This window comes from Rhodococcus sp. BS-15 (assembly GCF_000813105.1).
Classification (GTDB): domain Bacteria; phylum Actinomycetota; class Actinomycetes; order Mycobacteriales; family Mycobacteriaceae; genus Rhodococcoides.
Genome location: NZ_BAOX01000008.1, coordinates 1 through 46,768 on the forward strand (window position 1 = coordinate 1; position 46,768 = coordinate 46,768).

Genomic DNA, 46,768 nt, shown 5'->3' on the forward strand with positions numbered 1-46,768 from the left:
GCGGCGGTACTTCGCGGCGACGTCACCGAGATCGAGATCCGCGGCGCGGACGGCTCGCTGCTGGCGTCGGCTCAGTTGCCGACCACCTGACGATTCCGCGTACCGGGCCACCAGTTGCGCTCGCCGAAGAGCTTCATCATCGCCGGCACCAGCATCATGCGCACCAGCACGGCGTCGAACAGCACCGCGATGGCAAGAGCGAAGCCGAACTGTTTGAGCTCGAGCACGTCTGCGGTGAGGAAGCTGGCGAACACGGCGATCATGATTGCGGCGGCGGCGGTGATCGGCCTGGCGGTGTGTTCGATGCCGTCGACGACGGCGACGTCGTTGCTCGCTTCCCGCACGAACACTTCTCGCATACGGCCGATGAGGAACACCTCGTAGTCCATCGACAGACCGAAGACCACGGCGAACACCGTCACCGGTAGATACACCTGGATGTAACCCGGGCTCTCGAAGCCGAGAATGCTCGAACCCCAACCCCATTGGAAGACGGCGACGGTGGCACCCAGCGCTGCCCCGGTGACCAGCAGGTTCATGGCGACGGCCTTGAGCGGGATCACCACGCTGCGAAACACGACGGCCAAGTAACAGAGAGAAAAGGCCAGTACCGCGGCGACGACCCAGACGAACTTGCCGGAGATCTCCTCGGATGCGTCGACCACCAGCGCGGTGGTACCGCCCACGGACACGCTGGTGCCGTCCACGTCACCGGCGAGAACTGCCTGAGAACGCAGGGTTTCGACGAGGTCGGCGGCCTCCGTCGAGTCGATCGGGACCGACGGGACCACGATCAGCAACGACCGGCCGCCCTCGGGTTGCGCCAACGCGTAGGCGACGCGATCGTCTCCGCGCACGGAGTTCGCGAACGCGTCGACCGTGGCGATCTGCTGCGGTCCCAATGGACTGTCGTCCTCGCCGGTGAACACGATGGTGATGGGCGAGATGGTGCCGGGCGCGAACTTCTCGGTCAGGACCGTGTTGGCTCGTCCGGACGGTTCCGCGCTCAGCGCCTCGGCACCGAGATCGACCCCGTACGAGATCGAACCGATGGGAACCAGGCAGACGATGAGGACGGCGGCGGATGCGACCGTGTAACGCCAGGGGCGCTCGATGACGTGCTGCGCCCACCGCGACCACCACGTGGGAACTGCGGCGTCGTGCTCGTCGACCGAGGGAGGTTGGAATCGTCGCGGCAGCGACCAGGCCCCGATGCGCGTTCCCAGCACCGCGAGAAGTGCCGGCAGCAGGGTCCACGCGACCACGACGACGGTGGCGATGGTGAGCGCGACGACCAACGAGATGCTCTGCACCGCAGGGACATCGACGATCGCGAGGGCTCCGAGTGCGATCAACACGACCAGACCGGAGATGACGATGATGTGTCCGGCGGTGCCCATGGCCGCCCCCACCGCGCGCTCGGTCCTGTCCGAATCTTCACCGGGTCCGGCCCGCCCGATCTCCTCCCGGAACCGACTGACGATGAAGAGTGCGTAGTCGATTCCCAGACCCAGACCGAACATCGCCGCCACCGTGGTGACGAGAACATCGAAGGTCATCACGTTGGACAGCAACGCGAACATGCCGAACGCCGCCAGCACTCCGATTCCGGTGGTGACCAGCGGCACGATGCCCGCGACCACGGAACCCAGCGCCAGAACCAGCACCACGAAAGCGATGGGCAGACCGATGCTCTCGGCCCGCACGGCGTCCTCGGATTCGACGCGGGTGAGATCGACGGTCATCGGCGAGTAGCCCGTCACCGCCACCTCGACGCCATCACCGGACGCACCGCCGATCATCTCCTGCACGCGTTCGGCCACTGCGATCCGATCGCTGGCCTCTCCGCCGATGCCGACGAATGCGAGCGCCGAGGTCCCGTCGTCGGAGATCGTCGGGACGAATCCTGCGCTCTCGTAGGGGTCGACGACACGCAGTACGTCCGGTGACTGCCTCAGTGACGAGGCGACCTCGGCCACCCGTGCGCGAAAGGCCGGGTTCCGGCTGTCCACCGAATCCGAGGTGAACGTGACGACGAGCTGTTCCGAGCCGAAGGACGCGAAATGCTGCTCGACCAGTTGGTCGGCGCGGCTGGATTCGGTTCCGGGAACGGAGAAGTTGGCCCCCACCAGGGAGTTCTGCAGCGCTGGGTACAGAATCGCGGATCCCACCGCCAGCAGCGTCCAGATCGCCAGCACCACCCAGCGTCGCCGCGCGACCAGTCGACCCCACCGGTCGCCGATGTTTCCGCAGCTCACCTGCGGGTCGATTCGCGAGATCGTGTCGGTCATCTACGTCAACTCCCGGCTGAAGATGCGGTACGTGCGGTGCGGAGCGAGTTTCGTCCGGGACAGGACCGAGCCCTTCATCCACGGACTGTCGTCGAGCACGGGAGCCGCTTCGACGCGCGTGAACCCGAGATCGCGCATACGCACCGACATCTCCATGATCAGCAGAGAGGACACGGCTCGATCGGGGCAATCCGGATCGACGAACAGCATGTCCACCCGCACTCCGTCGATGACCTCCGTGCGACCCGGACGCTTGACGTGCCACAGCGTCACCAGGTCTCGTGCCCAGCGCGACTTCAGGTGCGACGCCTTCGCGGCGGCCTGATTGACGTCCGGGATTCCCATCAGAAAGCCGACGGGCTTGCCGTCGAGTTCGGCCAGCAGGGTGAGCCGACGATCGATGACCGGAAGCATCATCTTCAGCAACTCGAACAGTTCCGTGTAGGACAGCGGCGAGAAGCCCCAGAAGTTCACGAACGTCTTGTTGTAGAGATCCCGCACGATGCGCGCGTCGCAACGTCCGGTATTTCATCGACCGGAACGTCACCTCGGATCGCGCCTTGATCTTCTCGAAGATCTGCATGTGCCGCGCGTATTTGGGGTCGTTGTAGATGATGCACGGGTCGTCGAAAAGGTAACTGTAGAAGTCCTTGACCGCCATCAGACCCCACTTCTCGAAGTGGGCCGCGTAGTAGAGCGGATTGTGCGGCATCCCCACCAGGGGCAGCGCCGGGACCTCGTCGACGACGATGCCTGCGCTGTAGAACATCGACGGACCGAAGGGCCCGGAAATCGTCGCGAGTCCGCGCGCCGAAAGCCAGTGCGCCGCAGCGTCGAGCAGCGCTTCGGCGACGTCGTGATCGTCGACCGCCTCGTAGAAGCCGAAGAAGCCGATCGGCTCCCCCCGTGTACTCGGTGAACGACAGATCGTGGATGGCCACGACGCGACCGACGGCAATCCCGTTCTCGCGAGCCAGAAATGCTTTCGTGACGCGGGTGGCGGCAACCGAGGGCGGCGGTGCGATGAGAATTCGGCCCAGGTCCATCGACTCGTCGGGTAGGCGGTACGGATCGCCTGGTAGACCAGGTCCGAGACGGACTCGAATTCACGCCAACCGGCTTTGCCGTCGACCTCTTCGATCGTGATCATCGTTCCTCTTCGCTCGGTTGTCTGCCGTCGACGAGGATCGGTGAACGCACCACCGTCGTCTCGCCGGCGAACACGTAATTGCCTGGCCGGACAGTGATCTCGTCGACGAGTGCGTCGGGCACGAACACGTCGCACTGAGAACCGAAGCGGATCATTCCGTACTGCTCGCCGCGCTCGACGGTGTCACCGACGGCGACGTGCGCGACGATGCGATCGACCCAGAGATCGGCAATCTGCGTCACCGTCACCACGGCACCGGACTCGTGCTCGATCGAGATGGTGAGCCGCTCGTTGGTGAGCAGGTAGTCGCAGCCCTCGTCGTAGGGAGTGCGCCGGGTCAACAGGTTCGCACCGACTCTGGCCATCGACTTGTTGAACGGTGCCGCGGACCGATGACGACGCATACCGATGGTGCCCGATACCGGAATTCGGTTGCGGTGCACCGAGTATTCGGACATGTAGATCCCGATCAGGTAGCCGCTGTCGGTCGAGGCGACCCCAGCGATCTCGTCGAGGACGATCGTCCGCCCCTTCTTGACGGCGAACGCGGCACTGCCCGCCTCCACACGCTTGACGTACGTGACGAACCCGTCCGCCGGAGCGAGCACCGCCCGCGGATCGGCCGGCGGTTCGCGGTGCGGATCGCGGAAGAAGAACCGGGTCCGCCAGTACACGAACAACGCGAAGAGAGCCGCCGGCACCGCAGCGAGGCCGAGGGCCCACCGACACCACGACATCAGCTGTGCCGCTGTTCGTCGACGCTCTCCGACCAGGTCACGAAGGCATCCGCTGCCCAGTTCCGCACCGGGCCGGGCAGCAGTCCGATCAGCCCACACACCACGTAGAAGCCGAGCGAGAGAACGCCGTTGGTCACCTCGCGGCCGATGGGTACGTCCCGTAGGCGCACCGAGGTGGGCTCGAATCCGTCTGCCACGTCAGTTGACGGCGGCGGGCGTGAGCGTCTTGAGCTGTGCTTTCTCGAAATAGAGCTCGAACAGTCGGCGGTGGTCGCACCACGAGATGTCGTGGTCGAGTGGGAGTATCGCCTCGGGCTTGTGCACCAGGCGCATGAGCTGGTCGATGTTGTCGGCCAGCATCGTCTCGGCGAAACGAGGAGAGATACGCACGCTGACACGCTCCTTGAACTCCTCCCAGCTCACCAGATCGAGCCCGAGCAGCTCGGCGTAGAGGTCGTGCCCGTATCCGGTGGGATTGCTCGGCAACAGCCTCGTCAGAGGATGACTGCGCAACGAGTTGCTCGCCATGACGTCGCACATCACGTCGACCGGGACGTAGTTCATGCCCGGGCCGTCCCAGATGGCACCGGCTGCGATCGCCAGTTCGATGATGCGCCAGAAGCTGTACACGCGACCGGGATCTCGGCCGAGCTCCGTGCTGCCGAGGATGTACGGAGCCTCGCACAGAGTGACGGAGTAGGTGTCCGACATCGACAGCCATCCGAGCAGAGTTGCGTTGACCCACTTCATCTGCGCGTATCCGGAGTACCACCACGAGTCGGGACGACGGAAGTCCTCGGGCTTCTGATAGAGGTGGGCACCGATGCTGCCCACGTACGTCAGGTGCTTACGGGCGGAGGTGATGCTGAATTCCAGGATCCGCAGCACGCTGACGAACCAGTCGTCGCGCAGTTCGGCATAGCTCTCGGTGTAATCGGTGGAGCTGGCGCAGTTGAAGATCTGCCCCACTCCGGCAGCCAGGTCGTAGTAGGCGGCCTTGTCGAGGCCGAACCGGAACGTCGTGGGAGTGCCCTCGACGATGCGAATCTTGTCGGCGTCGACCTCGATCTCGTACTGGTCGAAGGTGCGCTGCAGGCGCTCGAACGCCGTCTCCTCCTCGGTGGGGCGCACCATCGCATAGACGACCTCGACGGCGGAATCACGAGTGAGTCGGCCGATCAGGTGCGCGCCGAGGAATCCGTTGGCTCCGAACACCAGCGCCGTGTCGGTGCGCGGCGGTGCCATGCTCGCCACCCGGCGTCGGGTGTCCTCGTCGACGAACGGCCGCAACGCGGTCGGATCACCGTTGCTCAGAGCGACGACGTCGGCGTACTTGCCGGCGAAGCGAAGCCCCGTGCATTCGCTGGTGATCAGTGCATCCGCGTGCGGCCAGACCGGACGCAACGAACCATCTCCGAACAGTGCTTCTACGTGCATTCTCGCTCCCCTGCAACGATCGGTGTCCCATGTCACTTCGGACCGGCAGAACGTAGCAATTTCGAGGGCTCGAGATCGGGTGACCGGGAAAGTCTGGTACGCCCCATAGCGTTGCTCAACTTTTGTTGAGAGGGTTCCCAACAGAACACAGTCGAACGGGCGGATTATTGGAGCAGATTACGACCGATTCGCGTTCCTCGTGTCAGTTTCAGAAGACGGCTGCACGATGTCAGAAGTGCACTGCAGTGCAACTCCGAGTTCTCGAGCACACGTCCGGCCGTATCCAGTGAGCGCTGCGATCCCTGACTGGATAGCGCATTGATGGTGAAATTTCGCATCAAGTTTTATTGGCCGTCGGTGAGCTGCGGGTCTAGCGTCGCGGCCGGCCGTGGACGGCTGTGGTCGCGCGAAGTGCTCGATCGGACACTTGCGGCATGGGCGGCGAGAAAGTTGTCGACGATTTGGATGCAGTCGTCGGCGTGGATGTGGCGCAGTCCTGTGAGGCGAGCGAACACTATCGGTCCGAGGAGCTGAATGAGGCGAAGGTGGTGTCGATCTCGCCGAGTACAGCGCGAGCGTCAGGGGCCGTCAGGATCTGATCCAGGGACCTGCGGTATTGCTCTATGACACGGGCCCGAAGCGAGACCACCGCGCCAGGATCGAGATCGCGCCGGCTGGCGTCGCCGCTGTTGACGGGTCCCATTGCCAGCCAGGCCAGCGTGGTCATCTGCACCGGAGCTTGGTCGATGAGGTCGGCTTGGGTGGTGAGCAACGAAATCAGACGTTCACGTAGCGGACCGGTATCGATATCGGTGTCGACTGGGGGTAGTAGTCGCTCGAAGGTTGCAGCAAGCAGGTCAGTGGTACTTCCGAAGTGGCGGTACAGAGTGGCACGTGCAACCTTCGACATGCGGGTGACCGCCTCCACGGTGACCGCCTCGACACCGCCGGTGGACAGCAGCTGGCCCGCCGCTTCGAGCAACCGGTTACGTGAGCGCGCCAGCCGGGGGTCGGCCGGGCCCTCGGCTGCAACGAGAGGGTCGACCATGAACGGGCTCCGCTCCATTTTGACTGACAAAACATGTCCTCGCTTGACCATTCTGTCACACCCGCAAAGTTATGATACTAATAGTCTCGTACCGAGACGATCAGTCTCTAACTGGGAGGCTGGCCGTTGAACGAACGTAGATCCGACTCTGCCAGCGTCGCTCGATGGAGCGGTGCCCAGTGGTGGATGTTGATTGTGTCGTGCATGGCGGTCGCGTTGGTGGTGGCCGCAATGGCGGCATTGTATTCAGCGTTGCCACAGATCGCGGTCGCGACAGGGGCGACGCAAGCTCAACTGACCTGGATAGTCGACGGTTATACGCTGGTATTGGCGTGCTTCGTTCTGCCTGCCGGTGCGATCGGTGACCGGTACGGTCGCCGCGGGGTGCTCGTGGCGGGGTTGGCGTTGTTCGCTTTCGCGTCGGCCTTGCCCTTGTTTCTCGCCGACCCGGCGTGGCTGATCGCTGCTCGCGCGTTGGCTGGGGCGGGTGCGGCGCTGGTCATGCCCTCGACGCTGTCGATACTGACCGCGGGATTTCCACCGGCGCATCGCGGCCGCGCTGTAGGTGTGTGGGCCGGGGTTGCTGGATCCGGGGCGGTCCTGGGCATCCTCGGGGCTGGTGTGCTGCTCGAACAGTGGTCGTGGACCTCGGTGTTCGTCGGGTTGACCGTCGCCGGAGCGGTTCTGGCCGGGTTGGCATGCAGTATCGCGGAGTCCCGCCAGCAGGAGCATCCACCGGTCGATTGGGTGGGCGCGGTGACCGTAGTTGTCGCGGTCGGGGCGATCGTCTTCGCTGTGATCGAGGTTCCGGCCCGTGGCTGGTCGGATTCGCTCGTCGCCATCAGCACTGCGGTGGGCTTGTTCGCAGTTGTGGTGTTCGTCGTCGTAGAACTACGTTCCTCGGCACCCCTACTCGATGTCCGGTTGTTCGCCCGCCGTGGCTTCGGTGCCGGCGCACTGTCGGTCTGTATCCAATTTCTGGTGACCTTCGGGGTGTTCTTGCTGTTGGTGCAGTATCTGCAGTTGATTCTCGGTTATGGACCGCTCACCGCCGCGTTGGCGTTGACCCCTATGGTCGTGCCGCTCATCGTGATCTCGGTGATTGCACCCTGGCTGTCGAACATTGTTGGCCTGCGGGTGATGACCACTGTAGGTCTGCTCACCATCGCGGCGGGACTGGTGATGGTGAGCAGATTGACCGTCGCGGCAACTTACCCTGACCTGCTGTGGCCCTTGCTCATCATGAGTGCGGGTTTGGGGTTGTGTACCGCCCCTGCGACTTTCGCCATCGTCTCGGACACTCCTGAGGCCAAGCACGGGGTGGCTGCCGCGGTCAACGACGCAGCTCGCGAAATCGGTGCCGCGATTGGGATTGCGGTAGCCGGTAGCGTGCTCGCGGCCGGTTACGTTCAGCACATTCAGCCGGCTCTGCCCCAGCTACCCGAGCCTGCCCGTGGTCCGGTGGCCGATTCTCTGGCCGCCGCGTTGCAGGTCGCCGACCGCGCAGGACCAGCTGGTCAGCCGCTGGCCGAGTTCGCCAGAGCCGCATTCGTACACGGAAGTGGTCAGGCGACGCTGTCGTTGGCGGCGCTGACCGCCGCTGGGGCACTCGTCCTCGCCGTCTTTGCGCCAGGTAGACGCAGCCGTACGACAGCCACCGCGGGTGACGGACGTCGGTGAAGGTCGGCCAGGGTGTCTATTCTTCGGTGTGATTCGTGTCTGTGGCCCGGAGTTGGGCTCGGGCTTGGGACTGCATGAAGTGTTCGACCTCGACCACCACGAACAGGGCAGTAGCGGTGGCTACCGAGCGGCCCTGCGCATCGTCCATCGTGGCCGTGAGATCCAGTTTGCGCCCATCACGAGACCGAACGGCAGCACGCAATACGTATGGAGTGCCGAGCAGAACCGGCGCTAGGTAGTCGAGCTCGAGACGCCGCGTCACGGCGAGCTCACCCACTGTGTAGAGCAGGAAGCCGAACAGATCGTCGAGAACGGTCGCCACCGCGCCGCCGTGTGCTATCCCGGGTGCCCCGACATGACGTTGATCGAACACATGGTGAGCCACCACGCCGTTCTCGTCACGCTGGACCGACAGGGCATGGCCGTGCGGGTTCTGCGGCCCACAACCAAGACAGTCGGGGTGGTGGGGCGGTAGATCAGGCGAATCGAAACTCGTGCTCCAGAACGAGCGCGCCCAGTTCTCGATAGCGGGGCCGGCCGACCCGCTGACCTCGTCTGGAATTCTTTTCATGGTCGGACCTCTCTGTCGTGAAAACATTGTGCCGAGTCTGTCGCGTCTTCGTGCGCTCGGCCTGCACCGCTGTTAGTTTCGAAAGATAAACTGCACTATGTCAGAAGTGAACCGCACTAAAGGATCGACCAAGCCGACATAGCTTTAAAGAGAGAAGTGATCTGCCGCGAGGATTTCGGACCTGGAGATGACTATTCTGAGGCCGCGTTTGCGGACTGCCCGTAACTGAGTTCTTGTCTAGGGAACATTCCAGCCACCACGAAGGGCATCTCGCGAATGCAACTATCTCACACCCGACCTGCCTCGGCCGAATGCTGCGACGACCCCAATCTCTGCCGCTCCGCGGCGGCAGGCGAGGCCCGCGCGCCTCGCATCAAGATGACCGCGCTCTGAGGTCGATTTGTTGCGCCCAACGCTTGAAGGAGCGCGTCCAGCGCGATGTCCTCGTTATCGAATATCAAGATTGCATGGAGGTCGTCGCGGAGTGCGCAGCGGGCGCAGAAACGGGATCGGTAGCGTTCGCCTTTCGTGGTTGCAGGCGTTCGCAGCGCAGGTCGAGCGCGATGCCGGGCGCACTCTTGGCGTTGATCGCGGAGTTGAACCGTCAGATCGGCGACCTCGAAGCCGATCTGACCCGCCATTTTGAAACACACCCGGACGCTGACACACAACGCCGCCATCTACCTCTCCCTGCCAGGAATCGGTGTCATCCTCGCCGCCCGGGGCTCGGTGAATTCAGCGACGACGTCGACCGCTACACCAACGCCAAGTCTCGCAAGAATTACGCCGGTACGTCACCCCTGACAGTTGCGTCGGGCAAGAAGCGGGCCGTACTGGCTCGACATATCCGCAACCGGCGGCTCTACGATGCCATCGACCGGTGGGCGTTCTGCGCCCTCAGCCAGAGTCCGGCCGCTCGCGCGTTCTACGAACAACACCGTGCTACCGGAGACCTCCACCACCAAGCGCTCCGCGCACTCGCCAACAGACTTGTCGGGCTCCTGCACGGGTGCGTACGCCACTGCACCGAATACGACGAACACACCGCTTGGGCATACCGCACCGCGCAACAACCCGACGCAGCTTGACAAGGTACAATTCTGGGATATCTAGGGTGATTCAGTCCATTTTGTGGCGGGACGCGAAACCGGGATGGCTGAATGGCAGACTGCGTGAGAAGGCCACGCCTACGGTTGCGGCCGCGCCGTCGATGATTCCCCACGTCGTCTCTGATAGGTGTGCGGCGAAGAACGTATCGTCCACCCCTTGCTCACGACCGTTGTCGATCCACCACTGAGTCGCAGATAGACCAGAACCCAGAATGGACGCCACGGCCAAGGGAATGACCGAAGTATCTGCGTGAACACGCTGAAGACTTTCAGTGAACCGATCGGCGACGACCTCCATCACCGACCTCAGTTCGTCAGCAACTCCGCCATTTCCCGATCCGGAGTACTGAAACAAGTGATTCGCCATAAGGAATCTGACGACAGTGGGATACTGCCCGACGATCGTGACGTAGCTCTGGACGGACGAGCGAACCATGTCGTCAACCGAAAGATAATCTTGGTCGGCGAGAATAGTGGCTTTCGCCGAATCCCACATCAACGCACCGAGTTTCGCCGCCACCGCCGCGTTCAAGCCCGCTTTGTCGCCAAAGTAGCGGTACAGCTTTGGTTTAGATACACGGGCCTCCGCAGCGATGTCGTCCATGCTGACGCCTGCACCATACCGTTCGATGATCCGTATGGTCGCGTCGACCAGCTGCGCGCGTACCTCGACTCTATGCTCATCCCAGCGGGTGCTACGGGCATCGGTAACTCGACGCTGCACCTGAGATGGAGTAAATGAAACGCGGCGGACGAATGACATTGTGGGGTTAACAATACCCTGAAGGGTCCTCTCAAGCGAGTCGGGCTGGAGAGCCGTTCGCTGAAACCTCTCGGTTCGCTCGCAGCGGTTCGGCACCCTCCCTCAAGCAGCCGATCGGCCGCCGGATCGCACCGTGTCGATCACATACACCGGCGGCACGACCGGAAAGCCGAAGGGAGCCATCGGCAGGCTTCGGCATTGTTCACGATGACGCAGATTCAACTCTCCGGAGTGAGAATGGCCGGGTACCCCAAATTCTCGTTGTGCACCCCGCTGTTGCGGGGCTGCGTTCTTCGTACCGACCCTGACGAAAGACGGCCCGATGATGGTGCTGCCGAAGTTTTATCCGCCGAGGTGCTGCGCACCATCGACGAAAAAAGATCACCGTGGCGATGCCATCGATGCTGTACGCCTCGATGGACCCCTCCCAACTCGGACACGCGCGGCCTGTCGACGATCGTGGCCGTCTCACGAGCTCATGTGTGTCCGGTCGACGGTTCAAAAGCCATCGCCTACCGTGGCTGCGTCCAATCGGGCCGCTGCTTCGTTGAAATAGGTTGGCGCCTCCATGTTGATCATGTGACCGATCTGTGGCAACGCCACGAACTCATGCAACCGGCGGCGCTGCTGCAGTCGGTCGGCGAGATCAATGGAATGAACCGCGGGTGTCAACTTGTCGGCCGAGCCCACGATCACGGTCGTCGGAACCGTAAGTGAGTCGATTCCTTTGCTCACATCGATGGTGGCCAGGACCCTGCCCCACATTCCCCGAACCGCAGGGGGGCACCGCAGTACTATGTCGGAACACTCAGCCACAACGTCTGCTGGCGCGTGTGGACCCATCGTCCCGTATTTCACCAACCGTCGGTTGAAGCGAGTGTCAAGCATCTCCGGTCCCGCGGTGGCGAGCCCGGCTGCGAAGGCCCGCTCCAGTGAGGCGCGGAATCGACGTGGCGACCCAATTAGCGTCGATTTACTCACCAACTGCGAGGGGCCGGTACTCGCCAAGACGGCACCGCGGGATAAGACGGGCACCGACTCCGGGTGCTCGGCAGCCCAACCCATGATGGACATCCCGCCCATACTGTGACCGGTCACCAATGCCTTACGATTAGACGTGACGACAGCGCGCAAGACAGCCTCGAGATCGTCGCCGAGCACCGACGAAGAGAAGGGCGCGCGACCCCGGTCGCTCCAGCCATGCCCTCGTTGGTCATACACCACCACACGGTGTGTGGTGGCGAAGTGCTCGATCTGAGGTCTCCAGAACCGACCTTGGCAAGCCCACCCGTGGCTGAACACCAGCAGCGGCGCATCATCACCGAGCCCGTACTCCTCGACAAACAGCCTCGTGCCGTCACTGGAGAGAACCTCCCGCGACCGCCGCGACAATAGGCCAGCTTTCGAGGAGTCAGAGGTCATCGAAACTCACCGTCACAGCGTCGGTGAGCGGAAGTGCCTGGCACGCGAGTCGCTCGCCGTCCTCAATGTCGTCGTCTACGAGGATGTTGTTCTGCACCATCTCGACATCGCCATCGATGAGCTTGCACACACACGCGCTGCATGCGCCCTCTCGGCACGAGTACGGGGCATTGTGCCCTCGCGAGAGCAGCACATCGAGCAGAGGCGTGTTACGTGGCCACTCCGTGGTGATGCACTCTCCGTTCAGGTAAACCGTGGCCGTAGCTACACCCTCGTCGTCACTGAGTCGACGCAGTGTTGCGGTGTCGAACGGGTCACCCGTCAGCGACTGGAATACCTCTCGATGTACATCCGAATGATCCACTCCGCATGCGGCGGCAGAGCTTTCCACAAGATCCATGAAAGGGGAAGGCCCGCAGGTGAAAATTGCCGATCCCTTGTGTTCACGAATAATCTTTTCTACAGCCTCTGATGTGGGAATCCCGTTCTCCGACTCAAGCCAGTCAACCAAAGTGAACCGCTCGGCGAATTCAGATCTAATCTGCTCAAGCTGGCACTCGTACATGATCGAATCGGAGTCACGGTTTGCGTAGAACAGGACAACTTCCCCACTGCCCGACACCAGAGCCGACTTCACCAGCGACAGAACCGGAGTGATGCCGCTTCCGCCAGCGAAGAAGAGCAAGTCGACGTCGAGGCTCTTAGCGGTAAACTTTCCCGATGGCGTGAGGACGGTCACCTCCATGCCGATGGAAACGTTGTCACACAACCAGTTCGACGCATACCCCCCAGCGGTGCGCTTCACCCCGATCTCGAGGCGGAAGTCATCGACATGAGGCGAACTGCTCAGCGAGTAGCATCGTGCGACGTGGCCCGTCTGGTCGGACGGGATCTTCAACGTAATGAACTGCCCGGGTAGATGCTTGAAATCGTCGACGATCTCGTCAGGCACTTCGAAGGCGATGCTCACGGAGTCCTTGGTCTCCTGCACGACCTCCGACACGGTCAGCGTTCGCGATCGCGCGGTGGTGCCCGGCCGATTCTCCTGTTCGAGGGTCATTTGATGATCCCCCGCTTACGAGCCAAGGCGTAGCCCGCGCGTGTGACAGGCGCAGAGATGTCCTGGTAGCGCGGACCGACAACGCGTGCGACAAAGTCGAAGCCACGTGCGTCTGCGCCGATCAGCACTCGGGGCTTCTTCTTGTCCATTCCCTTGAGGATGGCGCACGCAGCTTTCTCCGGAGTGGTCCTGGCGATGTTGTTGAACATCGAGGCAATGGTGGCGGTATCTGCCCCCATATCGGATACACCACGAGCGTTGTTGACGATATTAGTCTTGACGCCGCCGGGGTGAACGCATGTCACCGTGACCGGATGCCGACTGATTTTCATCTCTTGCCGAAGCGCTTCGGTGAAGCCACGCACACCGAACTTCGCGGCGTTGTAAGCGCTTTGACTGGGGATCCCGACCAGACCGAAGACGCTGGAGGTGTTTACCAGATGACCATCACCAGAGGCGATCAGATAAGGCAGGAACGCCTTGGTCCCGTTGACGACACCACCGAAGTTGATGCCCATCAGCCAGTCGAAATCCTCCCAGGACATGTCGACAACGTCGGCGCCGAGGGCGACGCCGGCATTGTTGAACACCATGTTGACGCGCCCGAAAGACGACTGCACGCTCTCTGCGTAAACCTGGAACGCAGCACGATCTGCCACGTCCAACACCGCGGTCTCCACGGTCGCACGATGCGCGGTACGGCACATGTCCGCCGTCTCCTCGAGATGCACTTCGTCGACGTCGGACAAGGCAAGGCTGGCCCCGCGTTCGGCCAGTTGGAGGGCAAGGGACCGACCGATCCCTGAGGCGGCTCCCGTGACGACTGCGACCTGGGTCGCGTAATTGCCTGCTGTCGAACTACTCACTGTCGGATACTCACTTCTCGATGACCTACGGTTGGATTGTCAGGCGATCTCGTACTCGGCGGGATCGAAGTCTTTCGTCGCTCGCCAGTACTGCCAGGTGAACCCGGGCCACACCGTACGGTTGACACCTTGCGAGTCCAGATACCAACTCGTACATCCGCCGTTGGTCCACACGCCCTTGGCGAGCTTGTGTTGGATGCTCTTGTTGAAGTGTTCTTGAACCTCGGCCCGCACATCAACACGCTCCGCACCTCGACTGTCGACGGCGTCGATGGCCTTCATGATGTACTTGATCTGCTGCTCGATCATGAACACGACAGAGTTGTGCCCAAGACCCGTGTTAGGTCCGAGCAGGAAGAACAGGTTCGGGAAGCCCTCGGTGGTGATGCCGAGGTGGGTATTGATGCCCGTCCGGTGCCAGTGCGACGGCAAGTCCTCGCCCCGAGCGCCCTTGAGCGCGAGTTGATCGAACCCGTCCGTGACATGGAACCCTGTGGCGTAAATGATCACATCCACAGGGTGTGACACGCCGTCAGGGGTGACGATCGAATCGGCAGTGATCTTTTCGATCCGATCGCTGATCACTGTCGTGTTGGGGGCGGCGAGCGCAGGGTAGTAGTCGTTCGATCCCAGGATGCGCTTGCATCCGATGCGGTAGGACGGCATCAGCTTCCGGCGGAGCTCGGGGTCGGTGATAGAACGCTCGATGTTCCATTTCGCCACCTTTTCGATCGGTCGCATAAGGTTGGAGTGGCCGTTAAGCCCGAAGGCCAGGCTCTCTGCGCCCCAGTAGACCGACCACCGAGCGAGGCGGCGAGTAATAGGGATCTTGCTGAGCAGCGTCCGAAGTACCGGCGGCACCGCGAAGTTCTTGCGTGGAAGTACCCAAGCCGGGGTTCGCTGGAAGACCGTGAGTGTGCCGGCGTCCTTCTGCACGAACGGCACGAACTGAATCGCGCTGGCACCGGTGCCAATGACGGCCACCCGCTTGCCCTGGAGATCCACCGTGTGGTCCCACTGTGCCGAATGGAACGCCTGACCGGCGAACTCGTCGATTCCGGGGATATTCGGAAAATTCGGGATGTGCAGAGCGCCGACACCGGACACGATGTACTGCGCGACGTACTCCCGGCCCGACTCGGTACGCAGGTGCCACCGAGATTCGGACTCGCTCCAGTATCCGGAGACCAACTTCTGCCCGAAGTGGATCTTCTGAGTGACACCACGCTTGTTGGAGATATCTTTCAGGTACTGCTCGATTTCGGGCTGCGAGGACCACACCTTCGACCAGCTACCGCGACTCTCGAACGAGTAGGAGTACATCAGTGACGGTACGTCGCACGCGCATCCCGGATAGGTGTTGTCGCGCCACGTCCCACCGACGGAGTCGGCCTTTTCTAGAACGATGAAATCACTGTACCCGCGTCGTCGGAGCTGGACGGCCATACCGAGGCCAGAGAAGCCGCTGCCGATGATGAGAACTTTGGTAGTGATGGGCTCGGTTATTCCCGGGTCTGTCGCCGTGGCGGCGGACTTGGCGTTGGAGGACGGCATTGTGAAAAACTCCTGATCGAATGCAGAAAACGGACCCGCACGGCGCGCCGTGACGCGTGGCAGGTGTGGGAATGTCATCCGCCCAAGCCCACGAACCGAGGAATCCGGTCGTGGGGTCGAGGAATGGGCTGTGGGACGCGCGGACCGGCTCGGGCGTGTTAGCGCAGATCGTCGGGCAGGCTGCGCGTTGCGCGCCACATCGCCATCGTGAACTTCCCCTCCATCATTCCGGCCTCGTGGAAGAATCGGATCATCGGCTCGGACATGAACTGCAAGTTGACGCGATAGTTCGGGCTCGTCTGCTGCGCCCACAGGCCGCGCAGACGGCTGATTCCGACATCGGGATATACCTTCGGATTGATGAGCAACGGGTATGCAAAGTTCGCAATGGCCGCCAACGTGCCTCTATGCCAGGCGCGCGAGATGCGTCCGCGACGCTGCATCCCTTCCACCATTTCCAGCCGCGCGAACGTGATGTGACGGGCCTCTTCGAGAACGTGGATCTTCATGAGCTGGCGCAGCTGCGGCTGCATTTTCGGGTCATTCATCGCCTCGCGCTGAGCGCGGTCGAGGATCTCCTCGATGAGCAGAGTCGCGCCGGACACGGACGGGCCGAGAGGCACAAAGTGCAAGATCTTCGCGATGCTCAAGAACCCCTTCGGCAACTTGTACGGTGCCAGGCCCGTCTTGTTGATCAGTCGGGCGAACATCGTCGAGTGACGTGCCTCGTCGCCGATCTCGTTAAGGGCGTAGAGGGACCTTTGATCTGTCAGGGCGCCTTTGGCGGATGTTCGGAGCAGCGCCGAGCTGAGCAGATTCTCCGCGTAGATACCGAAGCTGAGGATGCTGACGATTTCGTGGCGCCCGAGTTCCGCCTTTTGCTCATCGCTCATTCTCTCCCACAGCTTGGTGCCGTAGAGCGAGACCCGATGCTCTGGCAGGTAGTACTTTCCTTCCTCCCAGGGTGAGTCCCAATCGATGTCGATCTCCGCGTCATAGAATTTTTCGGCCGCCGCCCGCAGCAGTCGGCCGGCAGATCTCTGCATGTCGACGGGCTTGCGGGCGCTGACACGCGCAGCGCCTTCCGTTGAGACGTCGGGCTTGGTCTCCACATTTTGAACGGTCATGTGACCTCCGTTGCGTTCCGGGCCGAGCTGAGTCTCGACTTCATACCCGTACTCCGGGTACCAGATACTGATAGTGTCTGCGCCAATGCGTTCTTTTGTCAATGTTCGATGTGAAGAAAGTGAGCCTTGCGTGTCTGACGACCACGATCTCGACTACTCCGGCGAGGGCACCTTGGTGTGCCGTGGCAAGGAGATTGCTGTCGGGGTGAAGATCAAAGGCTATTTCCAGCCCCTCAACGGCTTATACACCTGGTACGGCAGGATCGACAAGAATGATGCGCTCCACGCCGCCCTCTCGGGAAGGCGCACGGTTGCCGTCTTTGCGACACCAGAGGGACGCGCCGAGTGCGTCGTGGGCGACCCTGATTTCTGGGACCGCTATCGCATCTCGGGCACGAGCAGACCGCCGTACCACATCCCCACCACGCTCGAGGAAGTTGAGTCGATAGCAGAGAGTGAACATCAGGGTTGACCGACCCGCTTTGCGCCCTGGGCGTTCCCCAGCATCCAGTCCGATAGCGCCCAGGCGGGTGAAGCAACGCCACCAGACAGCCGATTCTTGACTGCGGTAGGCCTTCTCGAATTCGTCTGGTGTGAGGTAGTCGAGGGTGCTGTGGGAGGCGGCGTTGGTTGAACCAGTCGACCCATCCCATCGTGGCGAACTCGACATCGTCGATGGTCTTGAGCGGGCCGTTCAGGAACGGGCTTCTCTTCGATACTGCCTCGGTCTTGAACAACCCAATTGTGCTCTCGGCCAACGCATTGTCGTACGCATCCCGACACAGCGGATCGATGCCGCAATCCCCTCGCAACGCTGCCACCCGCGACGGCAAGCTCGAGTACCGCACATCAGTGGCGCAATGGAAAGCCGATCTTGCGGCAAGGCGACCCAAGGTAGCCAAACTCGTTGAACACGAACCTCTTCGAGAGTACGTGCAGGAAGTGCTCTCGGGCGTGATCCGCGACGAAAACGGTGAGGTCTGATCATCGGGCTGGGCAGGTCCGCAGTGGGTACGCTTGTCGAACGCACCAGCAGATTCACCACGTTGCTGCATCTGCCACGTAAGGATGGGTACGGGGATGCGCCCCCGGTGAAGAACGGGCCGGCGTTGTCCGGTTACGGATCGGAGTCGGTCCGCGATGCACTCCAGCTGCGATGACACCGCTGCCGGAGCACCTGCGCAGATCGGTGACCTGGGACCGCGGCGGAGCTTGCACGTCATGCGGAGTTGACCGCAGAAACCGGGATCCGTGTGTACTTCTGCGACCCGTACAGCCCCTGGCCGCGAGGAACGAACGAAAACACCAATGCATTGCTGCGACAATACTTTCCGAAGGGAACCGATCTCGCTCGATACCGTCGAAGTGACGTTCAGGCCGTGACGGATGCACTCAACAACCGCCCGCGCAAAACACATGGGTGGCGAACCCCAGCGGAAGTGCTTGCAGAGCAGATACGCTCGGCTTCACGGCACTGTGTTGCGACGACAGGTTGAATCCGCCCTGACGGCCGGCATCGCTGTGATGGATGAGCCTGAGCCGACGCGGCGTCCACCGTGATCTCGTCGCCACAACGCCATCTTCAGCGCCGTGGTGACCATCGCTGTGTCTTTGACCGTCGGCACGGCGAGGAGGCCTGCAAAATCCCGACATTCCCGATTATGTCGGTGTTCGACCACTCGCAAACTGACCCGATCGAGGGGCACCCGCAACCCGAAGAGATCACCCAACTCCTCACCGGCGTCGACCCCGCCGACATCTCCGACATCTGCGACCGCGTCGAAGAATGAGTACCGTCCTGCATCTTGCTCTTCGTGGAACTCCTTCTGCGGAGCAGCCGTCTCATTCAGCTGGGCCATAGTCCTGAATTTGCCAGCCCTGGGCGGTTTTCGTTACGACCACCTTCAACAATGTCGGCAGTTCACTCGGTTGTGGATTCTGCACGTTCTGCGTCTTCTGGCTCGCGAAGACCATCACCGTGTATTCTCCGTCGGCGTCACCGGTGTCACCGGTGTCACCGGTGACGCTGGTGGCCAAAACGCGTCCCGACGCCTGCACCTGGGCCTGCTGGATAATCTGGGTCAGCGTCGGCCGAACCTCGTCATACCGCTTGACTAGAGCCTCACCCGCGTCCTCTTTGACTGCCGCGAAAAAGGCGTCGGTGTTCTGGTAGCTGTAGGTCAGGGATCTGGTCGTGTAATCCGAGGCGGCCTTCGCCGCGGCGGCCCGTTGCGCGGCGTCGTTTTCCAATACCGACTTCGCTTCGTCGGCCTCGAGGTAGAGGTAGGCGAACACGCCGGCCAGCACAGCGAGCACCACGATCACGGCCGAAACCACCACGGCACGTGATCGCGGCGATGCTGACCAGCGGTGCCCACCTGGCGAGGGGGGGTTCGACGTCGCTGTCTCCAGCCCCAGCCGTGGCTACGGCGGACGCGGCTGGGGCGTTTTCGTCCATCAGTAGATCGCCATCCGGCGTCGCTGCTGCCGCGCTGTCCTCGACCTCAGTGGGCTCGGGGTGCGGTTTCGTTCGGTCGTCATTTGTCATGTGGGACCTTCTGTGTACTTACGGTGACAGTCGCTTGCGGACGGGGCGTCACCGTAGTGGCGGCGACACGGTGACGGGGACCTCGGCGCGACCTGGTCGCGACGCCGGGAAAGTTCGGCCGAGGAGGTCGCCGATCGACCCGAAGTCGACGTATGTGTCGGCGACTTTCTCGGTCGCCGGTTTCACCGCCCGGGTGATCGTCAGCAGATCCGGCTGCAGGATCTGAATATAGCCGTTGAGCTTTTCCACAAGCTTCAACACGGGAGGCCACTTGTCGTACGAGGTGGTTGTGAACCTGATGAACGCCCGTTGAAGCCGCGCCAGCCCGTTCACGGCGTCAGGGGTGCGTACAGATGCCGTAGTGAGGACGTCCCCGGCATTGGACAAGAGGCCGAGCAGGAACTCGGCGTTGTCCGCGGTCACCCGGACGGACCCATCTTTGCCGACGAAATCGACTACACGGTGCATCATGTCGCCGATCGTGTCGAGGTCGTCCTGCCGTCCGGCGACGGCCTCGGCGACGGTCTTGTTGATGGACTCGATCGATTCCGGGTCGAGCCCATCTGCCACTGCAGCCAACTTTGGCAACACCTGGGGAACCGATTGCGACACGTGCACCGCGTCCGCGGGCACCACGTCTCCGTTATCGAAGTACCCACCGGTTGCCGTGCCCGCGGGCACGAAGTTGATGTACTGTTCCCCCGCGAGCGACAGATTCTGGATAGACATCTCGCTGTCCTGGGGGATCTTGTGGTCGGAATCGATCGTCATCTCGACCTTAATTGCCGAATCCGCGACGTTGATCGAGGACACCTTTCCGACGGGTACCCCCCGCACCATCACCGGCGATGTGTCCAGCAGACCGCCTGAGCTGTCGATGATGGCGGTTAACGAGTACTCGGAGCGGGTGGGGTTGATGTGTGCCACGCCGACGACGAGGTAGCCGAGCCCTACGACGAACACGACGGCGAGAGCCAGTATCGATATGAGCGTGCTGCTGCGGTTCACGGCATCATTCCGATTGATCTCAACACGGTTATGAAGGATTCGGCGTCACGCCGCGCTAGGTCCCGACCATCGATGGAGATGTCCGAGAGGTTGATGTCGGGCGACCGCACGAATGGAATGAGTTTGTCGCGGATGACGCTCGTTGCCTGCTCCGTGACGGACTTCGAGTAGATGTCGGAGTTGGCGATCGAATCGATCACCGGGGCGATCCCGGCCACTGACTCCTTGATCCGTAAGTACTCCGGATCCACGATCCTGCCCGCGGACACAGCGAAATCACGCGAGTTGGCGATGAGTAACGCGACCTCGATCAGGGAGTAGCCGAGGCCAGAAAAGTTGCGTCCGCCCTTGGTCAGCATCCGGTCGATTCCCGACGGATCGTCCAAGATCACTTTCAGAGTCTGATCAGCCGACCTCAACACTACGTCGAGTTTGTCGGTATTCGAGGAGACCTCCGAGACGGTCTCCAGCGTTGTCTGATACAGGGCGTCGAATTGCTGCGGGTCCTTGGGGAACGTGGTGTTCAATGTCGAGATGGCGGTGTGGATCTTGTCGAGCTCACCGCCGCCGAGGACATTCGCCATTCCGCGCATGACGTCCTCGACATTTGCTGCCGGCTCGGTCCGTGCCAGCGGGATCACCGAACCCGACCGCAGCAAGGCACCCGTCGACGGCTCGGCTGGGGGAAGGATGGCAACGTAGATCTCACCAAGGAGAGTGTCCTGACGCAGCTCGGCTCGCGATTCGCCCGGCAGCTGAGTCGTGTTGTCGATGCGAGCTTTCACGACCGCATGCCCGTTCTCGTACGTGACATCTTCGACGAACCCGACGCTGATTCCCCCCGAGAGAACTTTTGCGAGGGCTGGCAGGTTGAGTGCGCTGGTGAACTCCATCTGGATGTCGTAGCCGTCCGCGTCGGAGGTCGCTATCGTCGGCGGATTGTCGGCGTTGATCCCACACGATGTTACGAAAACTATCGTTGCCATCAGTGCGACTATCGTGGGTCCGAGGCGTGCCCGGTTGACCGAGATCATCAGGCCCCTCCACCCATCATCCCGGCGATCGTCCTTGATGCATCGCTGGACCTGCAGACGCCGTTTGCCACCGGCGCGGCGCAGCTACTGACGAGGCTTCGCAAAGGCAGCGACACTGCGAACGCCTGCACAATTGACTTGGCATCGGGGTGTTTCACGATGAGGTCTGCCGTGCGGGCTGCTACTGCTGCCATCATGTCCGGCTGCTCTCCCATGTCGGCGATGAGCGGAACGGCAGCATCACCGATCGCGAATATCGGGGGACCGAAATCTGTTGCGAGCCGCGAGAGGATCGGTACGAACGTCCCCGCGTACTCGACTGCCGCGCCGAAGGTCTGGCCGTACGCGATGATGACCTCGATGGCACCGACGAAGTTGTCGAAGAGGGCGGTCAGCTCTTTGTCGTTCTCGGTTGCCACCCCCGTCAGTGTTGCGAGGTTCCCGACGATCCTGCGAATCTGTCCATCCCGCTTGGCCGGGTCGTTGATGAGCGTGGCTGAGTCCTTGATGATCCCGGCCACGTCGCCCTGCGTTCCTTCCAGATTGCGGGAGACGAGCTCGAGGGACTGCAAGATCGCGTCGGTGTTCCTGCCGTTGTCCTTGACCAGGTCCTCGGACAAGTTGCTGATCGAGTCGAGCGTCTGACTGATTCCCAGCGGGGTTCTCGTCTTACTCAACGGAATGCACTGATTCGTCTCGTATCGGGCTCCACCGGAGTACGGCTTGGTGAACTCGATTTGACGTTCGGTCACGATGGATGTCGACACCATAGTCGCGCCGACGTCGGCGGGCAGCGGCACGCTCTTGTCGATCCGCATGTCGATCCTTACACCGGACTGATCACTATTCTGGTGCACCCCGACGACGCTGCCTATCTTCTTGCCGAGCATGGCTACTGTGTTGCCTTCGAAGAGGCCCGATGCGTCGGTGAACTCGGCACACAGGGAGCGCGTGTCGTCGGACACCCTCCCCCCTATTTCCACACTAGCGACCACCACAACCACCACGGCGATCAGGAGCAACAGTCTTCGGATCCATGTAGTCAACATTTGTCGTCACCACTCGGAATGCACACACGAACCTCTGGTTCTGTGGTAGTCGACGCACCGACCGGCGCCTGGAGGAGGACGCCGAGGCGCTGAGTGATCTGATCAACCTGGGCCAGGGCATCGGAGTAGCCTGGCAGCTCTGACGACACCTTGTCGAGGAGCGTCTTGTATTGTTGGACAGACGGTTCGATTCCATCGCTGTAAGCCACGAGCGGCCTCGTGAGAAGTTTGAACAGACGACTGAGAAGGTCGAACCCGCCGCGGACGTTATCGATATCAGGTCCCAGTGTACTGGCAAGGAAGCTGAGTTGACGGAGAAAGTCGACCAGCACCTGTTTTTGATCGGCGAAAGCGTTGACGTATTCATCGGATAGAGCGACCGCTTTGTCGAGCTGACCGTACTGTCGCTCTAAGAGTTCCATCAAACTGCTGGTGTTCCTCAGTGCGTCGGGAATGTTTGTGTTGCCGTCGGAGAACGCATTCTGCAGCAGCGACGCAGTCTGACGGAGATCGACGCCCTTTACATCGCGGAACACCGGCGTCGTCGTCTCGAGCGTGTCCGAAATGTCGTAAGTACTCGATGTCTGAACAAGGGGGATCGCCCCCGACAGCGAGGTCGGTCCTGACCCTGGGTCCAGATCGAGAACTCGCCCGCCGATCGGCGTGATCAGGCGAACCGCTGCGGTGGCATCCGAACGGACTGGCACTGAGTCGTCGAGTCGAAATTCGACTGTGATAAACGTTCCCGCGAGGTCCACCGACGACACCGTTCCCTGTCTTATCCCCGCTATACGCACCTGATCACCCGACTCCAGCCCTCCGGTGTTGACCAGTTGAGCCGAGTACACCTTTTGGCCGGGCGGTGCGATATACACGGTCCCGGCGATTACCAGACCGACCACCACGGTCACCACCACCACAGCGGCGACGATGAGGTCGCGTCTGCGTTCGGACTGGTGATGCGGTCGATTTCGACTGAACAACCTCACTTACACACCACCAATCGTTGCCCCATAAGCGCAATCGTAGCTGTATCCGGCAGGGGCAGAAGGCCTTTCGAACATCGTGCCTCAGTCGGCGTGGAATTCGTCGAAGCGTTCAGCGAGTCCATAAGGGGCTTGAGCAGTACCGCGCCATTCAGTAGCCCCTCCAACTCCCCGGGTTCTCGCGCCAGACGCTGATAGATCGTCGCGAAACTCTGGTCGTACGTTGACTCAAGTTGCTCCCCGGCGATGACAGTTTTCTCCATGGACCGGTTGACCTCGCCTAGCGACTCCCGCAACCGGTCACTCGCGCGGCTGAAGGCGTCGACGATCGATCCCAGCTTGTCGACGAGTTCGACCAGCTGCGCCGAGCGGCCTTCGAGTTGGTCGGAGACCTGGCCGAGGCTCGTCACAATATTCGTGATGATCTCAGACCGCTGGTCCCCGTAGGCGGTGATGTTGGCGACCTGCTCCAGAACAGGCGATATACCCCTCCCATCACCTTGAGCAACGCGCAACAAGTTGGACTGCAGTTCATTGATCTCGTCGGCGTTAAGCGTGTCGAACACCGGCTTGAACCCGTTGAACAAGGTGGACACATCAAATGAGGGAACGGTCTTGTCGAGCGCCACCTGTGTAAGCGCCGCCCCCTGTGTCTTTCCCTGTGCCGCACCGATCAATTCGACATATCGCTGTCCGAGAAGATTCTGATACCTCACGGCGGCGGTAGTGCTCGACGTGATCGCGACGTCGTTGTTCAGTTGGAAATGAACGACCGCGGTGGGCCCTTTCAGGTCGATCGCCGTCACATAACCGACCTTGACTCCCGCCAACCGCACACCGTCGCGAGGCTTGAGCCCGGATGCATCGGAGAAGACCGCAGACCGTTCAGAACTCGGTCCGTCCGAGCTGGGTTCGAGGATGGCGATGATCACGTAGGTGAGAACGCCGATGACTGCGGCGAACGCGACGATCTTGACGATGGTGGGAGTTAACGACTTGAGCTTCATCTTCTTGGTCCTCCTGCTGCAAGCGCGCTCTGCAGCGCAGGTGACGTCTGCACTACCAGGGCGACCTGAAGTTGTACTCGCTCGCCGACTTGCGGCGTGGCGTTGTCGATGCTGTCCAGGATCTGCGGGATGGTGTAAATGGTCTGCGCGAGTCCCGATGCCGATCTGGCGACCGGCCTCGCCAGATCGAGGCCGACGTCCAGTAGTGAACTCAACGCCGGGTAGTTTTCGCTCAACAGTCCTAGTCCCCCGAACAGAAACTCGCCGTAGCTGTTGAGGTTGCCTGTGGCCTGTTTGATGGCCTCGTCGGTGGCGAAGAAGTCAGCGACGTCGACGTTTATGAGGATGCCCGGAACGAACGGCGTCATGAAATCGGCAACGCCCTGGGACAGGTCTGCTGCGATCGCCAAATCCTGGCCCACTGGACGCTGTTGAACGTCCCGAGTGAGCTGCGCGATCTGGAACATGAGCTTGCCGGCGTCGGCAAACGTTTGGGAATCATCGACGACAAACTTCACCACAGAATTGAACGCCGGCTGATCGAGAGCATCGACCAGCTTCGAGAGTTTTCGAATCAGGGTCGATACCGACGTTTGTTCGGACTGCTGCTTGTTGACATAGACACTGCCGCCATCACCGATTAACTCTCCCCGTCCGGGGTCGACAATCTCCAGTGCCGTTGGCCCCAGCGCGCTGGCGGACGTGTAATTCACGGCCAGGCCCTGACGCAACCGGATGTCGTCGTTCACTCCGGTGAGCTCGATTTTCACATTTACACTTTGGTCGCGCCCCGACACCGAGGACACCTTGCCCACCGTGAAGCCCCGATACTTCACCTCCGATCCGCCCTTCAACCCGTCACCAACCGCGTCGGTGGTGATCGTCACTGTCGTGTTGTCTTCATATTTTCCGGTCGCGTTGCCCGCCAGAAGATAGCCGGCAACCGTCACGACGACGAGGACACCGATCCCACGCAGGGTCAAGTTCGCCAGTGAGGGCGCGCGTCCTGATGGATCTTGAAATACAGCCACTTGAACTCCTAGCCCGAAATCTTGACGCCCGAATCGAAGCCCCACATCAGCAGGGTCAAGATCATGTCCTCCACGACGATGATGATGAGACTGCTGCGGATCGCTCGACCAGACGCGCGGCCGACGCCTTCTGCTCCGCCGCTGGCGTAGTAACCCTGGTAGCTGTGGATGATGACGACCGATACTACGAAAATGAGGACCTTGATGACCGAGAACACCAGATCCTGCGGTTTGAGGAACGCATTGAAATAGAAATCGTAGGTGCCACCTGACTGGCCGTGTAGAAGGATGACGACCAGCTTGGCCGCGCCGAAACTGAGTATCAGCGTTACGATGTAGAGGGGGATGATGGTAGTGATCGCCGCGACTACACGCGTGCTGACGATGTACGGAATCGGCCGCACCGCCATCGACTCGAGCGCATCGATCTCTTCGGCGATACGCATCGAACCTATTTCCGCAGTGAGGCGACAGCCGGCCTGGGCTGCGAAGCCGATCGCGGCGATCATCGGTGCGAACTCTCGAGTGTTGGCGTATGACGAAATGAATCCCGTAAGAGACCCCATCCCGACCAGGTCTAGCGAGGCGTAGCCCTGGATGCCGATGGACGCCCCGACAGCCATTCCGAGAATCACAAGCACGATCGCGGTACCCCCGCCGACCAGTACAGCGCCTCGTCCCCAGGCAAACTCCTGTATGAATAAAAACGTCTGTCGTCGATAGGTGGTTGCGACGTGCCGAATTCCGGCGACGGTGTCGATGGTGAATGTTGTAATGTGCCGAGCTGCGCGGGGACCTCAGCGAGGGGTGTCACAGCACGCACGATCGGACGAGTAACAAAACTATAACGGGTGGATGGTACTGCGGTCACGTGTTCTCCGTCATCCGATGGTCTGCGGGACGAACATGATGGTCAGTTGGGTGATGAACACGTTGATGACGAAGCACGCCACTACCCCTAGGACCACGGTGGCGTTGACAGATGTGGCCACACCTTTGGGGCCACCTTTCGTGGACAGGCCCCGATGACACGCGATTGTCACGACCACGAGACCGAACACCACTGACTTGATCAGCGCTACAAGGATGTCCGCCGATGATGCGAACGATGCGAACGATGCGACGTAGCTCCCCGGCGTGATGCCCTGGACGTTGACGCTAAGGATGTAGCCGGCCACGAGACCGGTAAACACGATGAGCATGCATAACATCGGAGCGACGATGAGAACCGCGACGAATCGAGGTGCGACGAGTCGACGTGTCGAATTTAGTCCGAGCGTCTCCATGGCATCGATTTCTTCACGGACGGTGCGTGCGCCAAGGTCAGAGGCGATGGCCGACCCTGCCGCACCACCGAGCAGGAGCGCGGTGACGATCGGTGCCCCCTGCTGAATGATCCCGAGTCCACCGGCGGCTCCGGCGATAGATGTGGCCCCGACCTGCTGGGTTAGACTTCCGACCTGCACCGAGACGATAACGCCGAACGGGATCGCGACCAGGATCGCTGGCAACGTCGTTACGGTGATGACGAACCACGTCTGTGTGACAAACTCCCGAAACGGAAACCGTCCGGTGACAATATCGCGCACGGCCCACCGCAATGCCTGGCCGGCGAGGGCAATCGAATTTCCAAAGGTCACAAGACTGGCTGTCGCTCGACCAGCAATTTCTGTATAGATACCGGTCTCTCCTCTTCTGTCTGCGCAGCTCGTCGCGATAAGGTGTTCGCACAGTATCAGGTACGTGCAGTACCTGGTACATGGTTTCGGGTAATCCCCGTCGGATTAATCACCTGAGAGGTTGGCGTGTCCCCAAGTGAACGGAGCCATCTCGATTTAGAGCCTTGACCCGGATCGAGCCGGGAGCGATCTTCCACTCCGAACTTGCCGTATGTACCTCGCGGGCTTACCGGGCTTACCGGGCTCTCGTGAGCTCTCCGCGGATGCGGTCTTCGCGGGGTGTTGTGGGGCAACAGTATGGCCGAAAGTTTCTTCGCTGATTTCAAGAACGAATGCGTCTACCGAACGATCTACTCCACCAAAAGCAAAGCACGACAAGACATCGTCAGATACATCGACGGCTTCTACAGTTCACAACACCGCCATTCGGCGCTCGGGTACCGAACCCCGAACGCTGTCCACTACAGTTACGGGCAGTCCGCAAACGCGGCTTCAGAATAGTCATCTCCAGTGTCGGAAATCCTCGCGGCAGATCAACCCCACGCACGGCATCCGACCGTGATCGTCGGCGAACGCGGGTACAACCGCTGCCGTTGGTACCGTTGGGGTGAACCTCACGCCTCAATAACGTGTCCCTATGGTTTCTGTCAAGCTGCGTGAGCTGCGGGCGGTTGGTACAGGGTCTTGTTCTTGAGCATGGCGTACAGGACGTCGCATCGGCGTCGAGCGAGGCAGATGAGCGCGGCGTTGTGTTTCCTGCCTTCGGCTCGCTTGCGGTCGTAGTAGGCGCGACTGGTGGGGTCGTGCAGCGCGGCGAAGGCCGAAAGGAACAACGCGCGTTTGAGTTTGCGGTTTCCTGATCACGCTAAATGCTCACCTCGGATCGAGGTGCCGGATCGGTGGGTCACGGGTGCGATGCCGGCGTAGGCGGCCAGGTGTCCTGCTGATTTGAATGCCGATCCGTCACCGACTTCGAGAAGGATGCGTGCGGCAGTCCTGACTCCGACGCCTGGCATCGAGATCAGGAGCGAGGAAAGAGGGTGGGCACCGAGCATCCTCTCGACGTCCGAGCCAACTGTGTTGCGTTGCTGCAGTGTCTCTTTGAGCGAGTCCGCCAGTTTGGGTAGAACAGTCTCGGCAGCCGCAGACCCGGGCACTACTACCGTCTGAGCCTCGAGTGCGGCGTAGATCTCCGCAACCAGTCTTGCCCCATCCTGAGCGCGTTTTTGGCGGCGAAGCGGTCAGTTTCCGCTTACCAGCAGCGCGGATGCCGCCGGGGCTACCGCAGCGGGACAGGATCTCGAGCACTGCCGGGTGTGTCACACGCGGTCCGAGGACTCGTTCGAGCGCGGGGTGAATGCCGGTCAGCAGTCCGCGGATTCGGTTGCTGACGCGGGTTGCTTCACCGGCGAGATCGTCATCAAAACCGATCAGCACACCGAGCTCGGCGAGTGTGTCATCACCGGTATCGACTCGTCGCAGCGTGTGGGGCATGGTCCGGGCCGTGTCGGCGATGATGAACGCAGGCCCGCGCATCAGTTTTGGCTTGCCTTGGATACAGATCTGCGATGCGGCGCATCGACAGACCCGGTAGGGACGCGAACTGGTGCTCGCAGGATCGGGAGACGGTGACCGGCAGGGCGTCGCCGATCGTATTAGGCTGATCGACGACGATCAACAGCGGCCCGCGCGTGGCGAGGCGGTCGAACACTGTGCGCAGGCGGGCCTCGTCATTGGGTAGGGCTTTGCCGTACAGACGGGTTCCGTCGAAGGCGAGACCGACGGCGTGATGTTCGGATTTTCCCACGTCGATGCCGCAAAACACGGCGTAGCTCGTGGCCATGAAGCAGTCCTTCGTCCGGTCACCGATCCGACGTCAACACCCGGCGACAGCCCCCCCACCCCCCGGATCATCGATGACAGGGGCGAGAAGTCATACCGGGTCTGGCTACCGTAGCCCTCGGTTTCAAGTATCAGCTAGAAGATAACGGGCCTGGCCCGATAGCGCACACGACGCGGCCGTCGAGCCGAAAACGGTGACCGCGAACATCGAAGGCTTCCGTTGGCGGCTGAATTGTTGTCGGCGCGGGGCAGGGATCAGGGTCTGTTGCCGAGCAACGACACGGCATCGATGCAGCGTCCACCGAGAGGCGTTCGACCGTTCCGTCCGGCAACTCTTCGGTCGTTCGGTGCCTCCGCACGCCTGCGGCGATCCGGCACGAGCGGCTGCAGCACAGTGCGATGCACCGTCTACCGCGCGCCGTCGAACGACGATGGGCATCATCTCGTGATGGCGGACAGCGAGCGTGAAGCAGACTCCAGGGACTCCACCAGGATCAGCTCGAGTGCAGGCAGTTCGGCAGCCGACACGGCCACCGCAGCTGCGCGTGTTCGCACATCGAGACCGCGTTGTGTTCCGGCGCGGGCAGTTTCGGTCCAGGCCTGGGCGCAGTGATCGGCGGCCACCGCGAGGTCTGCGGTAGCGGGATCACCGGTCAGACGTGCAATCTCGGTACAGCCGTCGGCGAGAAGCCGACGAAAGAGCCCGCCTCCGGTTCCGGCCTTTTCGATGAAGATACCGAGACTGAACAGCAGCGTCTCGAGGTCATCGGGCGGAAGGTCGACCCAGCTCTTGACGTCGGTTGCCAGCTGGTCGACCGCGGCCAATCCTTCGGCACCGGCCGCTGGTACGTGGTCGGCTATTCCCGGTGTCGATGGGGCGCGCATGCTGGCGGCGGATCGGGCGAAGGCCGCGGCCGCGGCAGTCGACACGGGCGGCAGTGTCTGCGGCCATGTGATTCGGTACGTGCAGTGACGTGTCGGTTGCGGGAACGAGGTGGAAGATCGCGCCCGAGCGAGCGCGTCGAGCGGGATCTCCTGCACATCGGCCCGATCGTTGTCGACGACCGAGGCAGTCCCCCCGATCTCGTCGTAGCCGATCACCACGATGTCGTGACGACTCATCTGCAGTTTCACCCGTAGGTAGGGCAGCTCAGCGATATCGGCCCAGACCAGACTGGGTCGTCCCGCATCGATGTCGTCGCGAACCCATGACCATCCCTCAGCGGGATCGTCGGTCGTGAGAACCTCGACTTGTCCGCCGAGCCTGCGCGGTAAGTCGATCTCGAAGTCGGCACCGCGGCCGACCAGGTACATCGGTGGGACCAGGTCGTCCGATCGCAGGTAGGACAAACCCAGATCACCACCCAGTGCGAACACCAACCCCTCGTCGGGTGGTCCGTCCCATCCCAGACCGTGCCACTGGAGAAGGTCTCGCATTGCACCTGACCCGCAGTGCCCTCCCATCCGGTGGGGATAGTTCTCGATCAGAGTCGTGTGGGTCACTGTGGCTGCCTTTCGGGTGGTTGGTCGAGCGCGCTTGTCGCACGCTCAGCTGTTCCGGATTCTGTCGAGATACGTTCGGCGAGCAGCCATGTCGACGTCCGCGAGGAACACCGAATCTGTGTTCAGGGCCGCACCCAGTCCGGTCGCCAGACGCCGGGGGACGAATTTCACCGCCGCGACCATTGCGCCGGCGAGACGGGTGACGCGGACGAAGGGGCGTGGATTCTCGATCAGATCTGCTGTCGCGCGGGCGATCTCCTCCGGCTCGGCGTTGCGTAATCCCTTTGCGCCGGCGGTTCCGGCGACGAGTTCGGTGTTGGTGAACGTCGGGCGGACTGTGGACAGTCGAACCCCTGACTTGCGGTACTCCAGTCGTGCGGCCTCTGTGAATCCGATGACTGCGAACTTGGTAGCGCAGTAGGTCGCCAAACCAGGTACCGCGAGCTCGCCGGCCAATGACGCAGTGTTGATGATGTGTCCGGTGCGGCGCGGCAGCATGCGCTGAAGAGCCAGTTTGGTCCCGAAGATGACCCCCAGGACGTTGATCTCGACTTGCCGCCGGGTTACTGCATCGTCCTCTTCGTGGGCGTGGCCGGTAGGCATGATGCCCGCGTTGTTGATCAGGATGTCGAGGGGTCCGAGTTCACGTTCGACCAGGTCCAGAAACGTTGTGAACGAGTCAGGTTCGGTGACGTCGAGTCGGGTGACGACCTTCACCCCGAGTTCGGCGGCGGCCTCCTTCGCACGTGCCTCGTCGATGTCGCCGATGGCGACCCGGTGGCCTCGTCGAATCAACTCCTTCGCTGTCTGATAGCCGATGCCGCGAGCTCCACCTGTGATCGCCACGGTCCTGGCGGGGGTGTGAGGTGCGTTGTTCGTCATGCTGCGCTCCTTGCATAGATGAGAGACGTCGGTAGACGCCTGTCGGCCCGCTCTCGCGGTAGCGGCTGCGCACACGGGAGAGGGATATGGGTATCGCGCGTCGTCTCGTGCCCGGGGAGGCGTTCGGATCGGTCGTTCATCGCCCGCAGCCGCAACCCCAGCGGCAGAACGGGTCTCGTCTGTTCGGTGCAACTTCCGGTGTCGGCCTTACCACGGCCGCGGCGACGAGACAGTCATGTGGCACAGCTCTGCCAGCAGGTATCGGCTCACCCGATTCGAAGGTGTCCGAGGCGGTCCGAGTGTTCACGATCGCGATTGTTCGCGGAGAGAGCTCCGACCGATCGGCAGTCGGCCGCGATACGGGGTTCGGCGCGTATGTTCTCACCGCTTGTGTTCATCGAGACTCCCGCGGCGAGTTTCGATCCCCGGGAGTTTCGTCCGGCCGGGTGCGGCCGGTGAAAACATCATCGAGTGGGTGAGCGCCCGTGAAGATCGTGGGGCCGTAGGCGTGCCGAAGCACCGTCAAGATCGCGTTCAAGGGTAGGTCGTCGAAGACTCCTCGCTCGCGGACATACTCCATGTGCTGAGCTCCGTCTGCGGTGAAGGCATGCATGAGAGCATCGCGATCGCCGTCGAATTCCACTGGCGGCACGCCGAAACGAGCGCACAACTCGACATTGAATGCCGGCGTGGCCTTCAACCACCGGCCCTCGATGTAGAGGCGACTGTAGCCGTGGTAGACGAACAGATCGGTGCCGCCCATCAGCGCGCGCAACGTCTCGGTCTGCAGGTGATTTCGGACGTCGGCGAAGCCGAGCAGTGCCGGGATACCCGCCGCCCGGCACACTGCGGTCAACAGCACCGCCTTCGGGACGCAGTAAGCGCGCCCAGTCTCGAGGACGAAGCTCGCCCGATAGTGGGCCGGATCGTCCGACACGGTGTACGGGTCGTACCAGATCCGGTCGCGGACGGCGGCAAAGAGGCGTCTGGCCTTGTCACGGTCGCTGCTCGCATCCCCGATTGCCGCGGCGGTGAACGCCCGCACGGATTCGTGCTCGATGTCGAGGAAGTCCGTTGCTCCCAGGTACGCGTGTGGTGTCTGCGTAGTATGTGCCCCGGGCGGGCGGTCTGTCATGGTCATCGCTGATGTTCCCTATTCTGAGCAAACCGGTTGCTGTTGTGTGCACAACGACCGAAGGATCGGTCAGTTGCGCGCGAGTCCGCCGAGCATCAGGTCTTCGCGTTGGACGGGGAGTCGCTGGGCGATCACCCGTTTGCTGTACATGAACTCGCGCGGGCGACCTATGCAGTCGGCGGCAATGAGCTCACCGGCCTGGAGATAGAAGCAACTGAAATCACTGTCGCGGCTGGGGTCACCACTGAGAACCACTTCGTCGTATCCAGTGTTGAGGCCGGCGATCTGCAGCTTGAAATGATACTGATCTGACCAGAACCACGGCAACGCTTCGATTTTTCTGGACTTCCCGCAGGCGGTCGAGGCCGCGACTTTGGCCTGCTCTCCTGCGCTCGAGACGGACTCCAACCGTAGTCGACGGCCGTAACGGGCCATGTCGTGGCTCGCGCAGTCCCCCGCCGCCATGATGTCGGGGTCGTTGGTCCGAGTGTGATCGTCGATCACGATGCCGTTGTCGATGACAAGACCCGCATCGGCGGCGAGGTCGGTGTTCGGCTCGACGCCGACACCGACGATGACCAGATCTGCGGGGATCGATTCCCCGCTGGCCAAACTGACTTCACGAACCTCACGGTCACCGGACAGGCCTTCGACCATCGCGTTCGTTCTGATGTCGACTCCCTGCTCGCGATGTATCCGCTCGAAGAACGTCGATACCTCGGGAGCAGTGACCCGCTCGAGCACACGCCCAGTTGCCTCGAGGACTGTGACCTGTACGCCCAGTGCGCGCAGCGATGCCGCTGTCTCGAGTCCGATGTAGCCGCCTCCGACGATCACCACCCGCCGGCCAGGGCCGGTGGCCATACGGATCCTCTCGACGTCCGCTGCGGTGCGCAGGTAGTAGACCCCGTGGAGATCGGCCCCGGGAACGGTGAGCCGACGAGGGCGGGCTCCCGTGCACAGCGCGAGCTTGTCGTAGGCCAGCTTCTCCCCGGTGTCGAGAACGACGTTGCCTTCCGACCGAACGATGGCCTCCACCTGCGCGTTCAGGAGCTGAATACCTTGCTTGGAGTAGAAGTCCGTGCTGCGAATGGCGATATCGTCGAGTACGCATTTGCCCGCCAGGTATGCCTTCGACAGCGGGGGGCGTTGATAGGGAGCGGCAGACTCGTTACCGATGAGGACGATCTCGCCTGCCCAACCTTCTTGGCGCAAACTAGCTGCCAGTTGTGCCCCAGCATGGCTTGCGCCGACGATGATCGCCCGTTGCGATGTCATGCGCTGGAAGTAGGCGTCAGGCGCACCATCATCTTGCTGATGCCCCGCACGAAATTCGACTGAACATACTCGGGGTCGCCGACGACCTCGATGTTCTCGAAGCGGGGAAGCAACTCCTCCCACAGAATCCGCAGCTGCATTTCGGCCAGCCGATTGCCCATACACCGGTGTACACCGAATCCGAACGCGATGTGATTGCGCGCATTGGCACGATCGATGATGAAATCATCAGGATTCTCGAAAACGCGTTCGTCGCGGTTACCCGAGGCATACCACATCACCAATTTGTCACCCTTGCGGATGAATTGTCCGTTCAGAACGGTGTCGGCTTTGGCAATTCGGCGCATGTACGCCAAGGGTGTTTGCCATCGGATGATTTCCGAGTTCATGTTGGGGATCAAATCGGGATTGGCCTTCAATTTCTCGAACTGGTCGGGGAATTGGTTCAACGCAAGAACGCCACCGCTCATCGAGTTACGCGTCGTGTCGTTCCCACCGACGATCAGCAGGACGAGGTTGCCCAGAAATTCCATCGGACGATCGATCAGATCCTTGGTGTCCTCGTTGCTCTGCAACATGGTGATCAGATCGAAACCGGACTCTTCCCCTGCAGACCTCCTGGCTGCTTTGTCATGCCAGAGAGCGCTGAGGCCACGGGCCATGTCACGCATGCCCTCGAACACCTCGTCGTTGTCCGAGGGCCCACCGTTGGCTTGCTCCATCGAGGTTGCCAAATCGGACCAGTAGACGAGTTTGCGGCGTTGTTCGTAGGGGAAATCCAGAAGAGTTGCGAGCATCCGAGCTGTCAACTCGATCGAGACATTCTGCACCCAGTCGAACGGCTCGTTCAGGGGGAGGTCGTCCAATACCTCCCGTACCCGCGATCGGATCAGTCCCTCCATCTCCCGGAGGTTCTTCGGTGCGACAACCCCCTGGACGGCAGCGCGCTGCTTGTCGTGGCGTGGCGGGTCCATCGCGATGAACATCTCGATATCGAGAAACCGGGGCGGGACGCCGATGACGATGAACGGTTCGGCCGAGAACACAGCGTGGTTCTTGTCGACGGCCACGATATCGGCATGGCGCGTGACCGACCAGAACGGGCCGAACGGACTGTTGGGTTGGTAATGAACCGGTGCCTCGTTCCGCACGCGCTCGAAGTACGACTGCCACCGCCCTTGTCTGTAAAGAAAGGGGTTACTGAGGTCGATGTCGGCGAGCTCGACATCCTCGACCGGTGGAATGGGACTTTCGACGAAGATCTTCTTGCCATTCGTGCCAGTCACCCACCGTCGGGTCTTGTCGTACAGATGAGCGCCCTGGATCTGCAGCCCTATAGGGATGGTCGACTGGACCTTGTCGGTGATCGACTCAGAAACTTTCATGCTGTCGTGCCTGCCTTTCACACATCACAATTGGAATTCAGGTGTTCGAACGATCAGGCCATCCCACGCTTCCGAGGCCACCATCTGGCACGACAACCGAGACGTGGGTTCACGCTCGGGGTTCATAGCCAGCATCTCCTCCTCGTTGGCACCGGACAGACCCACCTCTCCTGACCACTGCGGGTCGACGATCACATGGCAGGTGCCACAGGCCGTTTCGCCCCCACAGTCTCCATCGATCCCCGGCACAGCATTGTCGGTTGCAATCTGCATCAACGATCGACCTTCGACCAAGCCCGCCTCGTGCTTCCCACCATCGTGGGCGACGAAAGTTACAACTGCCATGTCAACTCCTCAATTTTCTTCGCGATTGATAACAGTGTCGCCGCAAACGTGAATGGCGGCCATGTTACGTAGAGTCAAAAACTTGTGAATTCGGGTCAGACGGTTCGCCCCAGAGATCCGACCTGAGTCCACTCCAGATGTGGAGTGCGACAACTCTGCGCTCCGCACGAAGGCATCGAGCGGATGGGCTCCTGTTTCGAAATGCGCGCTCACCAAGTACTTCTTTCACCGCGAAGCCGTCTCACCGGCGACCAGATGGCCATTTCGGATCTCGACGATAGGCAATCTCAGTCCACCCGGAGCGTCCACCGGAACAACGGGCGAGTTGGGGGCGATGGGATCGAGCCGCTGATACGGAAGCCCCTGTGCCGGACGAAGATCCAGCTCGCCCTTGTTCGGCCACAGTGCGGCGGACCGCTCGGCCTGCGCACTGATGGTCAGCGACGGATTGACCCCGAGGTTTGCCGACACGGCCGCCCCGTCCACCACGCTCAGCGTCGGGTAGCCGTGGACGCGGTGGTACGGATCGATGACGCCGTGCGCCGAATCCGAGGCGATGGCGCAGCCGCCGAGGAAGTGGGCGGTGAGCGGAATGTTGAACAGCTCTCCCCAGGTACCGGCCGCGAGGCCGCCGATCTTCTTGGCGATCCGCCGGGTGGCGTCGTTGCCTTCGGGGATCCACGTCGGATTCGGCTCCCCGTGGCCCTGCCTGCTGGAGATCGTGCGGCCGAACGGCCCACGCTTGGTGAACGTGGTGATCGAGTTGTCCAGGTTCTGCATCACCAGCGCGATGATGGTGCGCTCGCTCCAGTGCCGGACATTGACGACGCGGACGAACTGAATCGGATGCGCGATCATCGCGAACACGAATTTGAGCCAACGCGGAATCTTTCCTCCGCCGTCGGTCATCAGGGCCTGCAGCATGCCCATCGCGTTCGAACCCTTGCCGTAGCGGCACGGCTCGATGTGGGTGTTGGGACTGGGGTGGAACGAGGACGTGATGGCAACGCCACGCGTGAGATTCATCGACGGGTCCACCTCGTATTTGGTCGCTCCGACGATCGACTCGGAGTTGGTACGCGTCAGTTCGCCGAGTGTGTCCGACAGCTTGGGCAGAGCGCCCGTGTCTTTCATCTTGTGCAGCAGATTCTGGGTGCCCCAGGTACCGGCTGCCAGAACGACATTTGCCGCGCTGTACGTCTTCTTGCCCTTGCGGAGCCGAGCGCCGGTGCGCTCGGTGTCGACATCCCAGGTGCCGTCGGATCGGGGGCGCAGGCCGGACACCGTCGTCATCGGCACGATCTCGGCTCCTGCGCGCTCGGCGAGACCGAGGTAGTTCTTGAGCAGGGTGTTCTTGGCTCCGTGGCGGCAACCGGTCATGCACTCACCACATTCGATGCAACCGGTGCGCTCGGGGCCTGCGCCGCCGAAGTACGGGTCCGGGACGGTCTTGCCGGGCTCGTCACCGAAAAACACGCCCACCGGTGTCTGAATGAAAGTGTCGGCGACGCCCATGTCCTCGGCGACCGACTTCATCACCTCGTCGGCAGGGGTCATGTGCGGATTGCGCACCACGCCCAGCATGCGGGTGGCCTGGTCGTAGAACGGCGAGAGCTCACTGCTCCAGTCGGTGATGTGCGCCCACTGCTTGTCCTCGAAGAACGGTGTCTGCGGCTTGTAGAGGGTGTTCGCGTAGTTCAGCGATCCACCGCCCACTCCGGCACCGGCGAGGATGAGGCAATCGCGCAGCAGGTGTACGCGCTGGATGCCGTACAGACCGAGTTTCGGTGCCCACAGGAAACGCTTGAGATCCCAACTGTTCTTCGCGAAGTCCTTGTCCTCGAAGCGTTGCCCGGCTTCCAGGATCCCAACGCGGTACCCCTTCTCCACCAGCCTCAGCGCGGTGACACTTCCGCCGAAGCCCGAACCGACGATCAGAACGTCGTAATCGATTGAACTGCTCGGTGGCGTCGCCATGGCGTCTCCTTCTGGTTCTTCAAACCGGATAACTGCTCCTCGCCCCAGGGGCCTGGACCCCAGCGCAAGAGTGCGCCCCCTCGACGGTGAGACCAAAGCCGACCGCCTGCCTACACAGGCACACTACTATACAGACGATGGCTTTTTGTCCAATTAATTGACAGATGCAGCCTGCGTGTACAGATACTAGTGATGCAGCTCATCAACCACAAGCCGCTGACGCTTCCGTCACCGGCGAGCCGAACCGAAAGGAGCCGGTGCGTCAGAAGCCAGCAAGGAGGGCTCTGACGAGAAGCCGAGGTGCACAGGCGGCGGGGCAAGCCCCGAGATCGACAAGCTAGATCCGCAGCGATCGTCACCGAAATGGCGTGCCGCTCCAGAATTGAACTACCAGGGTAGGTATGACACTAAAATGGTATCGACTCATTTGATGGAAACACTTGTGGACGAGATGGAGGACAGGAAGGCAGAGTTGACCGAGAATATCTCTTCATTCATAAGTGCATCAATCCATGAAATGAACGGCAATGCAGACGCAACCGGACTTCTACACACCAGCGTGAAAGCCAACATCAATGCGGCTATCGACTTCCTGGCCGACAGGACTGACCACGACAACTTGCGAGCTCCGCATGCCGCCCTGTGCCATGCTCGCGTTCTCGCACACACGCATGTCCCGCTGACGGCGCTCGCCCGCGCTTATCACCTGGGCCAATCGAGATTTCTTGAGCATGTCCTGTTCTCGCTCTCGCGAGCTACGCACACGTTGGCCGCGAATCAACTTGCGCATCTGGTCAGCAGGTCTGCCGTCTTCATAGACCGCGTGTGTCAGGACGCATGTTCAGAATACGAAGCGGAGAAATCGAAGATACGTGAAGAAAATAGTTCTGTAAACACGGAACTCGAACGCGCAATGTCGCCATCATGCACAGATCCTTTGGACGCATACAAAATCGATTCATATTACAATCTCACAGGAAACCATATTGCCATTGAGTTTTGGACGAATGACCGGGAACCATTCCCGAGCAAGTCCTGGCACCAGCTCGTAGATACCGTTAACGTCAGACTCGGTACGATCGGTCGACCGCAAGTCAACAGTAAAGGCGATGCCCGATCCCTGGTTTGGTTTCCGATAATTCACGCCGGAAGGATTTGCCTTGAAAGCGTTACAGACGTTCTTCAGAAGTACGGCCGAATTCGAGCAGCAATTGGAACCGTGCAGAGTGGTGAAAATGGTTTTCGGAAGACAGCCAGGCAGGCAGAGCGCGCGGCCCGCGTGGTTTCGGACGGCAAGGTCGATATCAGTCCGGTGGTAACTTTCGAGGAAGTTGCAGCCATCACTCTTCTGCTCGAAGATCCGGAAAGCCTAAGGGATCTAGCGGAAGACTCACTCGGAGGCTTGCTTCTGGACAGTGCGCGGAACCGCTGGCTCCGCGAGACCTTGCGAGTCTACCTGGCAAACAACTGTAGCGTTACCGCGACCGCTCACGACATGACGATCCATCGCAACACGGTCAAATACCGCATCCGACAAGCAGCGAAAGAGTGCGGTTGCAAGCTGGACGATGCCAGCATCCTCATGAACCTCAGGATTGCGCTGGATGCCGCGTGGTGGACACCCAGCACAGTACTCAAATTACCCATACCGCTCGGCTCAGTAGACGCACGGTTGACGGTTTGAGCAGGGTGGCTGCGACCCGGCTCAAACCTTCCAGGTTTCCAGCGCCACGTTCGTCAGACTCCATTGCCATGCTGATTCACGATTGTTGCTATCAGAATATCGAATGCCGCATTCGGTGAAAGCGACTTGATTCGGTCATTGATATCCATTTCTTTGCCCTCGATTCCTTCACTTGTCGCAATGTTCGCCGCATTTGATTCGACAGATCCTTCGGACGTCTCCAAGATTCGACCGGCCCACACTCCGACTGGCGAAGGATCAGTAGCAAGATACTGCTCGCAGTCGGTCAGTATATGACATTTCATGCAAGAGTCCGCTGCAGTTTTATGACGCGCAGCTCGCTGAGCAACCGTCTCGTAGGGTGGATCGGATTCGTAGTCCCACAGTTCGGGCTCCCCCTGGCAGGGTGTGACCAGCACCCGACCACGAACTGCGAGACGGTCCAATGCTCGATTCAAGGTTGATTCCTTTAAGTACGGGAGCGAACTCGATACGACCTAGTTGTACGATAGCCATTCCTCATGTGTCAAAGAGGGAAGGATGAGTTGTGCATAAAGAACAAGGACTCCTTGCGACTTTGGCCAACTTGGACATATCACAGAACGGTGCCGATCCAGTACGATCGACACCACGACGACGGCTTCTTCAGGCCTCCATGAATGCAGTGGAAATCGAGGTATCGTGCTGGATTTTGTATTCTTCACATTGACACCGCTCCTACTGTTCATGTTGGCACCCGCGTGGATTTCGTTGACTTACCATGGGTGCGCGAGTCTGATCGAACGCCGAAATATTCGCGACGTGAAAACCAGCCAGATGTAGGTCGAGCTACGCAGACGAGGGGTGTGCGTAGCCGACCTCTGCAATGGAGAGCTTTTCTGACGCCACACGCCGGCAGTTGTGCCGAGTTGCATGCTCTGCGTTCGCTGTACGCCGCTCGGGAAACCTACCGAAAGAACAGATGAGTTCTTCGTAGGTGTTCGGCTCACCGCTGCGCCTGGTTCGTTCGCCCGCCGATAACGCCACTGGTCGCATCTCTGGCAGCATCGACGCGCTGGCGACAGCGACATCATCCCCCACCACCAATGTCCGAACGCGCCTAGACTTCTATTCATGAGTTCCGTCCACACTGCGCGCCCTGATGGTGGCTACCGGACAGCGGCAAGCACTCTCCTTCGTGCGACCGCGTTAGACGCATTGAGCGCTCTCCTGCTGCGGCAGAGCTGGAAGTCCGTGACCATGTCCGAGGTCGCGAAGGAAGCCGGTTTGTCTCGACAGACCATCTATAACGAGTTCGGGTCCCGGCGCGGTGTGGCGGAGAGCTACGCGATACGACTGACCGATCAGCTGGTCAGTGTGGTGGACGATGGACTCTACACTTGCGTTGGTGATATCAGATTGGCGCTCGGCCGAGGTTTGGCTGCGTTTTTCGCCGTCTCCGAACGTGACCCATTGGTCAGATCGCTACGAGAAGAAGACGCATCCGCAGACCTCCTGCGGCTCATTACTGTTCACAGCACCCAGCTTGTCGAGCGAGCCGCAGATCACCTCTCTGCCACATTTCAGCGATGCTGGGTGCAAGCCCCGAAACGCCAAGCCGATATCCTGAGCACGTCCATCGTTCAGATGGCCTTGGCGTATGTCTCACGGCCCCCGACTGACGCAGCCCAGACCGCCACCGATATCGCAGACCTACTCGCTCCGTACATCGAGGGGTTCCAAGATTTTCAAGCCAATCCAGAGTTGAGCAAGACGACTCGATTCGGTCGACCGTAGCGACAGCGGTGTAGCGCCGCTAGCGTCGGTGTAGCGCCGCTAGCGTCGGTGTCACGCAATATTCCCATTCTCAAGACAAACGAACTTCCGGACAAGAATCCGTCCAGCTTGCCACCACCTCGTTTTCCGGCGTGATTGACGAAAGTGTCGTCGCAAACGCGGGTGACGGCTATGTTCGGTGGAGTCATAAACTTGTGAATTCGGGTCAAAGGAATCACCGTGAAGCTGAGCGATGAGGGCGTGCCACCGCTTGCGTTCGTGCAGCTGCTCGAACGCCGCGCACTCGACCCTGACGCCGCCGCGCGCCTTCGCGCGATCATGCACCGCGAAGGAACCAGTGAAGCGACGCTCATTCAGCATGACGTCCAGGCGCCGATACGGTGGTTTCGGGAGGTCTATCCCGAACTCGATATCGCCCAGGCCACTCGACTCGGATTTGCGTTTGCCGAGCAGGCCCAGTTGACATCGTTCGGGCCCCTGAGTTCACCTTTGATCAGCGCTGGTTCGGTCGCCGAGATCGTCGATCTCCTGACATACCTGCCATTGATCTCCACGGCGTTGAAATCGCAGTTCCACACTGGCGACTACGGTCTGATCGTCGGGCTCACTGCGCACACAGGCGATTCCGCACTGGACTGCTTGGTCATCACCTACGGCGGGTCGGCGTTGTTACGACTGCTGGACATGCTCGCCGGTGACATATCGCCGGTGACACTCCATCTGAGCTGGCCGGAGCCGACCGAGGTGAGCCACGACAAAGGTCCGGCGAATCGCCGGTTCTTCGACGCTCCGATTTCCTTCGTCCACGTACCCGAGGACACACTAAACAAGGCTTGTCGGTTCTCGGACCCTCTCGCATATCGTCTCGCTATCGCTGATCTGCAGCGGACACTCGCCCATCGGAGTGGGTCCATGTCATCCGCCGAGAAGGTGAGGCAACTGTTGGAAAAGGACCTCGGACAGCGAACCAACCATGATGTTGCACAAGCATTGTCGATGTCCAGCAGCACGTTGAAACGGCGGCTTGCCGAAGAAGGAACCACCTACAGAAAGGTGCGCCAATCGCTGCTGTACGAACGCGCGATGCTACGGCTCCTCGATCGCTCGGTTTCGGTCAGCGAGATCGCTTCTGAACTCGGATACAGCGACCTCGCCAACTTCTCTCATGCCTTCAAACGCTGGACCGGGCGCTCTCCGAGAGATTTCCGAAACCCACGACTCTCGGACGACCCGGATTCGACGTAGACCACACAGACGGGGTCAGATCGATGCATCGTTCGTTCGCGGCCTGGTCGATCTCCGTCTCGGAGATTTCGGAGACGTCACCGCCTCCCTGCCGTGAGAAGAAGAGTGTGTGCAGACCCGAGTACGAACCACTTGTCACTCGACGGTGTCGGCCGGTACGCGTGCGGTCTCCGATTCGAGAAAGTCGACGAGTGCTTCCAACAGGCTGTCCGCGCGGGTTTCGACATCGGCGAGGACGGAGTCCACGCCGTCGAGAAGACCGTGGGCGTGTCTACGCGCAAGCGTTCCGCGTTCGTAGTAGCCGGGGTCGAGCAGGACCCGCGGTACTGGATCCGGTGCCGCGATCTGCTCCGGATGTTGTGACCGCGCAGTGGGCTGCAGGTGGGTGGGTGCCCGTCCGTCCAGGTGCATTCGCACGATGCCCGCGACCGCACGGGCGGTCAGCGGGGTCGCAGCCAACGGGGTGTGGCCCCACCGGTCGATAGGAATCGACAGCGGCTGTTTCCCGGCCGGGTCGAAATACCGGTCGTATCCGCCGAGCCCGGTGCCGTCCACGGCATCGAGAGCGTCGGCGAGCATTCGGGTGCTCGGATACCGGGTCCGATGGCCGAGTACCTCACACCAGCGCTGGTACACCGTGCGCGGAGAAATGCCCGTCCCCGCCAGCGCGAGGGAAGTGACAGTGCGGACGCCGCGGCCTGCCTCGACGCGAAGGGCGTCGAGACAGGCATCGGCGGTGACATCGCATGCCCGCAGGGCCGCGATCTGCGTGTACGGCAGACCTGTCGTAGCGAGCGTGAGGATCAGTACGTCTCTGCGTGCGAACAACGCTGACGGCCAACCGTATTCGGGAAGCCGCGCGATGATTCCGCCGATCACGGCTGCCACCTCTTGCAGGCGCGACGTACGCGCCACGTCCAGCGCAGCCCGAACGATCTCAGCACACCCCGGAGGAGGTAATAGATGCCGATGATGAGCGATGTCGATCACCGCGATCCGACGGCGTTGGGTCGTCGGCGCGGCGGGGTGCGCGTGAAGAAACCGAGCAAGCGACTCCGGAGAGGCCGCCAGTGAGGGTTCGCCATGGGCGGTGCACCAGTCCTCGAACAGTGACCACGTGTGCCGATCCCGCCTCGGTATCGACGTGTTCGTGATGTCCGCTGGTCGTATCGGACAAGGGCGGTCGTCGTGGTCAGCATCTGCCCCGGTCGTCCCGTCGCCGGTCACTGGCTCGGTCGGGTGCCTGGTCATAAGCCGAGCTCGGTGACGGCGTTGCCGATCAGTGGCGCATTCTCGTGAGCGTATGTTTCGACCATTGCGGGTGTGGTGTGCCCGGTTTGGCGCATGATGGCGTGCGCGTCAGCTCCGTTGCGGAAGGCTTGCATGACGAAGCCGGAACGGAGGGAATGCCCGCCGAGCTGAGCGACGGTGACGGGGTCGTATCCAGCTCGAGTAGCGCGGCGGCGGATCGCCGCGTGCACCGCGGCTCCGGACAGGGCTGTGTCGGAGAGGTTGCCGTTCTTGCGGACGGACCGAAACAGAGGGGACCGTTTCTCGACCACAGGAAGGGTGCCGCGACAAATATGGGAGTCGAATTCCACTGCGCGGGAGAGTATTCGGATGACGGCAACTCTGCCGCCGGTGTCGAACGCTGCGACGATCTGCAGCCATCGCACCCACGCGCAGACCGGGCATGACTCGTGGCGGGCGGTGAACGGGAGTGCTTTCACGGTTCCGGTGCCGTCCTGGTCGGTCTTCGACTTCCGGATACGTACATGCGCACCATCGAGGCGGTCGCGGTGGACATCGCGGCATTCGAGCGCTACGAGTTCGCTGCGGCGGAATGCGCCGGTGTAGCCCATCAGCAGTAGCGCGGTGTCGCGGCGTTCGAGGACCTCCGACGCCCAGCCCGCTGCAGTGCGTCGGGCGTGGTCGACGATCGTAGTGATGTCAGCGGTGAGGAGCGGGGCACGGGGTCTGCGGGGCCGCTCCCCCGCAGACGCGTAATCCCGCCGGATACCCGAGAGGGTGGCGCGGACCATCTCGTGCCCGCACGGGTTGTCGTGTCCAGTAGCGCGGTGGCGGTCCGCGACCGCCGCGATCCATTTGTCGAACGTCGACGGCGCATACGCCCGCGTCCCGTCGACGGTGAGCGTGTCGGCGGCGCCGACGAGGTACGCCGCCACCGTTGCGGGATGCGCCGGCAAAGCCTGGTGCCCGAGGACGATGCACCAGGTTTCGAAGCGTCGCCACGCCGAGCTGTAAGCCCGGCGGGTACCGGCGGACCGCGATGCAGCCATCGACCGCTCGATCCGAGCGGCAACCTCGGGTGTCAGGTCCGGAAACACCGCAGCGCCACCCGACACGACAGCTGGGACAGCGTTCGAGCCGGCTGCTGGCTGGCGTTCTGTCATGGGGTGGACTGTATCGGGCAGCTCCGACACATTTCTGGATTCGAAACCACGCTCAGCTGGCGGTTTGCGGGTCTACGGTGCGGGAAGGAAAATTCTCGTCGGTCACCGCACAAATAACGTTGGTGACTATGACCCCGCCGCGAAAACGGCGCTTCTCGGCTGTCGCCGCGCGTGCATCGCGGACGACCCCCCTCCATCGGGCGAGAACTACGTCGGCGGATGGCGCAGCGGGATCCCGTGGTCGAGGAACAGTTGCACCGTCTCATCCAGCTCCGCCGCGGTGCGGCACCACCCCCAGCGCAGGAAGTTGTACAACGAACTGGCGGATGCAGGATCGACGCGCGCCGCCGCGATGGCGGCCTCGGCCGCAGCGTGCGCGTCAGCCCACAGATCGCCCTCGGGTGCGGGATAAGACGAGCGCGTCGGAGCTGTCCCGGGATCGACCGGCTCGTAGGGTCGTGGGCGCAGCAGAGATGCGTGCGCACCGCCGGCATCGATCTCACCGCTCTCGACCATCGCAATGCCGATCGCTGCAGCCTCGAGAACTTTCGCCTGCTCGTCCCAGTGCAGGTCCTCGAACGGAACCCACGCTGTCCGCAACGGGCGAGAACGACCGGCGGCCCTCCAGATCGCAACGAGCCTCGTCGCCCACCGTCCGGTGCGAACCAGCGGCGAGGACACTTCGTCGACGACGGTGCGCAGAAGCCGGAACCACACAGCGGCATGTACCCGGCCCGGGCCGAGCTCCACCCATCCCGTCGTCAGAGCCTCGGTACTGCGCCGATCGAGGTCCGTGACCGCTGAGGGAACCGGAACGGGCGAGACCCGTTCGTCCGAACCGAACCGGACCTGATCCCAGAAGATCGCATGACCAGGGAAAGCAGAGCAGGGTTCGAGTCGACAACGGTGGTCGAGGCAGCTGCTCAGCACCGGATATTGATGCAGCAGAGTCATGTTGATATCAGCAGTGGATTCGAGGCTGTCGATACATGCCGGGCATGCCCGACTGCGCGGAGTGCTCGCCCACGGCAACCATGCCTCGCTCGTGGGTGTGCGACGTCGTCGATCCTGCCTCGCGAGGTCGGCCGGTAGCAGGATCGAGAATTGGTGGACGTAGGTGTCGAAGTCGCAGTCGGCGGGGTCGGTGCTGTCGAGCAACCACGGTGTCCACCCCGCCAACGTCATCATCCGCACCCTCTCTACCGGGACTGCGCCGCGACCGGCCAGCTCGATAAGTATCGGCTCCGGTGTGTAGCGGTCGAGATCCTCGACAGCACAATCGATATCGAGGTCTGCTAGCAGGGTCAGAAGGCTTGATGTGCGGATACAGCTCGCATATCCGGGCCAACCAGGACGAGAGGACCTCCCCTGGCAGTGGCGGCGGGTGCAGCGGCCACGGGCGAACGTACGCATCATCGGGCATCGCAGCGAGCCGCGCGTTCACGCGAGGTGGCGCTCGAACTGGCGGCGTCGCTCCGTGGGACCGACGTACGGAGTGCGTGTGAGCACCGATGAGGTGATCGCTTCCTCTCCGCTGTCGACGGCGGTCACTGCGGCGGCAGTGAGCAGCGTTGTCAGTTCACCGATGGTGCCCTCGGAGCGAGTGAGGAGGTAGTCGGTCATCTCCGGTGATGTCAGGTGCGAGGGTTTGCGGAGGGGGAAGCTCGTGGTGAAGCTGGCCAGCAGTGATCTGGTGTCGGCAGTGTTGGTCCAGACAGGCAAAGTCATGGGGTGGAATCGGTTCTCCAGCTGGGGATCGGTTCGGATGGCGAGGTAGGCGTCGCGGGTTCCGACAGCGACAAGAGGAATGCGTAGTTCGTTGCCCAGGAACCGCAGCACGTTCAAGAATTCGCGGCGGACGTTGTCGCGGCCGGCGAGAACATTGTGGAGCTCGTCGATGATCAACATCCGTACGCCGGTGGCGCGGAGCAGCATCAATGCTTGCTGTTCGAGTTCGTGGACCCGATTGCGGGGCCTGGTCGGTGTTCCCAACGCTGTGAGCAGTGCGAGGTAGAACCGGCCGGGTGACGGGTCCGGGGGCATCTGCATGCACAACACCGGTGTCTGCTCGCGGTCGGACAAGCTGATCGGCGGATGAGTGCGCCGGAACTTTTCGATGATCATCGACTTGCCGTTGTTCGTCGG

Annotated in this window: 38 protein-coding genes and 6 pseudogenes; 9 read left to right on the forward strand and 35 right to left on the reverse strand. The window is 61.6% G+C overall.

Translation table 11 applies throughout. The annotated features are described in order from the left end of the window. Positions 1-71: 71 nt before the first annotated feature. The 6 genes and pseudogenes from RHBS_RS02135 to RHBS_RS02160 form a co-directional block, all read right to left on the reverse strand. On the reverse strand, positions 72-2,291 hold the full coding sequence (locus RHBS_RS02135) for an MMPL family transporter (protein WP_032375379.1): 2,220 nt from the start codon (positions 2,289-2,291) through the stop codon (positions 72-74). Then, positions 2,292-2,792: a hypothetical protein gene (locus tag RHBS_RS30055; RefSeq protein WP_027498230.1), complete on the reverse strand. Its 501-nt coding sequence runs from the start codon at positions 2,790-2,792 to the stop codon at positions 2,292-2,294. A 645-nt stretch (positions 2,793-3,437) separates the two neighbouring features. Next, positions 3,438-4,178 (reverse strand): phosphatidylserine decarboxylase, encoded by a 741-nt coding sequence (locus RHBS_RS02145; RefSeq protein WP_027498232.1) that lies wholly within the window; start codon positions 4,176-4,178, stop codon positions 3,438-3,440. Beyond that, positions 4,178-4,375, reverse strand: a complete 198-nt coding sequence (locus tag RHBS_RS02150; RefSeq protein WP_027498233.1) for a hypothetical protein — start codon at positions 4,373-4,375, stop codon at positions 4,178-4,180. Before RHBS_RS02150 ends, RHBS_RS02145 begins: the two co-directional genes overlap by 1 nt. 1 nt (position 4,376) lies before the next feature. Beyond that, positions 4,377-5,615 carry an SDR family oxidoreductase gene (locus RHBS_RS02155; RefSeq protein ID WP_027498234.1) on the reverse strand — a complete coding sequence of 413 codons (1,239 nt, stop codon included), beginning with the start codon at positions 5,613-5,615 and terminating at the stop codon, positions 4,377-4,379. Between the two features lie 344 nt (positions 5,616-5,959). Further along, positions 5,960-6,663 (reverse strand): annotated as a pseudogene (locus RHBS_RS02160) (TetR/AcrR family transcriptional regulator). Between the two features lie 204 nt (positions 6,664-6,867). Here RHBS_RS02160 and RHBS_RS02165 point away from each other — a divergent pair. Beyond that, positions 6,868-8,343: an MFS transporter gene (locus RHBS_RS02165; protein ID WP_371827903.1), complete on the forward strand. Its 1,476-nt coding sequence runs from the start codon at positions 6,868-6,870 to the stop codon at positions 8,341-8,343. Between the two features lie 16 nt (positions 8,344-8,359). Here RHBS_RS02165 and RHBS_RS02170 read toward each other — a convergent pair whose 3' ends face one another. After that, positions 8,360-8,914: a PaaI family thioesterase gene (locus RHBS_RS02170; RefSeq protein WP_027498237.1), complete on the reverse strand. Its 555-nt coding sequence runs from the start codon at positions 8,912-8,914 to the stop codon at positions 8,360-8,362. A 572-nt stretch (positions 8,915-9,486) separates the two neighbouring features. Here RHBS_RS02170 and RHBS_RS02175 point away from each other — a divergent pair. Then, a pseudogene (locus RHBS_RS02175) lies at positions 9,487-10,002 on the forward strand (transposase); the annotation flags it as partial. A 31-nt stretch (positions 10,003-10,033) separates the two neighbouring features. Here the strand turns inward: RHBS_RS02175 and RHBS_RS02180 are convergent. The 6 genes from RHBS_RS02180 to RHBS_RS02210 all read right to left on the reverse strand — a co-directional run bounded on the left by RHBS_RS02180 (position 10,034) and on the right by RHBS_RS02210 (position 16,815). Then, a complete protein-coding gene (locus RHBS_RS02180; RefSeq protein ID WP_128644720.1) occupies positions 10,034-10,786 on the reverse strand; it encodes a TetR/AcrR family transcriptional regulator in 753 nt (250 codons plus the stop codon). A gap of 498 nt (positions 10,787-11,284) precedes the next feature. Next, on the reverse strand, positions 11,285-12,208 hold the full coding sequence (locus RHBS_RS02190; protein ID WP_032370855.1) for an alpha/beta fold hydrolase: 924 nt from the start codon (positions 12,206-12,208) through the stop codon (positions 11,285-11,287). Further along, positions 12,198-13,268: a ferredoxin--NADP reductase gene (locus tag RHBS_RS02195; protein WP_032370854.1), complete on the reverse strand. Its 1,071-nt coding sequence runs from the start codon at positions 13,266-13,268 to the stop codon at positions 12,198-12,200. Before RHBS_RS02195 ends, RHBS_RS02190 begins: the two co-directional genes overlap by 11 nt. Next, positions 13,265-14,134, reverse strand: a complete 870-nt coding sequence (locus RHBS_RS02200) for an SDR family oxidoreductase (RefSeq protein WP_027498241.1) — start codon at positions 14,132-14,134, stop codon at positions 13,265-13,267. Before RHBS_RS02200 ends, RHBS_RS02195 begins: the two co-directional genes overlap by 4 nt. A 39-nt stretch (positions 14,135-14,173) precedes the next feature. Then, complete coding sequence (locus tag RHBS_RS02205; protein WP_032370853.1) at positions 14,174-15,688, reverse strand: NAD(P)/FAD-dependent oxidoreductase; 1,515 nt, start codon at positions 15,686-15,688, stop codon at positions 14,174-14,176. Positions 15,689-15,846: 158 nt separating this feature from the next. Further along, on the reverse strand, positions 15,847-16,815 hold the full coding sequence (locus RHBS_RS02210; protein ID WP_027498243.1) for a diiron oxygenase: 969 nt from the start codon (positions 16,813-16,815) through the stop codon (positions 15,847-15,849). Positions 16,816-16,945: 130 nt separating this feature from the next. Between RHBS_RS02210 and RHBS_RS02215 the strand changes: the two genes are divergently transcribed. Continuing rightward, entirely contained in the window at positions 16,946-17,287 is a 342-nt protein-coding gene (locus RHBS_RS02215) for a DUF4873 domain-containing protein (RefSeq protein ID WP_027498244.1), read from the forward strand. A 96-nt stretch (positions 17,288-17,383) separates the two neighbouring features. On the opposite strand, the pseudogene RHBS_RS30065 reads toward RHBS_RS02215, so the two are convergent. Then, positions 17,384-17,591: pseudogene (locus RHBS_RS30065) on the reverse strand (integrase core domain-containing protein); the annotation flags it as partial. A gap of 31 nt (positions 17,592-17,622) precedes the next feature. Here RHBS_RS30065 and RHBS_RS02225 point away from each other — a divergent pair. Together RHBS_RS02225 and RHBS_RS02230 are read left to right on the forward strand one after the other, a co-directional pair. Further along, positions 17,623-18,311, forward strand: a pseudogene (locus RHBS_RS02225) (IS30 family transposase); the annotation flags it as partial. Positions 18,312-18,371: 60 nt separating this feature from the next. Beyond that, complete coding sequence (locus RHBS_RS02230) at positions 18,372-18,605, forward strand: hypothetical protein (RefSeq protein WP_115304721.1); 234 nt, start codon at positions 18,372-18,374, stop codon at positions 18,603-18,605. 52 nt (positions 18,606-18,657) lie between these two features. Here RHBS_RS02230 and RHBS_RS02235 read toward each other — a convergent pair whose 3' ends face one another. From RHBS_RS02235 to RHBS_RS02275, 9 genes and pseudogenes are all read right to left on the reverse strand, one after another. Beyond that, positions 18,658-19,140 (reverse strand): hypothetical protein, encoded by a 483-nt coding sequence (locus RHBS_RS02235; RefSeq protein ID WP_237668941.1) that lies wholly within the window; start codon positions 19,138-19,140, stop codon positions 18,658-18,660. A gap of 271 nt (positions 19,141-19,411) precedes the next feature. Further along, on the reverse strand, positions 19,412-20,371 hold the full coding sequence (locus RHBS_RS02240) for an MlaD family protein (RefSeq protein WP_237668942.1): 960 nt from the start codon (positions 20,369-20,371) through the stop codon (positions 19,412-19,414). Continuing rightward, positions 20,368-21,405: an MlaD family protein gene (locus tag RHBS_RS02245; RefSeq protein WP_128644722.1), complete on the reverse strand. Its 1,038-nt coding sequence runs from the start codon at positions 21,403-21,405 to the stop codon at positions 20,368-20,370. Before RHBS_RS02245 ends, RHBS_RS02240 begins: the two co-directional genes overlap by 4 nt. Further along, positions 21,405-22,454 (reverse strand): MlaD family protein, encoded by a 1,050-nt coding sequence (locus tag RHBS_RS02250; protein WP_128644723.1) that lies wholly within the window; start codon positions 22,452-22,454, stop codon positions 21,405-21,407. Before RHBS_RS02250 ends, RHBS_RS02245 begins: the two co-directional genes overlap by 1 nt. Continuing rightward, entirely contained in the window at positions 22,448-23,443 is a 996-nt protein-coding gene (locus RHBS_RS02255) for an MlaD family protein (RefSeq protein ID WP_027498254.1), read from the reverse strand. Before RHBS_RS02255 ends, RHBS_RS02250 begins: the two co-directional genes overlap by 7 nt. Further along, positions 23,440-24,447: an MlaD family protein gene (locus RHBS_RS02260; protein ID WP_128644724.1), complete on the reverse strand. Its 1,008-nt coding sequence runs from the start codon at positions 24,445-24,447 to the stop codon at positions 23,440-23,442. The genes RHBS_RS02255 and RHBS_RS02260 overlap by 4 nt, the downstream gene beginning before the upstream one ends. Then, positions 24,444-25,478: an MlaD family protein gene (locus RHBS_RS02265; protein ID WP_128644725.1), complete on the reverse strand. Its 1,035-nt coding sequence runs from the start codon at positions 25,476-25,478 to the stop codon at positions 24,444-24,446. The genes RHBS_RS02260 and RHBS_RS02265 overlap by 4 nt, the downstream gene beginning before the upstream one ends. Positions 25,479-25,486: 8 nt before the next feature. Then, a pseudogene (locus RHBS_RS02270) lies at positions 25,487-26,349 on the reverse strand (ABC transporter permease). A gap of 10 nt (positions 26,350-26,359) precedes the next feature. Next, positions 26,360-27,118, reverse strand: coding sequence for an ABC transporter permease (locus RHBS_RS02275; RefSeq protein ID WP_027498258.1), 759 nt, complete (start codon positions 27,116-27,118; stop codon positions 26,360-26,362). Positions 27,119-27,454: 336 nt separating this feature from the next. Between RHBS_RS02275 and RHBS_RS32040 the strand changes: the two genes are divergently transcribed. Further along, positions 27,455-27,658: an integrase core domain-containing protein gene (locus RHBS_RS32040; protein ID WP_141214819.1), complete on the forward strand. Its 204-nt coding sequence runs from the start codon at positions 27,455-27,457 to the stop codon at positions 27,656-27,658. A gap of 146 nt (positions 27,659-27,804) precedes the next feature. On the opposite strand, the pseudogene RHBS_RS02285 reads toward RHBS_RS32040, so the two are convergent. The 8 genes and pseudogenes from RHBS_RS02285 to RHBS_RS02320 form a co-directional block, all read right to left on the reverse strand. Next, a pseudogene (locus RHBS_RS02285) lies at positions 27,805-29,000 on the reverse strand (IS110 family transposase). A 437-nt stretch (positions 29,001-29,437) separates the two neighbouring features. Continuing rightward, a complete protein-coding gene (locus RHBS_RS02290; protein ID WP_027498261.1) occupies positions 29,438-30,502 on the reverse strand; it encodes a BtrH N-terminal domain-containing protein in 1,065 nt (354 codons plus the stop codon). A gap of 45 nt (positions 30,503-30,547) precedes the next feature. Then, positions 30,548-31,384, reverse strand: a complete 837-nt coding sequence (locus tag RHBS_RS02295; protein ID WP_027498262.1) for an SDR family oxidoreductase — start codon at positions 31,382-31,384, stop codon at positions 30,548-30,550. Between the two features lie 394 nt (positions 31,385-31,778). Next, positions 31,779-32,519: a transglutaminase family protein gene (locus RHBS_RS02300; protein WP_027498263.1), complete on the reverse strand. Its 741-nt coding sequence runs from the start codon at positions 32,517-32,519 to the stop codon at positions 31,779-31,781. A 69-nt stretch (positions 32,520-32,588) separates the two neighbouring features. After that, positions 32,589-33,797 (reverse strand): NAD(P)/FAD-dependent oxidoreductase, encoded by a 1,209-nt coding sequence (locus tag RHBS_RS02305; protein ID WP_027498264.1) that lies wholly within the window; start codon positions 33,795-33,797, stop codon positions 32,589-32,591. Continuing rightward, a complete protein-coding gene (locus tag RHBS_RS02310) occupies positions 33,794-35,182 on the reverse strand; it encodes a cytochrome P450 (protein WP_027498265.1) in 1,389 nt (462 codons plus the stop codon). Before RHBS_RS02310 ends, RHBS_RS02305 begins: the two co-directional genes overlap by 4 nt. A gap of 24 nt (positions 35,183-35,206) precedes the next feature. Further along, a complete protein-coding gene (locus tag RHBS_RS02315) occupies positions 35,207-35,527 on the reverse strand; it encodes a 2Fe-2S iron-sulfur cluster-binding protein (protein WP_027498266.1) in 321 nt (106 codons plus the stop codon). Between the two features lie 225 nt (positions 35,528-35,752). After that, positions 35,753-37,504, reverse strand: coding sequence for an FAD-dependent oxidoreductase (locus RHBS_RS02320; protein ID WP_032375590.1), 1,752 nt, complete (start codon positions 37,502-37,504; stop codon positions 35,753-35,755). Between the two features lie 472 nt (positions 37,505-37,976). Here RHBS_RS02320 and RHBS_RS02325 point away from each other — a divergent pair, with 472 nt between their 5' ends. The 3 genes from RHBS_RS02325 to RHBS_RS02335 all read left to right on the forward strand — a co-directional run bounded on the left by RHBS_RS02325 (position 37,977) and on the right by RHBS_RS02335 (position 42,209). Beyond that, complete coding sequence (locus RHBS_RS02325; RefSeq protein WP_236745330.1) at positions 37,977-39,188, forward strand: CdaR family transcriptional regulator; 1,212 nt, start codon at positions 37,977-37,979, stop codon at positions 39,186-39,188. Between the two features lie 1,113 nt (positions 39,189-40,301). Continuing rightward, entirely contained in the window at positions 40,302-40,964 is a 663-nt protein-coding gene (locus RHBS_RS02330; protein ID WP_045840684.1) for a TetR family transcriptional regulator, read from the forward strand. Positions 40,965-41,183: 219 nt separating this feature from the next. Next, the gene (locus RHBS_RS02335) at positions 41,184-42,209 is read left to right on the forward strand and encodes an AraC family transcriptional regulator (protein ID WP_027498270.1); all 1,026 of its coding nucleotides are present in this window, start codon (positions 41,184-41,186) and stop codon (positions 42,207-42,209) included. Positions 42,210-42,344: 135 nt separating this feature from the next. Here RHBS_RS02335 and RHBS_RS02340 read toward each other — a convergent pair whose 3' ends face one another. The 4 genes from RHBS_RS02340 to RHBS_RS02355 form a co-directional block, all read right to left on the reverse strand. Beyond that, positions 42,345-43,088 (reverse strand): recombinase, encoded by a 744-nt coding sequence (locus RHBS_RS02340; protein ID WP_228139277.1) that lies wholly within the window; start codon positions 43,086-43,088, stop codon positions 42,345-42,347. 368 nt (positions 43,089-43,456) lie between these two features. After that, positions 43,457-44,623, reverse strand: a complete 1,167-nt coding sequence (locus RHBS_RS02345) for a site-specific integrase (RefSeq protein ID WP_027498272.1) — start codon at positions 44,621-44,623, stop codon at positions 43,457-43,459. A 207-nt stretch (positions 44,624-44,830) separates the two neighbouring features. Further along, complete coding sequence (locus tag RHBS_RS02350; RefSeq protein WP_306303498.1) at positions 44,831-46,039, reverse strand: TniQ family protein; 1,209 nt, start codon at positions 46,037-46,039, stop codon at positions 44,831-44,833. Between the two features lie 24 nt (positions 46,040-46,063). Beyond that, positions 46,064-46,768: TniB family NTP-binding protein (locus RHBS_RS02355; protein WP_128644727.1), on the reverse strand; the 705-nt coding region annotated here is incomplete at its 5' end.

Excerpts from the sequence above, each read along its gene's own strand:
- RHBS_RS32040 (WP_141214819.1), top strand. The coding sequence starts at position 27,455 with ATGGCCGAAAGTTTCTTCGCTGATTTCAAGAACGAATGCGTCTACCGA.
- RHBS_RS02310 (WP_027498265.1), bottom strand. The coding sequence starts at position 35,182 with ATGAAAGTTTCTGAGTCGATCACCGACAAGGTCCAGTCGACCATCCCT.
- RHBS_RS02145 (WP_027498232.1), bottom strand. The coding sequence starts at position 4,178 with ATGTCGTGGTGTCGGTGGGCCCTCGGCCTCGCTGCGGTGCCGGCGGCT.
- RHBS_RS02210 (WP_027498243.1), bottom strand. The coding sequence starts at position 16,815 with ATGACCGTTCAAAATGTGGAGACCAAGCCCGACGTCTCAACGGAAGGC.
- RHBS_RS02165 (WP_371827903.1), top strand. The coding sequence starts at position 6,868 with ATGGCGGTCGCGTTGGTGGTGGCCGCAATGGCGGCATTGTATTCAGCG.
- RHBS_RS02315 (WP_027498266.1), bottom strand. The coding sequence starts at position 35,527 with ATGGCAGTTGTAACTTTCGTCGCCCACGATGGTGGGAAGCACGAGGCG.
- RHBS_RS02205 (WP_032370853.1), bottom strand. The coding sequence starts at position 15,688 with ATGCCGTCCTCCAACGCCAAGTCCGCCGCCACGGCGACAGACCCGGGA.
- RHBS_RS02320 (WP_032375590.1), bottom strand. The coding sequence starts at position 37,504 with ATGGCGACGCCACCGAGCAGTTCAATCGATTACGACGTTCTGATCGTC.
- RHBS_RS02260 (WP_128644724.1), bottom strand. The coding sequence starts at position 24,447 with ATGAAGCTCAAGTCGTTAACTCCCACCATCGTCAAGATCGTCGCGTTC.
- RHBS_RS02300 (WP_027498263.1), bottom strand. The coding sequence starts at position 32,519 with ATGACAGACCGCCCGCCCGGGGCACATACTACGCAGACACCACACGCG.
- RHBS_RS02350 (WP_306303498.1), bottom strand. The coding sequence starts at position 46,039 with ATGATGCGTACGTTCGCCCGTGGCCGCTGCACCCGCCGCCACTGCCAG.
- RHBS_RS02180 (WP_128644720.1), bottom strand. The coding sequence starts at position 10,786 with ATGTCATTCGTCCGCCGCGTTTCATTTACTCCATCTCAGGTGCAGCGT.
- RHBS_RS02190 (WP_032370855.1), bottom strand. The coding sequence starts at position 12,208 with ATGACCTCTGACTCCTCGAAAGCTGGCCTATTGTCGCGGCGGTCGCGG.
- RHBS_RS02305 (WP_027498264.1), bottom strand. The coding sequence starts at position 33,797 with ATGACATCGCAACGGGCGATCATCGTCGGCGCAAGCCATGCTGGGGCA.
- RHBS_RS02155 (WP_027498234.1), bottom strand. The coding sequence starts at position 5,615 with ATGCACGTAGAAGCACTGTTCGGAGATGGTTCGTTGCGTCCGGTCTGG.
- RHBS_RS02330 (WP_045840684.1), top strand. The coding sequence starts at position 40,302 with ATGAGTTCCGTCCACACTGCGCGCCCTGATGGTGGCTACCGGACAGCG.
- RHBS_RS02170 (WP_027498237.1), bottom strand. The coding sequence starts at position 8,914 with ATGAAAAGAATTCCAGACGAGGTCAGCGGGTCGGCCGGCCCCGCTATC.
- RHBS_RS02295 (WP_027498262.1), bottom strand. The coding sequence starts at position 31,384 with ATGACGAACAACGCACCTCACACCCCCGCCAGGACCGTGGCGATCACA.
- RHBS_RS02250 (WP_128644723.1), bottom strand. The coding sequence starts at position 22,454 with ATGTTGACTACATGGATCCGAAGACTGTTGCTCCTGATCGCCGTGGTG.
- RHBS_RS02135 (WP_032375379.1), bottom strand. The coding sequence starts at position 2,291 with ATGACCGACACGATCTCGCGAATCGACCCGCAGGTGAGCTGCGGAAAC.
- RHBS_RS02345 (WP_027498272.1), bottom strand. The coding sequence starts at position 44,623 with ATGACAGAACGCCAGCCAGCAGCCGGCTCGAACGCTGTCCCAGCTGTC.
- RHBS_RS02195 (WP_032370854.1), bottom strand. The coding sequence starts at position 13,268 with ATGACCCTCGAACAGGAGAATCGGCCGGGCACCACCGCGCGATCGCGA.
- RHBS_RS02245 (WP_128644722.1), bottom strand. The coding sequence starts at position 21,405 with ATGATCTCGGTCAACCGGGCACGCCTCGGACCCACGATAGTCGCACTG.